This window comes from Rhodococcus sp. KBW08 (genome assembly GCF_003852455.1).
Taxonomy (GTDB): Bacteria; Actinomycetota; Actinomycetes; order Mycobacteriales; family Mycobacteriaceae; genus Rhodococcus_F; species Rhodococcus_F baikonurensis.
Genome location: NZ_QAJJ01000002.1, coordinates 499,287 through 556,957, shown reverse-complemented (window position 1 = coordinate 556,957; position 57,671 = coordinate 499,287). Strand labels below are relative to the sequence as shown.

The following is a 57,671-nucleotide window of genomic DNA, read 5'->3' as shown; positions in this document are numbered from 1 at the left end:
GGGATGGTCGAACAGGCGAGTGCGCTGATTCCGTCGGCCGGCGTCGGCTTCGTCGGAATGGCACGAGACGAAGAGACGCATCAGCCGGTTCCGTACCTCGAATCCTTGCCGGCGGATCTGTCCGGTATCCCCGTGTTCGTGCTCGATCCGATGCTCGCCACCGGAGGTTCGATGGTGCACACCATCGACTTGCTGGTTGCGCGTGGCGCGACCGATGTCACGGCAGTGTGCGTTGTGGCCGCTCCGGCCGGCGTCGACGCGTTGGCAGCGTCCGGCCACCCGGTCCGTCTGGTCATCGCGAGCATCGACGACGGACTCGACGAGAACGCTTTCATCGTCCCCGGTCTCGGTGACGCCGGCGATCGGCAGTTCGGACCCCGCTAGAGCGAAAGGGCGAAGGTTCGGAGTTCGGCCAGCCGGGCCTTCGCCGCCTCGTGGGCGGTCGCGAGGTCGCCGCGGTTCGCGACCGGGACGACAACTTCGAGATAACACTTGAGCTTGGGCTCGGTTCCGGACGGTCGAACGACCACGCGGATCGACGGTCCGTCGAACATCACTGCGTCGGTGCGCATACCGCCGCGAACTTCGGCCAAGTCCTCGATCGTGACCGGCTCGCCCGCGAGTCGGCCAGGCGGATCGGCGCGCAGTCGTTTCATCATGTCCGCGATGTCGCTCGAATCCTCGACGCGGCGGGACACTTGGTCCCCGCGATGCAGTCCGAATTCGACGGCATAGTCGTCCAGCACGTCCAACAGGGTTCGGTTGCTGTCCGTGAGGGTGGCAGCCAAGTCGGCCACCAGTACGGCAGCCGAGATTCCGTCCTTGTCTCGCACCACATCCGGATCGACGCAGTGCCCGATCGCTTCCTCGTAGGCGTAAACCAGTCCGTCGCCGGCGCGCGTGAGCCACTTGAACCCGGTGAGTGTCTGCGCAAACCTCGCTCCGCGAGCTTTCGCCAACTTCGAGAGCAGAGTCGAGGAGACGATCGTCGTCGCCACCAACGAATCTTCGGGCGCCGTGCTGAGCACGTGGTCGGCCAGGAGCACCCCGGTCTCGTCGCCGCGCAACATGCGCCACTGATCACCGTCGCGAACTCCGACGGCGCAGCGGTCGGCATCCGGGTCGAGTGCGATCGCCAGATCAGCGTCGACTCTTCGGGCCAGTGCGAGCAGGCGGTCGGCCGCGCCGGGCTCTTCGGGGTTGGGGAAGTCGACGGTCGGGAACGTGGGGTCGGGATCGAACTGCTCCGCCACGACGTGCAGGTCCTCGAATCCTGCTGCTCGCAGAGCTGATATCGCGGTTTCGCCGCCGACGCCGTGCATCGCCGTGAGCGCAATTCGGGCCGAGCGGGAGCTACCGTGGGGAAGGGTCGCGACGCGGGCGATGTATGCCTCGACCAGCGATTCGTCAGCTGGAATCACCGAGACTCGAGGGACGTAGGCAGCACCACCGACGCGGGCGATCTCGCTCTCGATTTCACGATCGGCGGGGGAGACGAGTTGCGCCCCACCCGACAGGTACACCTTGTAGCCGTTGTCGGCGGCAGGATTGTGGGAGGCGGTGATCTGGATACCTGCCGCTGCCCCGAGCCTGCGCACCGCGAACGCCACAAGGGGCGTCGGCAGTGGGCGGGGGAGCAGGGTCACCTCGAACCCGGCCGCCGCCATGACCTCGGCGGCAGCGAGAGCGAATTCCTCGGAACCGCGCCGGGCGTCGCGGCCGACGACGATGCGGGACCCACCCTGGCAGCGAGCTGTCAGCCAGGCCGCCAGACCGGCCGTGGTCCGGATGACGACCGCAAGGTTCATGCCGTTGGGGCCGCCGCGCACTGGCCCGCGGAGCCCAGCAGTCCCGAACGCCAGTGGTGCGGAAAATCGTTCGGCCAGTTCATGTTCCGAGAGTGCTGTTAGTTCTGCGCGAGTGGAGGGGTCCGGATCGGCGTCGATCCACTCGGTGACGTTCTGTGGTGTCACAGCTGGTCGACCAGTTGGCGCAGCAGCACTCCCATCCGGGCCGCCGATGCTTTGCCTGCCGCCAGCACTTCCTGGTGATCGAGCGGGGCGCCCGTGATTCCGGCGGCCAGATTGGTGACCATCGAGATGCCGAGCACCCGGGCGCCGAGCGCGCGGGCCGCGATGGTCTCGTGAACCGTCGACATGCCGACCAGATCGGCGCCGAGCGTACGAAGCATTCGAATCTCGGCCGGAGTCTCGTAGTGCGGTCCGGGAAGCCCGGCGTAAACGCCCTCGGTAAGGCCCGGGTCGATCGAGCGAGCCAGCGCGCGCAGCTCCGGCGAGTAGGCGTCGACCAGGTCGACGAACTCCGCGCCGACGAGGGGGGAGCGGGCCGTCAGATTCAGGTGGTCACTGATCAGCACCGGTTGCCCCACTGCGTAGTCCTCGCGGATACCGCCGGCCGCATTGGTGAGGATGACCGTGTCGGCGCCGGCAGCAATGGCTGTCCGGACCGGGTGGACAACAGTGCCGAGATCGTGGCCCTCGTACGCATGCGCGCGCCCGAGCAGCAGCAGGACTTCTGTGTTTGCGACGCGCACCGAACGAATGGTGCCCGCATGGCCGAGGGCGGACGGTGGGGCGAAGCCAGGCAGATCCGCCATCGAGACTTCAGCTGTCACGTCCGCACCGGCGTCACCGAAGACGTCTGCGGCATCGGTCCACCCCGACCCGAGCACGATGGCGACTGACGGTGAGGAAGAGCCAGTCATGGCGGACAGAGCGGCGGCGGCGGCCTCGGCGATCGTTCCCATGTGAGCAACCCTACTGAGGAGTCGGGTCGGTTCGCCGGGTGAGTTGGCGGGCGTTACTCTCCCATCCATGCCTTATCTCGAACGCGACGGCGACGTATTCATCCTGTACCTCGGCAACGAGGGCGAAACGGACAACGAGAACCGCTTCGGTCCCGAGTGGATCGACGCTGTTCACAGCAAGTTGGACGAGGTCGAAGCGCACGAGGGGCCGGCGGCCCTGGTAACGACGGCGACGGGCAAGTTCTACACGAACGGCCTGGACACGACGTGGATCTTCGGCAATCTCGACGGCCTGCCCGGTTACCTCGACAAAGTCCACACCATCTACAGCCGTTTGCTGACCTTCCCGATGGCCACGGTCGCGGCCGTGCAGGGGCACGCATTCGGCGCCGGTGCGATGCTCGCGTCCTCGCACGACTTCCAGATCATGCGCGCGGACCGCGGCTTCTACTGCCTCCCCGAGGTCGGACTGAACATGCCGTTCACAGTCGGGATGTCCGCGCTGTTGAACAGTCGTCTGCCCAAGCAGACGGCAGTCGACGCCATGACGACAGGGCGTCGCTTCGGCGGTGCCGACGCGCTTGCTGCCGGCATCGTGCAGGAAACGGTCGACGGCGAGGGAGTACTCGCCGCAGCAGTGGCCAAGGCGTCCGCACTGACGTCGACTCACGGCAAGAACTTGGCGGGAATCAAGGCAGGCATCCACCGCGATGCTCTTGCGGACCTCGCTCAGGTGACTGACAAGAGCAACTTCTCCTTCGGGTGAGACAATGATCGCGTGAACCAGAATGTCGACAGCGCAGTCAGGTCCGTAGAGGCCGATCTGATTGCGCTGTCGCATTCGATTCACAGCGACCCGGAACTCGCCTTCGAGGAGTTTCGCAGCGCTGCCAAAGTGTCGGACCTGCTGGCGCAGCACGGTTTCGCGGTCACCGACGGGATCGTCGACCTGCCGACGGCCTTCGATGCCACCTACGGCAGCGGAGAACTGGTCATCGCGATCTGCGCCGAGTACGACGCGCTGCCCGAGATCGGTCATGCCTGTGGGCACAACATCATTGCCGCCGCCGCGGTCGGGGCCGGCATCGCGTTGGCTACCGTCGCCGATGAACTGGGGATCACCGTCCGAGTGATCGGTACTCCGGCGGAGGAAACCGGTGGCGGCAAGGTCCTGATGCTCGAGCGTGGTGCATTCGACGGCGTCGGCGCGGCCATGATGGTTCACCCCGGACCGATCGACATCATCGGTGCCACCTCGCTGGCCTTGGCGGACATCGCCGTGAGCTATCACGGTCGCGAGGCGCACGCGTCTGCTGCGCCGGAATTCGGTCGCAATGCCGCCGATGCGGCGACGCTCGCGCAGGTGGCGGTCGGTCTGTTGCGTCAGCACCTGCAGCCAGGTCAGCAGATTCACGGAATCGTCAGTGACGGCGGCACGGCTCCCAACATCGTTCCGGCTCGGTCCGAATTGCTCTACTACCTGCGTGCCGAAACGGCCGCGTCGTTGGCCAATCTGTCCGAGCGTGCCGACGCCTGCTTCGCATCTGGAGCGCTCGGCACCGGGTGCACCCACGAAATCCGCACGGTATCGCCTACTTACACCGAGTTGACCCCCGACCCGTGGCTGGCTGCGGCGTACCGTGAACAGATCGTCGATCTCGGACGGGTGCCACTGGCAGCGGAATGGGAGCGCTCCCGTCCACTGGGTAGTACGGATATGGGTAATGTGACCAATGTGATTCCGGGAATTCACCCGGTCATAGGCTTGGATTCATCGGGGGCAGTGACACATCAGCCGGAGTTCGCGGCTGCGTGTATCACCTCCTCCGCAGATCGAGCGGTAGTCGACGGTGCAATTGCGTTGGCCCGCACTGCTGTCCGGGTAGCGTCCGATCCAGAACAACGCGCCCGTCTGTTGGAAGGGGTAGATCGCCGGTGAACGCGGCAATCGATACGTGGATTCACGCGCACACCGACGACCTCGTCGCGTGGCGTCGACACATCCATGCCAACCCGGAGTTGGCTCGCCGCGAGTACGCGACCACCGAATTCGTCGCCACCCGCCTCACTGCCGCTGGGCTGTCACCGAAGATCCTTCCCGGTGGCACCGGTCTCACGTGCGACATCGGACCGGATGGTCCACGAATCGCACTTCGCGCCGACATGGACGCTCTGCCTATGCAGGAGGCGACCGGAGCGACGTACTCGTCCACGGTCCCCGGTGTGTCCCATGCCTGCGGCCACGACGCCCACACCACCATCCTGCTCGGCGCCGGATTGGCTCTGGCCACGTTGCCCGAACTTCCCGTCGGGGTTCGGCTGATCTTTCAGCCCGCCGAGGAAGTCATGCCCGGCGGCGCACTCGACGTCATCGCCGCGGGTGCGCTCGACGGCGTGTCCAGAATCTTTGCTCTGCACTGCGATCCGCGACTGGAGGCAGGCCAGGTAGGCATGCGTCTGGGCGCGATCACCTCGGCTGCCGACACGATCGAGGTCGTCCTCGATTCTCCGGGTGGGCACACGTCGAGGCCGCACCTGACCACGGATCTCATCTACGCACTCGGCACAGTCGTGACCGGGCTGCCGGGAATGCTCAGCCGCCGTATCGATCCGCGCACCGGCACCGTCATGGTGTGGGGCGCGGTCAGTGCAGGTCAGGCACCCAACGCTATTCCGCAGACCGGCATGATGACGGGCACGGTCCGTACGGGCGATCACGACACGTGGGAGTTGCTCGAACCGCTCGTGGAAGAAATCGTCCACGGACTGCTCGCACCCACCGGAGTTCGCTACCAACTCAACTATCGTCGCGGAGTGCCACCGGTCGTCAACGACGAGGTGTCCACTCGGATGTTCGAGGACGCCATCGCGACCGTCGGACAGGATGCTTTGGCCGACACCCCGCAATCCGGTGGTGGCGAAGACTTTTCGTGGTACCTCGAGACTGTGCCGGGTGCCATGGCGCGGCTCGGTGTGTGGTCTGGTGAAGGCGATCAGCTCGACATCCACCAACCCACTTTCGATCTCGACGAGCGTGCACTCGGCGTCGGTGTGAAGGTTCTGACGAGCCTGGTTCTGGGATAGTTCCGGTTCCCGTCGGGGGTACCGTTTTTCGTGTCGTTCGAGTGAAGGTACGGGCATGTCCATAGGTGTGGGAGTGCGAATCGGCACATTGGTGTCGACGGCTGTCGTTGCGTCGAACGATCCGGGTTCGGCTGATCCGGTGGTATTGGTCAGGGACACGATCCTCAATCAACGCAAGGACGGAACGACGGTGCTCGGCGGCACCGAGCAACTGGGCGCCGGCCGTGAGTTCGCCGAGAGCTGGTCAGGCTTTGTCGGCCGCGTCGGGGACCCGAGCGGCGTCGCTGGAACGGCCGATACTCGTTACCGCGCCGAGGATTTGGTGGCGACCTCGATTCGCTGTCTGTTGCAGGAATGCGAACCGCTGCCCGATCGTGGTGGGCGGAGCGGGGGAGCCCCCGACATCGTCGCCACGTACCCGTCGCGCTGGGACTCGTCCACTGCTGCCCTCATGAAGGACTCCCTGGTCTACGCGGGCCTCGAGCGGGTCACACTCGTCTCGGATGCCGAGGCTGTGTCGGCGTGGTTCGAGTCGGAAATCGCAGCGCTCGCCGGCACGCTCATCGGCATTTATCACGTAGACGACACCGGGGCAGCAGTTACGCTGGTGCGTTCTGGTGTCGCGGCCGGCCGCGCGTTCGGCTTTGCGGGCGACGGGAGTTCGCCGAGTTCACGCCTCGCGACGGCACTGGGTGCATTCGGTTGGATGCCGGAGAACCTGGACGCCGTCGTCGTCACCGGTGACGGGGAGCCGGCGACAGACAAAGCAGCCATGATGTCCATAGCTGCCGGTATCGCCGAAAAGCTCGGTGTCCGATGTGAACTCGGTCCAGGACCCGAGCAGTCCGCCGCGCTGGGGGCCGCGATCCTCGCTGCCGGATTCACCTCGACGTCGCACACGATCGTGCCGATCGGATTGCCGCCTTCACACGACGTCACCGAGGTGTTCGACACCCTGGGACGCGAGAAGGTGGCGGCTGAAACCGTAGCCGGGGTGGCAACAGTGGAGCCGGAAACTGCAGTTGTCTCAGGCGAATCGGAGTCGCGCGGTTCGAAGCGTATTCTCGTCGGCCTGACGATTGCGGTCGTACTCGCAGCACTGGCAGTACTCGCGTATTTCCTGCTGCTGTGAGCAGGCGTGCACTCTAGTCGGTCACTCCGTTACCCGGACCGACGTTGCGGCTGTTGCGCGTCCGCAACTCTCGTACATACTCGGCCGGCGCTCCGGCGATTTCGGCGGCGTCGGCCATCACGCCGATGTAGCGGGCCGACGGCAGTCCACCTTCGTACGCGTCCATGACGTAGAGCCACGCAAGTACCGCGTCGCCCGCCGTGTCGACCCGCACTCGGATCTTGCGGTGCAGTCCCAGTTCGGCACCTTCCCAGCGGTCCAGACTCACTTCGTCCTCTTCCGGGACGTCGTAGAGGACCACGAAAACACTGGAGTCGGGGTCTTCGACCACGGTGGCGAGAGCCCCCTCCCAGCCGAGGTCCTCGCCGCTGAAGGTCAGGCGCCAGCCTCGCAGCCACCCTGTCCCGGACATGGGCGAGTGTGGGCAGCGCAACAACATCTGCTCGGGATGCATGTTGGAACCGTAGGCGGCATAAATCGACACGGGCGCAAGCCTAAACCGTGGTCCGAGGGTGTGGCGAAGCGGACCACCGGACGCAAGTAATCTGGTACAAGCACTGCGCGACACGTGGTGCTCGAATAGCGTGACACTGGTCGACGGGAGACCCCTGCCGGCCACGCGAGGACTTGGAGGACACATGACCCGGATCGTGATCATCGGTGGCGGACCCGCCGGCTACGAGGCGGCACTGGTAGCCGCGCAGCACGGGGCCACGGTCACCCTGGTCGATTCGGACGGCGTCGGCGGTGCGTGTGTGCTGTTCGACTGTGTTCCGTCGAAGACATTCATCGCGTCCACCGGAATCCGCACCGACATGCGTCGTGCATCCGACCTCGGCATCACTCTGGACCCGGAGCAGGCTTCGGTGTCACTGCCGAAGATCCACTCCCGTGTCAAGAGTCTCGCGCTGTCCCAGTCCTCGGACATTCGCGCACGGTTGCAGACGGTGGGCGTCGAGGTTCTCTCCGGCACCGCCGAACTGACCGATCCGCTCCTCGGCATGGCAGCACACCAGGTTCGCGCGACACTCGGAAGCGGCGAGCAGAAGACCATCGACGCAGACGTCGTGTTGATCGCCACCGGCGCCAGCCCCCGCATCATCCCGGGAGCCGAGCCCGACGGTGAGCGAATCATGACGTGGCGTCAGCTCTACGACTTGGACGAGCTGCCCGAGCACCTGGTTGTGGTCGGTTCCGGTGTCACCGGTGCCGAGTTCGTCTCCGCGTACACCGAGATGGGCGTCAAGGTCACGCTCGTGTCCAGCCGTGACCGTGTTCTGCCCGGCGAGGATGCCGATGCGGCGCTCGTGCTCGAGGACGCCCTCGCCGAGCGCGGTGTCACTCTCGTCAAGCACGCCCGTGCAGACGCCGTCGAGCGCACCGAGAAGGGCATCGTCGTCAAGCTCTCCGACGGCCGCACGGTCGAAGGAAGCCACGCCTTGATGACCGTCGGTTCCGTCCCCAACACCAACGGTCTCGGCCTGGAGCGGGTCGGCATCGAGTTGGACAAGGGTGGGTACCTGCGTGTCGACAGGGTTTCGCGCACCACGGTTTCCGGTATCTACGCCGCCGGTGACTGCACCGGACTGCTCCCGCTCGCGTCGGTGGCTGCGATGCAGGGACGCATCGCGATGTACCACGCACTCGGTGAAGGCGTCAGCCCGATCAAGTTGAAGACCGTCGCGTCGGCCGTCTTCACGCGCCCGGAAATTGCAACGGTGGGTGTTTCGCAGGCAGCGATCGACAACGGAGAGGTGCCCGCTCGCACCGTCATGTTGCCGCTCAACACCAACCCGCGCGCCAAGATGTCCGGTCTGCGCCGCGGTTTCGTGAAGATCTTCTGCCGCCCAGCTACCGGCGTGGTCATCGGCGGTGTCGTGGTCGCACCCACCGCTTCGGAACTGATCTTGCCGATCGCGATCGCCGTACAGAACAACCTGACGGTCAACGACCTGGCTCAGACGTTCTCGGTGTACCCGTCGCTGACCGGATCGATCACCGAGGCTGCTCGTCAGCTCATGCGGCACGACGACCTGGACTGAGAACAGACCAGAGTCTTCTTACAATGTGAGACCTTCGTTTCACATACTGAAGCATTGGTGAGATAGTCGAGATGCCGACCGAATCAAGGGTCGGTATCTCGGCGCTCTCCCGCCCCGTTGACCCAGGACGGCTCAGGGTGTTTTTCCTCTGACCCATCATTCTGCGTGCCTGGGAGCTTCACATGACACACGCCGCGCTGTCCGCTCGTATGGACGGACTCCGTAGTTCTGCAATTCGCGATCTGCTCACCCTGACTGCCCGGCCCGACGTCATCAGCTTGGCCGGCGGACTGCCCGACGCCGATTTCATTCCGCGGGAACGAATCTCGAAGGCAGCCCACGACGCACTCGGTGACCCGTCGTCCGTTCAATACGGCGAGACGTCCGGCCTGCGGCGCCTCCGTGAGGTGATCGCCGAGCGCGAATCCTCCAAGATCGGGCGGGCACTCGACGTGTCCGAAGTTGTGATCACCCACGGTTCTCAGCAAGGTTTGAGCTTGCTCGCGCAGGTCCTCCTCGACGCCGGTGACGTCGTGGTCGTGGAGGAGCCGGCATATACCGGTGCGCTGCAAGTTTTTCGAACGGCGCAGGCTCGTCTCGTTCCGGTCCAGCTGGACGAGGACGGGATGGACACCGCCGCACTCGAAGCGAAACTCGACGCCGGTCTTCGACCCAAAGTTGTTCACACCGTCAGTAATTTCCACAATCCGCGGGGCGCGGTGCTCTCGGCGCAGCGCCGAACGCACCTGGCTGCCCTGGCCGACCGATATGGATTTTGGGTTCTCGAGGACGACCCGTACGGCGAACTGTACTTCGGCGAGCAACCGCCCGCGCCGCTGGCGGCGCTGTCGGACAGGGTGATTCGGCTGTCCAGTGCCTCCAAGGTGTTGGCGCCGGCGCTGCGAGTCGGCTGGCTGCACGGTGACCGGAAGGTCTGCGAAGCGGTCGAACTGATCAAGCAAGGCGCTGACCTGTGCGGTTCTTCCCTCACTCAGCAGATCACCGCAGATCTCTTCTCGGACCTCGAGTGGTTCGAAACGCACCTCGACATGCTCCGCGAGGGATACGGCGCCAGAGCCAAGGCCTTGGTTGCCGCTGCCGAGGCAGAATTGGGTGGCCTGGCACGCTTTTCCGAGGTCCGCGGCGGCATGTTCTGCTGGATGGATTTCCTCGGCGACGTCGACACCACCGAACTCCTGGGGGTCGCGCTGGAGCACGGCGTGGCATTTGTCCCGGGCACGGCCTTCGCGGTCGAGGCGGACCTCCGTCGAAGCGCTCGATTGTGTTTCGCGACGTATCCCGAGGCCGTGCTGATCGATGCTGTCGGCAGGCTCCGGGACAGTGTCACCTCAGGTACAGCCTGACCTTGTCGATAGTGTTGCGGAGCAGATCGATTTCCGCGCCGGACGGCGGGGTGGTGACAGTGACGTGGTCGGCGACGGCCAGATCCCATCCCGTCGACTCTCGCACCTGATCGACCGAGACGCCTTCGTGGACACTGGTCAGCTCCAACTCGCCGCCGGGGCCCTGGTGTGTCAGGACACCGAGGTTGGTGAACACCTTGGTCACTCCTGCACCTGCCGGCATGATGCCCTTTCCGCTGGCGAAGGCGCGAGCGGGGCTTGGTGAGGTGCAGAAGTCGAGCTCGGCGGGGAAGGAACTGAGGTCGTGGCGGCGCATCACTACGAAGATCTCGGCGGCGTTCGCGATGATCTCGACTGCCCCTCCCGCTCCGGGAAGTCTGACCGTCGGGTTCTTCCAGTCACCGATGAAGCTTGTGTTCAGACTTCCCGTTCGATCGATTTGAGCGGCCCCGAGAAATCCGACGTCGACGTTGCCGCCTTGTAGGACATAACCGAAGAGCGCGGCCATACTGAGCACGGATTCGGCACCGGAGACCACGACGGAGTCGGCGATACCTTCGGCCATGGCCGAAGGATGCGCGCCGCACACTCCGGATTCGTAGATCAGTTCGACGTCCGGATTCGACGTGTGCCGCGCGAGATCGACTGCGAGCGTGGGGAGTCCGACTCCGGCGAAAACCCGGCGCTTACCCGCCAACTCGCGTGCCGCGACGGCGACGATCGTTTCGGTCGAGGTGGTGTTACTGCTGACAATCGTAGTGGTCATAGTCTGCTCCCGTAGTCGACAGGTGTGGAGAGTTTTGATCCGACCTCGAGATCCGACCAGTAGTCTGCTCCGAGCTTGGCGAGATATTCATCGTGATCGCCAAGTGCGTACACCCATTCGTCGAGCCAATTTCTCAGCAGCGAAGGATCTTTGGAAATCTCGGTCCAGCGTCGGTAGAAGCCGCAGTCGCGGTCGTAGTATCCCTGTGCGTACGACGGGTGCGCGCCGCGCGGGCAGACCACAACTGCGTCGACTGCGTGCGAGGGAATCAGAGTTCGGCTCGGGTCTGACCTGATGACCTCGTCGTCGACCAGTTCTTCGACAACGACGATCGCCTTCTTCGCGGCGTACACGGCTTCCTGCTGCACCCCGGCGATGCCCCAGATCTGCGCGTTCCCGGACGAGTCCGCTCGCTGTGCGCCGATGATCGTCACATCCGGATTCAGGGGCGGCACAACGTAGACGCTCCCGCCGCCGTACGGATCCTCGACGAGTCGCAGTTGTGGGTTGAGCGCGGGTAGATCGCTACCGGCGTACGACCGCAGCGGGAAGAAGGGGAGCCTGGCGGCTCCCGCCTGATACCGGCACACCATGCCGTAGTGGCTGTATTCCTCGACTGCGAGGGGGAGCGGGTCCTGGTTCTCGATGCGTCTGCGTAACTCGTACAGGGAACCTGCGGAGCCGCTGGCGAAGAACGAGGCAACCAGCTTTCGGACGCAGCCGGCGGCGACGAGTTGATCGGAAACGATGTCCGGCGTCATCCGGCAGAGCGTGAGGTCCTTCCTGCCTTGCCGGATGATCTCGTGCGCCGCCGCAAAAGGAATGAGATGCGAAAATCCCTCCAGCGCAACGGTCATCCCGTCTTCGACGTATCGGCCGATGGCCTCTGTCATCGAGAGGGTCTTGTCCACGGGTGTACCTCTTCTTGTTCTCTCGCGCACTCGGTCGGTTTCGGAAACTTGACATGTTCGGCCGGTGTGGCGCAACAATGTCGGGTGGAAATTCATCAGATCAACGCATTTCTCGCGGTGGCTGAGGAGCTACATTTCGGCCGTGCGGCACAGCGGCTTCGGATTGCGCAACCGCCGCTGAGTCGAACGATCCGGCAATTCGAGAAACAGCTCGGTTCGCCGTTGTTCGATCGAAGTACTCGAACTGTGCGGCTCACTGCTGCCGGTGAAGCGCTGCTGCTTCCGGCGCGCGAGATTCTGGACGCGTGCCGGATGGCCGAGATCGCGGTGTCGGCGGCAGGCAAGGGAACGACAGGTCGCGTTCGCCTGGGCTTTGCGGGAACCTCTTCGCACCTGCTCGTCGGGCGGTGGGCGAAATTGGTGAGAAAGACCAATCCAGGTATCGAATTCGTGCTCGACAGTTCCGCTTTCGCGAACGAAGCGTTGTTGATGTTGCTCGATCGACGACTCGACATCGGGATGGTCCGGTGGACTGTCCCACCGCTCGGGATCACGTCGAGATTGATCGCCGAGGAGGACTTTCTGGTGGCCATGTCGAAAGACCATCCGTTGGCGTCGAGGGAATCGGTTCGGTTGATCGAATTGGAGTCCGAGAATTGGGTGACGCTGCCGGCGGAACCAGGTTCGATTCTCCGAGAGTCACTGCTCACTGCGTCGAAGAACGCCGGGTTTCTGGCTCGGATCGTCCAGACGGCACCCGATTCGATGTCGTTGATCGCGTTGGTGTCCGCAGAAATCGGATGCTCGTTGACGATTTCCTTGGTGGCCCGGAGCATCGTGAACCCGGATGTGGTCTTTGTTCCCGTCATGGATCCACCTCCTCCTCTTCAACTGCGTATCGCCTGGCGAGAGGGAGACGACAGACCTGCTCTTCTCGAAGTGCTGAAATTGTCCGAGCAGGCGCTGCCGTCCCTGGCCTAGACGGTTGCCCGACCGGTAGCGATTTCACCCGCTTCGGATTGCGGTGAGTTCGACGTAGCGGCACGAGTGTTCTCGAGTTCGAGCTCGTCGTGATCCGCCTGCTCGGCCGTCGACAGTTCGCCCGCGTTGTACCCGGTGCGGCGGAGCAGCAGAAGGGTGCAGATCAGCGAGACAAGGGCGTACAGCCCGGACACGATCGCGACCCCGACGATGTTGCCGGACGTGTTGAGCATCCACTGCGCCAGTACCGGAGTTCCGCCGCCGACGACGAGGGAACACAATTGGTACGCCGTCGACAGTCCGGTGTAACGGATGTTGGCGGGGAAGGCGCGGGCGAGAACGCCGGCGATGGCGCCGTAGAACATCGAATGCGGGATCGTGGCCAGGCACATTGCGACGACCGCGATGGTGAAGTTCCCGGTTCGGATCGCGAAGAACATCGCGGGCATGAGTACGAACTCCGGTATCACCATCAGACACATGGCTTTTCGCATGTCGATCTTGGAGACCAGGACGGCACCGAAAGGTTGGACGATGAACTGCACGACAAGCGCGATCGCAATGGCGGCCAGGAAGGTACCTCGATCGTATCCCAGTTCTTTTGTAGCCCAGGACAATGCGAAGGTGTTCTTGAAGTAGGTGACCTGAGCGAGGGGGAGTGCGCCGGCGCCGAGAAGAACCAGTACCCAATGCTTGCGCAATACTTCGGCGAGTGGAAGCTTGACGACTTTCTTGCGGGCGAGAACGGCCTTCATCTCTTCGGACTCTTCGAGTTTGAGGCGGATGATCATCCCGAGAATGACCAGGACCGCCGAGATGATGAACGGGATGCGCCATCCGTACAGGAGGAACGACGGCGTCGGCATCGCGGACAGAAAGAAGAATGCGATGGTGGCCAACAGATTCCCGGCGGGTGAGCCTTGTTGAGCGAACGCGGAGTAGAGGATGCTCTTCCCCTTGGGCGCGTTCTCGCTGGCGATGAGCACTGCTCCGCCCCACTCGCCGCCGACCGCGACTCCTTGGATGACGCGAAGGGTGACCAGGCCGATCGGCGCCCAGATCCCGACCTGTGTGTAGGTGGGGAGGAGTCCGATGCCGACGGTGGCGACGCCCATCATCATCAAGGTGATGACGAGAGTGTTCTTGCGTCCGATCCGGTCGCCGAGGTGACCGAAGATGATCCCCCCGATGGGCCGGGCGAGGAAGCCTGCCCAGAGGGTGATGAAGGCGAGGAGCGTTCCGACTCCGCTCGGGAGCGTGTCGGAGAAGAAGATGTCGCCGAATACCAGGGCAGCCGCGGTGCCGTAGATGTAGAAGTCGTACCACTCGATAGTGGTTCCGATGAACGAAGCGATACCGGCTCTTCGGGCCTTGGCGTTGATCTCCTCGGAACTGCGAGTGGGTGAACTCATGCGTGGCGACCTTTCTCTGCATCATTCGTGGCGCCGAAACGTGGCGCGCCTGAATGAGATTCGCAGAGTGGTGTAGGTCACGTCCAATACCAAGTTGGTCGCCTATTGATACCTCTGAAGTATCAATAGGCGACCAGGATCAGCTTTTCCGGTATGGAAGACGTCTGAGCTAGCCCGAGTGATCTGGGTGGTTACTCGGACCAGTTGTACGTTCTCTCGACGGCCTTGTTCCACTCCGCGTACAGCCGTGCCCGTTCGGACTCGTCCATCGCCGGTTCCCAGGTCTGGCCGACGGCCCAGTTGTTGCGGATGTCGTCGGTGTCCGCCCAGTAACCGATGGCGAGGCCCGCTGCGTAGGCAGCGCCGAGCGCTGTCGTTTCGTTGACCACAGGACGGATGACGGGAACTCCGAGGATGTCCGACTGGAACTGCATCAGGGTTTCGTTGACCACCATGCCGCCGTCGACCTTCAGTGCGGACAGTTCGACGCCCGAATCCGCTCGCATGGCGTCGATGACCTCACGGGTTTGGTACGCCGTCGCCTCGAGCGCAGCGCGGGCAATGTGGCCCTTGTTGACGAAGCGTGTCAGGCCGACGATGACACCCCGAGCGTCCGGTCGCCACCGAGGTGCGAAAAGTCCGGAGAACGCGGGCACGAAATAGGCGCCGCCGTTGTCGTCCACACTCGCGGCGAGCGGCTCGATGTCCTTGGCGTTCTGAATGATTCCGAGGTTGTCTCGAAGCCATTGGACCAAGGAACCCGTCACCGCGACGGAGCCTTCGAGTGCGTAGACGGCAGGCGCCTCGCCGAGCTTGTAGCAGACGGTGGTCAGCAGTCCGTGTTTGCTGTGCACCGGCTTGGTTCCCGTGTTGAGAAGCATGAAATTGCCGGTGCCGTAGGTGTTCTTGGCTTCACCCTCGGAGAGGCAGGCCTGACCGAAGGTGGCTGCCTGCTGGTCACCGAGAATTCCGGCGACCGGCACACCGGCGAGATTGCCACGTGGGCGCCCGGTGCCGTAGACCTCGGACGAACTACGGATTTCCGGGAGCATCGACATCGGGATTCCGAAGTCCGCGCAGATCGATTCGTCCCACTGGAGGGTCTCGAGATCCATCAGCATCGTGCGTGACGCATTGGTGACATCTGTCACGTGGACGCCGTCGGTCAGGTTCCACACGATCCACGTGTCGACGGTGCCGAAGCACAATTCGCCGGCCTCCGCTTGTGCTCTCGCACCGTCGACGTTGTCGAGAATCCAGCGGATCTTCGGCCCGGCGAAGTAGGTCGAGAGTGGTAGTCCGGTCTTGTCTCGGTACTTGTCCGGACCCTCGTCGCCGCCCAGTTCGACACACAGCTGATCCGTGCGCGTGTCCTGCCACACGATCGCGTTGTAGATCGGCTTGCCCGTCGAACGCTCCCAAACGACGGTCGTCTCACGCTGATTCGTGATTCCGACAGCAGCGATGTCGGCCCGCGTGAGATCGACCTTCGCGAGAGCGCCGGCCACCACCTCCCGGGTGTTGATCCACAGCGCCACCGGATCGTGCTCGACCCAACCGGCGCGCGGGAAAATCTGCTCGTGTTCTTTCTGCGCAACGCTCACCACGGCGCCGTCGTGATCGAAGATCATGCAGCGGCTCGACGTCGTGCCTTGGTCGATGGCGGCGATGTATTGATTCACTGTGCTCCTAGGTTCGGGCGCGTTCGCGGTAATCCGTGCGCTGTCGCAGTATGTGGATCAAGCTACTAGCCTGTAAACGGATTCGTCGTCGACTTACAGGAGACCGGGTTGAGTAAGCAGCAAGGTGCGCAGTTTCTCGGCCCGCAGCAGCGCGAAGCTGCTTGGGAACAACTTCAGACCGAGCAATTCGACGTCGTCGTGGTGGGCGGCGGTGTCGTCGGTGTCGGGGCGGCCCTCGATGCGGCGACCCGCGGACTCAAGGTTGCGTTGGTCGAGGCCCGTGACTACGCATCCGGCACGTCCAGTCGCTCGTCGAAGATGTTCCACGGCGGTCTCCGCTATCTCGAGCAACTCGAATTCGGCCTCGTTCGTGAGGCGTTGCGAGAGCGTGAACTCTCGCTGACCACGCTCGCTCCGCACCTGGTCAAGCCGCTGAAGTTCCTGTTCCCGCTGGCTCACCGAGTGTGGGAACGGCCGTACATGGCCGCGGGTATCTTCCTCTACGACCGGATGGGCGGCGCCAAGTCGGTTCCCTCGCAGAAGCACTTGACGCGCGCGGGCGCACTACGCATGTCGCCGAGCCTCAAGCGCAGTTCGCTGACCGGTGGCATCCAGTACTACGACACCGTCGTCGACGACGCTCGGCACACCATGACCGTCGCACGGACCGCCGCACACTACGGCGCTGTCGTGCGAACGTCGACACAGGTCGTGGGATTTCTGCGTGAAGCGGACCGGGTCTCGGGAGTTCGTGTTCGCGACTGTGAAGACGGACGCACGGCCGAGGTCAAGGGCCACGTCGTCATCAATGCGACCGGTGTCTGGACGGACGAGATCCAGGCGCTCTCGCGTCAGCGCGGACGGTTCCGGGTGCGAGCGTCGAAGGGCGTGCACATCGTCGTCCCGCGCGATCGCATCGTCAGTGAAGCCGCCATCATCCTGCGTACCGAGAAGTCGGTGCTGTTCGTCATTCCGTGGGGCAGTCACTGGATCATCGGCACCACTGATACCGACTGGAACCTGGATCTCGCACATCCGGCGGCAACCAAAGCAGATATCGACTACATCCTCGGCCACGTGAACTCCGTCCTGGTCACGCCGTTGACGCACGCCGACATCGACGGTGTGTACGCCGGCCTGCGTCCGCTGCTTGCCGGTGAAAGCGACGAGACGTCGAAACTCTCGCGCGAGCACGCCGTCGCACGGGTCGCTCCCGGTCTGGTCGCCATCGCCGGCGGAAAGTACACGACGTATCGGGTCATGGCGGAAGACGCCGTCGACGTGGCTGCAGAAGACATTCCCGCGCGCGTGGCGTCGTCGATCACGGAGAAGGTGCCGCTCGTCGGTGCCGACGGCTACTTCGCGTTGATCAACCAGACCGTGCAACTGGGTGAGCAGTACGGCTTGCATCCGTATCGAGTCAAGCACCTGCTCGACCGTTACGGTTCGTTGATCACCGAGGTCCTCGAACTCGGCCGCCAGACGCCGGAGTTGTTGCAGCCCATCACGGATGCGCCCGATTATCTCCAGGTAGAAGCTGTGTACGCGGCTGCGGCCGAGGGCGCCCTGCACCTCGACGACATCCTGGCTCGCCGCATGCGCATCGCGATCGAGTATCCGCATCGTGGGGTCAACTGCGCGCAACAGGTCGCCGGATTGGTCGCACCGATTCTCGGTTGGGATGCCGCCACCGTCGAGCGTGAAGTCGACACCTACCGAGCACGTGTCGAAGCGGAGATCGAGTCACAGACCCAGCCGGACGACGAGTCGGCCGATGCCTTGCGCGCCGCAGCGCCGGAGTCGCGGGCCGAGATCCTCGAGCCCGTCGTCGTGGTGCCGGATCGGGTCTGAGTCGCCCGTCGTTTGCTCTCGCGCTGTCGTGGGTAGGCCGGATGACGAATCACCACCCGTGTCAGCACAGACCGGTCGAGCGTCGCCCAGGAGGATCCCAATGTTCGGTAGTCGGTCGAGGTCTGCTGAGGAACACATAGCCACCGCTTATCTGGTCACTCACCTGTGCGGAGCGATGGTAGGGCTGCAACTTTCGCGGTCACTCTCGGACTCGTACGGTGCCTGGGCTGAAGGCGAGCTGGACTCGTTGCCGCGTGAGCTCGAGTACGAGATCGAACAGCTGCTTCAGCTGATCGAGGACACGCAGGGCATATCGCTGCCGCGGTACTCCAAGATCGATGCGACGGTCAATCGGATCCGACGCCTCGTTCACGTCGACGCCATCTGGCGTAATCGCCTGGTCAAGCTGGCGACTCTCGAGATCATGCGGACCGCGCTGTGCGGCAAGAGCGCGATGTGGGAGGTTCTGAGAGACATCCCGGCCGGGGAGACGGAGGAGCAGTACCGCGAGCTCAACGACCTGGTGTCCAAGCAGATCAGGACCGTGACGGGACTGCATCACCGCGCAGCCACCGAGGCATTTCAGGGGGCAGACGGGCGGCAATCGGCGAGCGGCGGCGACCCCATCCGCTCGAGTAAGTAAGGTTTGTACCGTTCCATGAAGAATTCGATGAACGGTAGACCCCGAGGTGTATGGAGATGGCTGAGCGCGACCAAGCACTGACAGATCCCAAGGCAGTGTTCGCGGCGTTGGCGGAGATTCTCTACTCCGCGGCAGACAGCGCCGAGGTGTACTCCGCGATCTGTTCGGCGGCCGTCGAGTTGATTCCCGGTTGCGACCACGCAAGTCTGATGCTGCGACGGGGAAACACGAACGTCACGGTAGCTGCCAGCGACGAGATTGCCGAGTACGCAGACGATCTCGAGCGGGCCACGGGTGAGGGGCCGTGCATCGACGCTCTCGACACGGAGGCGCCGCAGCTCGAGTCGGACCTTCGGACTCCGAATCAGTGGCCGGAATTCGCCCGGAAGGTAGTGGCGGAGACACCCATTCGCGGCTCGATGGGGTTCCGACTGATGGTCGATCGTCAGAAGTTCGGTGCCCTCAACCTCTTCTCGGATACTCCGGGTGCTTTCACCGAGACCGTTGCCGACCACGCGATCATGTTGGCGTCGTTTGCATCCGTGGCCGTCACCGCGCTGAACCGAGGAGAGGATGCCGACTCGCTGCGGCGCGGCCTGGCGAGCAGTCGCGAAATCGGTCAGGCCGTCGGTCTACTGATGGCATTGCATCGTGTGTCCGACGACGAGGCCTTCGACATTCTCGTGCGAACCTCGCAGAACATGAACGTCAAGATCGCCGAGTTGGCGCGTAAGGTCATCGTCCAACATCGTTCGACTCTGGACTGAGCGCTTCGTTCGTCCCGGGTGAGCCGAGGAGTTGAGATCGCTTGCGATCCACCGTCTCTCGAAGTGCCGTCACCACCGCTGCGACTTCCGGGCGTCGCAAGGATTCCGAACGGGCCACCAGCCAGTACGAAAGTCTGACTTCGATGTGAGCCGGCAGTACGCGAATCAGATCGTCGTGCTGCTCGGCCATGAAACAGGGGAGCAGGCCGATGCCGGCACCCGCGCGCGTTGCCTCGATGTGGACGAACACGTTGGTGGACGTGACGGCCTCGCGCATGGAAACCGTGAGCTTGCGAGCCAGATCGAGTTCGTCGACCTGCAGCATCGAGTCGATGAAATACACGAGCGAGTGTTCGGCCAGATCTTCGGCACTTTCGGGAACGGCGTTCTGACGTAGATATTCGCGGGAGGCGTACAAACCCAGCGCGTAGTCGGCCAGATGAACGGCTTCGGCGCGGTGAACTTGAGGCTTGCCGACAACAACCTCGATGTCGAGCCCCGAGCGTATCTGCGACGCCTTTCTGGTCGCGACAACTATCTCCACGCTCACGCGAGGATGGCGTCTGCGAACTGCCGCGCCGGCAGGGGCCGCGATGTACGCGCTGAATCCGTCGGTTGCCGAGACCCGCACCACGCCGTCGAGTTGCTGCTGACCGGTGGAGTCGAGCGCGAGTTCGTTCACCGCAGCCTCGATGCGCTCGGCCGCGTTGAGTGCTTGTCTGCCCAGGTCGGTCAACTCCCAGCCGCCGGACGAGCGAACCAGGACACGACCGCCGAGACTCTTCTCGAGTGAGGCGATGCGGCGCGAGATGGTGGTGTGATTGAGACCCAGGTCGTCCGCGGCGGTGTTGAAGCGGCCGGTGCGGCCGACTGCGAGAAGGACGAGTAGGTCGTCGGGGCTCAGTCCGAAAGTCATATCTGCATTTTTGCACCTATATGGTGCGAGATTTGCCATTGTCGCGCCGTCAATCTGCACTGATACTCATCGAGTCACAAAAAATGTGCGAGCGGTCACATTCCTGATCGTGAATAGCAGGCGAATCGCGAACTGAAGACGAGGGAGTCCACGATGAGCGTCGACAACATGCCGAAGCCCGAGAGCCAAGCCCCACCATCGGGGCTGAAGAAGGTGGTGGGCGCCTCGATGGCGGGTACCGTCGTCGAGTGGTACGAGTTCTTTCTGTACGGCACGGCGGCCACGCTGGTCTTCAGTAAGGTCTTCTTTCCCGGCGGCGGCAACGAGTTGGATGCGATCATCGCGGCTTTCATCACCTACGCCGTCGGATTCGCCGCACGCCCACTCGGCGGGATCGTCTTCGGATACTTCGGCGACAAATTCGGCCGAAAGCAGTTGCTGCAGTTCAGCTTGCTGCTGGTCGGTGCCGCGACCTTCCTGATGGGCTGCCTACCGACCTACGGTCAGATCGGCTACTGGGCGCCGGCACTGCTGGTCACGCTGCGCTTCATCCAAGGATTTGCCGTCGGCGGCGAATGGGGTGGGGCGGTACTCCTTGTCGCCGAACACAGCCCGAATCGGTCTCGCGGGTTCTGGTCGTCCTGGCCTCAGGCCGGCGTGCCGATGGGCAACCTGGTGGCCACTGTCGTGCTGTTGATCCTGACATCGACGCTCTCGGACGAATCCTTCATGAGTTGGGGCTGGCGCGTTGCCTTCTGGCTCTCCGCAGTCATCGTTCTGGTCGGCTACTACGTTCGGACCAAGGTCACCGACGCTCCCATTTTCATTGCCGCACAGAAGGAAGCGGAACTGGTCAAGGCAACCTCGTACAGCGTTTTCGAGGTAGTCAAGCGTTACCCGCGCGGAGTGTTGACCGCGATGGGCCTGCGTTTCGCCGAAAACGTCATGTATTACCTCGTGGTGACCTTCTCGATCACCTACCTCAAGGTCGTCGTTCATGCGGACACGGCGCACATCCTCTGGTGGATGCTGATGGCACATGCCGTGCACTTCGCAGTGATTCCGTTGGTAGGCAAGCTGTCCGACACGATAGGTCGACGCCCGGTGTACATGATCGGCGCCGTCACCGCCGGAACGTGGGGGTTCTTCGCCTTCCCGATGATGAACAGCGGGCACAATGCAGTCATCTTGTCGGCAATCATCATCGGGCTTGTGTTCCACGCGTTCATGTACGCCGGCCAACCCGCGATCATGGCCGAGATGTTCCCGACTCGGATGCGCTATTCCGGTGTCTCCCTGGGATATCAGGTCACGTCGATCGTGGCGGGGTCACTGGCTCCGATCATCGCGACCGGACTGCTGAGCAAGTTCGATTCTTCGGTCCCCATCGCGATCTATCTCCTGCTGGCATCCCTGGTCACCATCGTCGCAGTCATCTTCGCGCGGGAGACCAAGGGAATATCGCTCGAGTCCGTCGACGCCGCTGACGCGCGAGTGCTCGCCGACGAGCGGGCCGGTGTGTCCGCATGACGCTCTCCGGTAAAACGGCACTGGTCACCGGCGGTGCCGGCGGGATCGGTGAGGCGTGTGCTCGACTCCTTGCCGCCCGCGGCGCGCGTGTGACCGTCGCTGATCTCGACGACGTCGCCGCGAAGTCGCTGGCCGAGGAGATCGACGGCACTGCGTGGGCCGTCGATCTCCTCGACACCGACCAACTCGTGGATCTGGCACTCGAGACGGACATACTCGTCAACAACGCCGGCATTCAACGGGTCAGTCCCATCGAGGATTTCGACGTCGAGGACTTCCGGAAGATTCAGCGCCTCATGGTCGAAGCGCCGTTTCTCCTCACTCGGGCCGCCCTGCCGTACATGTATCGCAACGGTTTCGGCCGCATCGTGAACATTTCCTCGGTCCACGGGCTCCGCGCTTCGGCGTTCAAGAGTGCGTACGTCACGGCCAAGCACGGTCTCGAAGGACTGTCGAAGGTTGTGGCACTCGAGGGCGCCCCACACGGCGTCACCAGCAACTGCGTCAATCCGGGCTACGTCTTGACGCCCCTCGTGCAGTCCCAGATTTCCGACCAGGCAAAGGTTCACGGCATCAGCGAATCCGAAGTGGTCGAAAAGGTGATGCTCACCGAGAGTGCGATCAAACGGATGGTCGAGCCTGCAGAAGTGGCATCGCTGGTGGGCTGGTTGGCATCGACCGAGGCGTCGATGGTGACGGGGGCGTCGTACACCATCGACGGTGGGTGGAGCGCCAGCTAGACCACTCGTTCGGTCGGGTTGCTGGTCGGTCGAACTGCTGGGCTCAGGCCTCGGGAATCTCGATTCCGAACTTCTCGCGGGTGATGACTTCGGGTTCGGGGCCGCCGCGAACTCCGGTGTCGAGTGCGTCGATTGCAGAGAGTTCTTCGGCGGTGAGTTCGAAGTCGAACACGTCGAAGTTCTCCGCGATCCGCGAGGGAGTCACCGACTTGGGGATCACCTGGCGGCCCTGCTGGAGGTGCCAGCGCAGCATCACCTGTGCAGGCGACTTGCCGTGAGCGGACGCGATGGCGCCGATGGTGGCGTCCTCGAGGGTCGAGCCGTGGGAGCCGTCGCGGTAGAACGTGATTCCGCCGATCGGCGACCATGCCTGAGACAGAATGCCGTGATCGGCGTCGGCCTCGAGCAAGGTCGACTGCCGGAAGTACGGATGGACCTCGATCTGGTTGACCGCCGGCACCACGGACGTTGCGTCCAGGAGTCGGGTGAGGTGATCCGGCATGAAGTTACTGACTCCGATGGCGCGGACCTTTCCGTCGGCCAGAAGCCTTTCCAGCGCCTTGTACGCGTCGATGGTGCGCTCGAACTCGCTCGGCAACGCCTGGTGGAGGATGAGGAGGTCGAGTTGTTCGACACCGAGTTTGCCGGCGCTCTTGTCGAAGGCATGCAGAGTCTCGTCGTACCCGTAGTCGGTGATCCAGACTTTCGTTTCGACGAAGATCTCGCCGCGATCGAGGCCGTATCGCCGGATCGCCTCACCGACGCCCTTCTCGTTGCCGTAGGCCGCCGCAGTATCGATATGGCGATACCCCGTCGACAGCGCGGACTCGACGGCGGCGACTGTTTCGTCCGGCGGCGTCTGGTAGACGCCGAAGCCCAGCGCGGGGATGTCGACGCCATTGTTCAGTTTCAGGGTCGGGATGCTCATGTCGTCCACGGTAGTGGCGGCGCTGGTCGGGCGGGAGTGATTGTTCAGCCGGGTAACGGCAGTACCCCTTCAGGCCTGGGAATTCGCGATCGGGAGACTGGTCAATGAGTGAGCACTATCTTCAAGCCGACTATGAGGGTGGCGACGGCGGCGAGTCCGAACGCTGCCAGATGGGTGTTCGTACTGACCTTCTCGCCGTGAAGTCGGCTGATCACGTAACTGGTGGAACCGATCCGCAGGATCAAGACGATTTCCGCGATCAACTGCGCCGTCCGCGGTTCCAGGAAGTTGAACCACGCTGTCGCGAGAATGACGACAGGAACAACCGCAGAGGTGAGGATCGGGACGGAATCGCGAAGCGAGTCGATTCTCTCCGCGGTCGTCAGTCGACGATCGTTGCGAATGCTCTCGCCGACACCTTCGGCGAAGGTGTGGGCGATGTATGTCGACAATGCCGTGCCGACCACAATCGCGGCGCCAAGCGATTCCTGAGATTTCGTCACCGGTATGAGTGCGGCGAGGACAAGAATGTTGCCGTAGATGTACGCGGTGGTCCTCGCCGCGACACGTTCTTGTCCCAGCGGCGCACCGTGAGAAGTGATCGGCCGGTTCAGCAGGGTTCGCAGGTCCCACTCCATGTTCAGAGCATGGCAGATCAGACCCTGGGGCTGTAGTGCATCGGGTTATCTCGCTGCTCGAGCGGGGGCAGGTTGCGCGCCGGTGTGTGGACCAGTGGTGCGTCGGCGGGGATTCGGCCGTTCGCTCGGTCCCATCCCGCGCGAGCACGTGGCTGATACCGGTATCGCCACGGCACCAGACGGAAGACGGCGTTGACGCTCCGGCCGACGGCGGTGTGGATTCTCTGGTCTCGGCCACTCCACGAGTAACCGAGAAGGTCGCGAACGGGTTGGTCGTACATTCCGACCGTCAGCCAGACGAATCCGCGGGCGAGGGGGATTCGGGCGAGCCGCCACAACGGATCGGGAAGCCACGTCATGTACGGGGGCTTGCCGAGTCCCGACAGGTCGAGGACGTCGCGGGTCGCCTTGTTGTCTTCGAGTACGTTGCGGCACATGTGGTCCCAGTACTCCTGAAATGCTTCCCAGGTCTCGGGAACAGGGCGCATGCTCATCCCGTACAGGCGATACCACTGAATGTGTTCGGTGAAGAGCTGACGTTTCTGGGCCTCGGTCAAGCCACCCGAGAAGTTCTCGGCCGTGACGATGGTGCCCATGAAGAACGTTGCGTGCGCCCAGTAGAAAGTGTCGGGATCGAGTGCGTGATATCGACGACCCAACTTGTCGACGCCCTTGATTCGTGTGTGATAGCCGCGGACTTCTTCGGCTGTCTGCTGCGCGCGATCGCCGTCGAACACCACGCCTGCAATGGGGTACAGCGAGCGGTACAGCCGTTCCCACCGCTCGTCGAAGAACTGTGAATGCTCCTCGACTCCGGCGCCGAGCCCGGGGTGCATGTTCTGCATCGAACCGGCCCAGACGCCTTGCAGCATCCCGCGCCAGTCGCCGAAATACTTCCAGGTCAGGGAATCCGGACCGAGGGAAACCGGGGTGCTGCTGTCGTCAAGTTGACTACGCATGTTGTCAGATTAGGATCGACAACAGCGGTAGTCAAGATTGAAAGCCAGTTGAATCGATCAGGTGTCGGCGAAGTGGGGAAGTTGTGAGCATCGAAGAACGCAGGGCCACTCGAAAGGTGACGTTGTTCGACGTCGGAGTGACACTGCTCGGTGCGGTCGACGGTCCGGCCGTCAACGTGCGTGCGGTCTGCAAGGCCGCCGGTTTGACCGAGCGGTACTTCTACGAGAGCTTCACCGATCGTGATCAGTACGTTGTCGCGGTCCACACGTTTGTCGCCGAGCGGGCGCAGTCGGCGCTTGCGTCGGCAGTGGAGTCGGAGACTACATCCGAGGCCGTCGCCACCGCTGCGGTCGACGCTTTCGTCAAGCTCATGGTCGACGATCCGGCGATGGGGAGAGTGCTCCTGATTGCTCCGCTCTCGGAACCCGTCCTGAGCGGTCGCGGTATCGAATCGATGCCGGCGTTCGTGGACCTCGTGTACGACCAGTTGTCCGAGATCGCTGACCCCGTGGACAAGCAACTGGTGGCCGTCGGACTGGTCGGGGCGTTGTTCACGCTGTTCATCGGTTATCTGGACGGCACGATCGTCGTGGACCGCGAACGATTTGTTCGCCACTGCGTCTGGCTGCTGATCAACGCTAACCAGGCGTGAAGGGCTGGCAGGCCGGGCAGAAGAAGATATTTCGCTCGGTGAGCTGATCCGGTCCGAGGGTGTCTTCGGTGATGCGAGTTCCGCAACGGCGGCAGGGTTTTCCGCGTCTGCCGTACACCCAGGTCTGCCTACCTGGACGGGTGTCGCCGGTCGTGACCCGGATGCGACGTGACTTGTTGACGTTGATGGTGCGGAACGACAGGTCGACTATCGCGTCGAGATTTCCGGCGAGACGTGTCGGCGTTCTCGGGTGAATGCCTCGTAGGAAGCAGATCTCGTTTCGGTACACGTTGCCCAGTCCGGCCATCACCCGCTGATCCAGGAGCGCGATTCCGATCGGTTCGGAGTCTGCAGCGCGCAGATTCTCGACGGCCACGGAACTGTCCCAGTCCGTTCCGAGGAGGTCCGGTCCGAGGTGTCCGACGGCCTCCTGTTCCTGCCCGAGTTCGAGGATCTCGGTGATTCCCAGTGAAAAGCCCACTGCTACAGAGTCTTCGGTGGCCAAGATGATGCGCGCTTGATGGGCGGGTCTGCGCCAGCGCTCGCCGGGGCGATAAATCTGCCACTGACCTTCCATCTTCAGATGCGTGTGAATGGACGCTTCGCCCACGCGGATCAGCAGATGCTTTCCGCGACTGGCGACGGAATCCACACGATGACCTGACAGATCAACGGTGGCGTAGCGAGGAACGCGGACATCGCAGGTAGTGAGTACCTTCCCCGCCAGGGCAGCGCGCAGATCGTTGGCGGCCCGCCACACGGTATCGCCCTCAGGCATGGTCGCGGCCCCCACTCTTCACGATCGCAACACTCAGGTTCTCAACCATCATGATCTCAAGCGGAATCCGCGAGGGGTGGCCGCGAAGCCGGCTTCGACCAGGACGGGAGCAAAATCGTTGCCGTGGATGGTCTCTCCGTCGACCTTCTCCACCACCAACTTGTCGATGGCGCGAGAGGTCACCTTGTGTGCAAGTGACAGTGCTGCCATCCGCAAGGTGCCCCCGTCGTCGGTGAAGGTCAGGATCGTGCGGCCGCCGCGTTCGACGAACAGAACCAACTCACCCTCCACCAGAACTACCAGTGCGCCGGCTTTTCGTCCGGGTCGGTGTCCTGGTGATTCCTCGCCCCCCGACGCCGGCCACGGCAGCGCCGCGCCGTACGGGTTTGCCGGATCGCACGCCGCGAGAGTGACTGCAGCCGAAGAAGTATGGCGTCCCTCGATGGAATCACCGAACGTGCGCAAGCGGTCCACCACGGGAGGAGTCGAGAATTGAGCGCCGCCCAGGGTATCGACGAAGTATCCGCGTCGAGCGCGCCCGTTGTCCTCGAACGTGCTCAGAACCTTGTAGATCAACGCGAAACCGCCCGGCACGTTCTCGCTCATCACCGATCCGCGGGTGACGACGCCGTATCGTTCGAGCAACAGATCGGCCGTGGCGTGCGCCCGGATGGTCGGGTCCGGTTCGATCGCCGGCAGTTGGAACCACCGACCGGAAGCGGTCGCCGGTCCCGTGCGGGCCGGGGTGGAAGCGCGCGCCATTGCGCGGTACGGACGTGCCCGCGGAACACGTCGAGGGGATCGGTGACTTGTTGTTGTCCGGGTGGTGTCGGAGAGAAGTGCGCGCAGCGGTGCAACGGTGTCGTTTCCGATGTGTCCGAGCCACACCAACTCCCACAGTGCCGTCGTCACCGCACTGTCGACCGTGTCCGCAGCCGACTCCGTGGTTCGCAACGCGTCGACCAACTGGCGGAAGAAGTAGGCACCGCCGCCGGACAGCAGGTCGAGGATGCGCTTCTGCAACTCCGAGACGTCGGTGTCGGCGGGCGAATTGAGCGTGATCGGTGCCAGGTCGGCGGGGTGCAGCACCACCCACCCGTCTTTGCCCGAGATAGCTCCCGATCCGGACCACAGGACTTCACCCGTCGACGTGAGTTCGTCCAACATCGCGGGGGAGTAGTCGGCAACTCGGCTCGGCAGGATCAACGATTCGAGGGCGGACGCCGGAATCGGAACGCCGGCAAGTTGATCGACCACCGTTGCAACACCGTCGATTCCGCGCAGCGTGCCGCCTACATGCTGCCAACTGGGAAAAAATCGTCCGAGTGTTGCGGTGCTGACCGGCTCGACCTCCTGCCGGGCCGCGGCGAGCGAGCGACGCCGCAAGCGACGTAGGACTTCGGCGTCGCACCATTCGCTCCCGGTTGCAGACGGACGGAATTCTCCTTCGAGAACACGCTTTTCGAGCGCGAGCCGACCGAGAACGTCACGCGCGACGGATACTCCGAGACCGAAGCGTGCAGCCGCGTCGGCGAGAGTGAAGGGTCCGTGGGTACGTGCGTATCGGCTCAGGAGATCGTCGAGTGGCTGATCGACCGGCTCGATGAACGCCGCCGGAACGCCGATCGGCAGTGGAACGCCGAGTCCATCGCGAAGCCGCGCTGCATCTTCGACGACCGTCCACCAGCTCTCGCCTGCATAGGAGACGTGGAGGGCGCGTTTGTCCGCAACCAACTTGTCGAGCCAGGAGACCGGATCCTCGAGACAGCGTTCGGTGACTTCTTCGGTGGTCAGCGGGCCGAGCATGCGCAGGAGGTCGGCAACACCCTCGAGGTCCTTGGCCTTTCGCTCAGGGACGAGCCGTTGCAGCTCACGTTCGGCCTGCTCGATCACTCCGGCGTCGAGTAGCTCGCGGAGTTCGACGCGGCCGAGGAGTTCGGCCAACAGCGTGGAGTCCAAGGACAAAGCGGCGGCGCGTCGCTCGGCCAGGGGGCTGTCGCCCTCGTACATGAACGCGCCCACGTAGTTGAACAGGAGAGCACTCGCGAACGGTGAAGGTGAGGGCGTCTCCACCTCGACTATTCGGATCTGGCGCCGTTCGATCTTGCCGAACAATTCCTTCAGTGCAGGCAGGTCGTAGACGTCCTGCAAGCACTCGCGCACGGTCTCGAGCAGGATCGGGAATGTCGGGAATTTGCGGGCGACGTCCAGCAGTTGCGCGGACCGCTGACGCTGCTGCCACAGCGGTGCACGCTTTCCGGGATTGCGGCGGGGGAGAAGCAGTGCGCGGGCGGCACATTCGCGGAATCGGGAGGCGAACAACGCAGAGCCGCCCACCTCCTGGGTGACCAGATCTTCGATGTCCTCGACGTCGAAGGTGAACAGTTCGGCGCCGGGAGGCTCGTTCTCGGTGTCGGGGAGCCGGATGATGATGCCGTCGTCGGAGGCCGTCGGACTGGAATCGACGCCGTATCTCTCCTGCAAGCGCGCCCCGATGGCGAGGGCCCACGGCGTGTGAACACGTTGGCCGTACGGGGAATGCAGCACCAGACGCCAGTCGCCGAGTTCGTCGCGGAAGCGTTCCACCACCAGCGTGCGATCCGACGGTACTTGTCCGGTGGCAGTCTTCTGCTCACCGACGAGTTGGATCAGATTGGTTGTGGCGTTGTGATCGAGTCCGCCCACGCGGCAACGCTCGACGACGTCGGCTTCGTTACCCAGCGCGGTCTCTCGAACGAATTGGCCCAACGCCTGTCCGAGTTCGGCAGGGCGACCGAGCCCGTCGCCGTGCCAGAAGGGCAGACGACCGGGCATGCCGTAGGCGGGGCTGACCAAGACCCGATCGAAGGTGATTTCCTCGATCCGCCAACTGGTGGCGCCGAGCGCAAAGACGTCGCCGACCCGGGATTCGTAGACCATTTCTTCGTCGAGTTCGCCGACGCGTGATGCTTTCTCTCCAACCATGTAGACCGTGAAGAGCCCGCGGTCGGGGATGGCACCGCCGGAAGTGACTGCCAAACGCTGCGAACCCGGCCGGCCCGTCAGCGTGTTGGACTCGCGATCCCAGACCAGACGCGGACGTAATTCGGCGAACTCGTCCGAGGGGTACCGCCCGGCGAGCAGATCCAGAGTCGACTCGTAGGCCGAACGGGGAAGCGTTGCAAAGGAACCGCTTCGGCGCACGGTCTCGAACCAGTCGTCCACGTCGATCGGCTCGAGTGCAGTGGCCGCAACAGTTTGCTGGGCAAGGATGTCGAGGGGGTTGGCGGGAACGGCCATCGCCTCGATCTTGCCTTCGACCATGCGCTCGACGGTCACCGCGCAGTGAATCAGGTCGGTGCGGTGTTTCGGGAAGACCACCCCTCGCGAGATTTCGCCGACCTGGTGGCCGGCGCGGCCGACACGTTGCAGTCCGCTGGCAACCGAAGGCGGTGCCTCCACCTGGATGACCAGGTCGACGGCGCCCATGTCGATTCCGAGTTCGAGACTGCTGGTGGCGACGACGCATCGCAATCGACCCGATTTGAGGTCGTCTTCGATGAGGGCGCGCTGGTCTTTGCTGACCGATCCGTGGTGGGCGCGCGCAAGGAGAGGTTCTGCACCGTAGTTGACCTCGGTGGGAGCTCCGATCTGCGCGGGCGGGCGAGGTGTCTTCTCGACGGCCAGACCGATGCGTTCTGCATGAATCTCGTTGAGCCTGGCTGTCAAACGTTCGGCGAGGCGTCGAGAGTTGGCGAACACGATCGACGATCGGTGGTCGAGAACGAGATCGACGATCTGTTCTTCGACGTGGGGCCAGATCGAACCGGCTTGCGGGGTGGGGGATTCGGAACCGTCGGCCGGCGTCGCGATCCCCAGTTCGGTCATGTCCTCGACGGGAACACGGACGGTGAGGTCGAAGGTCTTGGCGGCAGGCGGTGCCACGATCCGGATGGGTGCCGAACCGGCCAGGAACCGCCCGATCTCCTCGTGCGGACGGACAGTGGCCGACAATCCGATGCGTTGCGCCGGACGCTCGAGCAAGCCGTCCAGGCGTTCCAGCGAGAGCGCAAGGTGTGAGCCGCGCTTGGTGCCCGCCACCGCGTGAACCTCGTCGACGATCACGGTATCGACGCCGACGAGTGTTTCCCGGGCGGCGGAGGTGAGCATCAGGAACAACGACTCCGGCGTCGTGATCAGGATGTCCGGCGGCCGCTTGATCAACGAGCGCCGATCGGCCTGGGACGTGTCGCCGGAACGGACACCGACGGTGATCTCGGGCGGAGTGAGGCCCAGACGTTTCGCCGTCTGGGTGATACCGACCAGCGGAGCGCGAAGGTTCCGTTCGACGTCCACCCCGAGCGCCTTGAGTGGCGAGATGTAGAGGACTTTGGTGGTGCGTTCGCCTTCGTCCTTGGCTGCGAGCTGATCGAGAGCCCAGAGGAACGCCGACAATGTCTTGCCGGAGCCGGTGGGTGCGACGACAAGTGTGTGAGAGCCACTCGCGATGGATTCCCAGGCGCCGAGCTGCGCAGCAGTCGGAGCGCTGAAAGCGCCGCCGAACCACTCGCGTGTGGCGGGCGAGAACCTACCGAGGACGTTGGTCACGACCACCATATTGCCCCTTCCCACCGACAGCGTGTTCATGCCCGCAGCCGAAGTGCAGAGCATACTATTTGCCCTGTTATAGCTATTCTCTTGTTATCGAGAAGGCGAGTGCCTGGTGGAAGCAGTCAAGATTGTCCTCGAGCTGGCGGTAGTGCTCGGGGCGATTGTCATGGGTACCAGATCGAGCGGTGTCGCGCTCGGTCTGTGGGGCGGCGCAGGTGTTGCCGTCCTCGTGTTCGTCTTCGGAGAGGACGTCGGCAGTCCGCCTGTCGACGCTCTCCTCATCGTCCTGTCCGTCGTCCTTGCGTCGTCGATGATGCAGGCGGCCGGTGGTATCGACTGGATGGTCACCATCGCAGCGAAGTTGATCGAATCCCGCCCGAAACAGATCACGCTGATCGCGCCGTTGGTGTCATTCCTGTTCTCGGTCGGTGCCGGTACATCCAACATCCTCTACCCGCTGCTTCCCGTCATCTACGACGTCTCGTACAAGAACGGTGTGCGGCCGTCACGGCCGCTGTCGCTGTCAGTTGTCTCGACCGGCGTGGCGCTGGCGTGTAGCCCGGTGTCCGCGGCGATGGCCGCAATGGTCACGCTGACCGACGTGCCGCCTTACGATTTCGAACTCATCGACATCATCAAGATCACCTTCCCCGCTGCCGTTGTCGGCATCGTCCTTTCCTCCATCGCGGTCAACCGCCTCGGCAAGGATCTCGACGACGACCCGGAGATACAGGCGAAGTTGAAGTCGGGCGAATTGGCCGGACCGGGTGCAGCGTCCAAGACCGAACTCGTCTCGACGAAGACCGGACGAAACGCGGCACTGATCTTCCTGGCCGGCGTCCTGGCTATCGTGATATTCGGCCTGTTCAAGGGAATTCGCCCCGAAGCCGCCGACGGTACCCCGATGGGGATGACACCGATCATCGAAATGCTGATGTTCGTCGTGGGCACGTTGATCCTGCTGGTGTGCCGCCCGAATGTCGCCGACGTGCCGTCCTCGACCGTGTTCCGCGCCGGTATGGTCTCGGCCATCGCGCTGTTCGGTCTGGCATGGCTGACGGACACATTCATCAGCGCCCATTCCGAGCTGATCACGAGCACCGTCGGCGACTGGGTCAACGCCGCGCCGTGGATCTTCGCGCTCGGTGTCTTCCTGGTCTGTGTACTGACGACCAGTCAGTCGACCGCGACGCGGACCATTGTGCCGATCGGTCTCGCAGCCGGGATTGCACCCGGCCTGGTGAGCGGAATGTGGGCCGGAGCGTTTGCCGGTGTCTATCTGTTGCCGACGAACGGTTCGCAGATCGCGGCTGCGAACTTCGACCTCTCGGGCAGCACGAAGCTGGGATCCAAGCTCGTCGACCACTCGTTCTTCCTGCCGACCATCATTTTGGCCGTGACGACGATTGCGGCCGGTGCTCTGTTCGGAGTGGTGCTCGGCTGAGAGTTGAGGCTGAGTCTTACGTCAGCTGTTGCGGTAGTGGTCCCAGCTCGCCTTGCACGCGTGGGCGAGCTGGTCCACCCGTTCGGCGTCGGGTGTAGGCCAGTCGACGCCGGGTTCCATGATGTATGCGGCCAGTTCGTCTCCCAGTAGGAATTCTCGTTTGAATTCGGCCTGAACCGCGCTCAACGTGATCCCTGCCTCGTCAGCGCGGGCGCGCGAGTCGGCGAATCTGGCTCCGGCCGCGATGATTTCGAAACTGCCGAGGTACGGCTGATTGAGAGCGACCGCATCGGGATCGTCGACCTGAAATCCCTTGCGATGTGCGACCGCAAGTGTGCGTATGAGCTCCGGATCCATAGTCACGGGATTGTCGCCGCGTCGATTGCCGTCGTGATCGCCACGATTGGAGAGCGCAACGACGTCGGGGAGCCGATCTGCTTCCGGCCGTTCGACATTGACGGCGCCGTCCCGCCGGGTGGTGTGGTTCATCGTGTCGTGGAACGACAACGTCGTGAACGATCGGCCGAGTTCGAAGCTCTTCTCCACCATGGCTTCGATCAGTGCGTCGCGAGTTCTTTCGTAGACGCCCAAACCGTGTTCAGCTGTCTCGGTGAAGGTCTCGGCGAGGTCCTTCCAGCCCGCGTCGTCGCTCGGCTCGAGCAACAGGGGGTAGAACGAGAAGGTGACAGGGCGAACTGCGTCGACGCCGGTGAGGTCCGCTCTGTTGCCGGCACCGGCCTTGTGGACGCGGGCGAAGGCTTCGCGCAGTGACGCTTCCAGGTTTTCGGGCTTCGCGCGGTTGGGATCGCGAATCATGCGAGGGTGCGGATTCTCCACGTACACGATGCGCGAATCGATTTCGGCCCAACGGCGCACGATGGAACTGGTGGACATGTCGGTGAAGTCGAATTGCAGTCGCTGTGTGAATTCAGGTGCGAGAAAGCGTGAGAGTTCTGCTGGAATCGCGGAACCCGAGTGTGGGCAACTGACGAGAAGGTCGGCTTCGGCGATGGCGTCGTCGAGACTGCGGGAGTCGCGATCGGCATAGAACGTCAGGTCCTCCGGCGTGAACACGGTTCCGGCCGGGATGAGTACTGGTTCTCCACTGGTCATGAGCCCCAGCGTAATCGAGTGCAACCGTGCAATCGAGTACAACCGTGCAGACTCAGTATCCGCTGAGTCGTTCCACGAGAGCTGTTTTGATCTCCGGCCGACCAGCCGCGACCAGAGTGAAGGTGGCTTCACGCATGAGCCGCTCGGCGGTGTTGCTGCCGACCAGGGCGCGGCTTCCGGTCGCAGTGACGAGCGCGGCCGACGCACGCACAGCAAGTTCCGATGCGCGGGCGCGTGCAGCCGACATGTCGCCTCCGTTGCGCAGTGCTGCATCGAGATCGGCGCGCGCCCGGGCGGCTTGTTCCTCGAACGCGTCGGCGTCGACTCCCAGATCCGCGAGTTCGGTCACTGCGCGGCGGGTGATGCCCATGGCCATCGCGCCGTTGAGCCACAATCCGGGGAGTTGGGTGCTCTGGAACTGTTCGTCGCTGACGACGGCACAGACATCGGTGTCGGGAATGTCGAAAGCGTCGAACACGATTCGGACGGTGTTGCTTCCGCGTGCCGCGATCAGTGGAAGTTCCTCGATCCTCAGCCCCGGGGCCTCTCCCACTGGTACGACGGAGTGAACGATGGAATTGTCGAACTCGTCTCGCGCCGAGACCAGAAGTACGTCGACGATTCCCCAGCCGGTGACGAAGGGTGCGATGCCGTCGAGGACGTAGCCGTCGTTCACCCGCTTCGCCCACAGGAGCGGCGGCCGGGGGATGGCGCCGGCATATGCAACGCCACCGCGAATCGTGCCGGAAACGAGCCCGTCCCAGTATTGTTCGCGCAGAGACATATTGGAACTCGAAGCCAAGGCTCCGACGACGCCGTGATGCTGCATCCAGGTGAAGGTCGTTGCCAGGCAACCGCCGCACAAGGTTTCGAGGACGTCGACCAGTTCTTCGCTGCTGGGTCCGCCCTCACCGAGGGCGGCGATGCCGTAGAAGCCGTCGGCGGCGAGCGCGTCGAAATGGCTGCTGGGGATTTCTCCGTCGGCGTCGACGCTGTCGGCGACGGGAAACAGAACGGTATCGGCGATCTCACGCGCAAGCTCCGGCCACTTGGTCACGCTGTCAGGGTAAGCCGTGAGCGGGGGCTGTGGTGTGGAACCGGAACCGCGCATCTAGAACGAGGGCGGCGAACTCACGATGAGGAATCTCGCCACCGCATCGGTGCGATTGAACCACCGATGCGGGATGGTCGAGGTGTAGAGGAGGGTGTCACCGACGTGAAGGATGTGATGCTCGTCCAGTCCCACCTCGACTTCGACAGATCCTTCGAGTACGTGAATGAACTCTTCGCCGGCATGCTCGGTGTGTTCGCCTGCCTCGGAGTGAGGGGCTGCCGTGATCTCGTTGGGTTCCATGGTGCGTGAACCGGTGGAGCAGAAGCGGATCACCGAATCGTGTGCCAGTTCGAACGTTCGCCCTTCCCCGGCGCGGACGAGGCTGGACGGAGTTCGTTCACCTTGTGCCAACAGCGCATGAGCGGTGGTGCCGATCGATTGCGCGAGGCGATGAAGGTTCATGACACTGGGTACTGCGTGGCCGTTCTCGGTCTGGCTCAGGAAGGGCTGCGACAGTCCCGACTTCACGGCGACCTCACGCAACGTCAGTCCGGCTTCTTTGCGCGCCGTCCGCACGGCAGCCCCGATTGCGGTCGCTATCGCCTTCTGGTCGTCGTCCATGTGCCGAAGATAGCAGTGCTCTGGTGAAAGTTTTGATTACACAGACGAAACAAATTCGACCACGGTAAGAAATTATCGACGTGCTGAATAGTCCCGTACACGAAACACTTCCAGCTTCGGACGGAGATCGGCGCATGGCCATCCATCCAGTCGACCAGCGGCTCCCCATTGCCCGCCAGTCTGCTTTTGCTCTTCAGCACGTCCTCATCATGTACACCGGCTGCATCACGGTTCCGCTGGTTTTCGGTGCCGCCGTAGGGCTGGATCGCAGCACAGTCGCGATGCTGATCAGCGCGGACTTGCTCGTTGCAGGCATCATCACGATCATTCAGAGCTTGGGCGTGGGGAAGGTCGCCGGTGTTCGGCTGCCGATCGTGTGCGGGGCGACCTTCGCCGGACTGACGCCGATGATTCTGATCGCCAAGGAGTACGGCCTGCAGGCGGTATACGGGTCCATGCTGGTCGGTGGTGTAGTCGGCATAGCTTTGGCCGTACCGTTCGCCAAGATCGTCCGATACTTCCCGCCCCTGGTCACCGGCGTCGTCCTCACGGTCATCGGCATCTCGTTGATCGGGGTCGCAGGAGGCTTGATCGTCGGAAACGACCCCACCTCCCCGTCGTTCGCCGACCCGAAGAACCTGGCGCTGGCTGCGGCTGTGGTCGTAGTCGCGGTGGCGTTCATCTGCCTCGGCCGCGGGATGTGGACACAACTCGGAGTGCTGATGGCATTGGTGATCGGTACCGTGATCGCCATACCGATGGGCCTGATCGATCTGAGTGGCGTCAGTGGTTCGGCCTGGGTGGGTTTCCCGATGCCGTTCCATTTCGGAGCTCCGGAGTTTCCCGTCACCGCGGTGGTGGCGATGAGTATCGTCATGGCAGTGGTTTTCGCCGAATCGACGGCGAGCATGCTGGCCGTCAGCGAGATCACCGGAAAGCCTTTGAAGAAAGCAGATCTGGCACGAGGCCTGGTGGCCGACGGTATGTCGGGAGTTCTGGGCGGAATCTTCAATGCCTTTGTCGACACTGTTTTCTCCCAGAATGTCGGCGCTGTGGCCACTACCCGGGTGTACAGCCGGTACGTGACCGCTACCAGCGGTGCCATACTGATCGTCCTCGGCCTCATCCCGCGAATGGGTGAAGTGGTTGCCGCCCTACCTGATCCGGTGGTCGGCGGTGTTGGCATCATTTTGTTCTCGACTGTCGCCGTGGTCGGAATCAACACGCTGCGCAAGGTCGATCTCAGTGACCCGATCAACACGACGATTGCTGCTGTATCCGTGGGGATCGGTATCTTGCCGGAATTTGCGGAGGGGATGTTCGAGCGGTTCCCCTCCTCGGCGCAGATCCTCCTCGGTAGTGGCATCACTTTGGCTGCGGCCTCGGCCTTTTCGCTCAACCTGCTGTTCAATCACAGCCGACTCGGTGAACTCGCGAGACGATCGCGCGAGAGCCTTCACCCCACTACAAAAACTGAACCCGCTACCAGCTCTGCAGGAGACGCCAGTGCCATCGTCACAGTCTGATTCTCTGTCAGGATCCGATCTCTTCGAAGTGCCCGTCATCGACATCTCGCCTTACGTACTCGGTGGTGCCGACCAGGACAAGGCGCGAGTGGCTGCCGACGTCGACCATGCTTGTCGGACTGTCGGTTTCATGCAGATTCGGGGTCACGGCGTTCCAGTCGACATTTCTTCCGGCCTCGCCGACGCCATGGACGACTTCTTCGGACTGCCGCTGGAGACCAAATCGGGCTACCGAATCGCGGGCGCGAATCGTGGGTACAGTCCGCCCAAGAGTGAGTCGCTGAGCTTGAGTCTCGGCGTCGAATCCGCGACCAGGATGAACGACTTTTTCGAGGCGTTCAACATAGGAACCGAAGCCCGATCATTCACCGAACTCGAACTGTCGGAGGAGGATTACGGAATCAACCTGTGGCCGGCAGTGCGTGGATTCGCGGAGCGAGTGGAGAACTACTACGCCCATGGCGAGCGGGTGGCGCGGACACTCACCACCATTTTCGACGACGCACTGGGCCTGACCCCGGGATTCTTCGAGTCGATCACCGACCATTCCATCGACGTATTGCGGATGAACAATTACGCACTGCCCGAAGGGGCGGTGACGTTGGACGGCGAGTTGAAGGGGATGGGGGAACATACCGATTTCGGGCTGGTCACCGTGTTGTGGGCGGATCAGGTCGAAGGTTTGCAAGTGCTCGGGAGCGACCGACGCTGGCACGACGTCTGGCCGGAAGACGATGCGCTGTTGGTCAATCTTGGGGATCTCACCGCGCGCCTGACCAACGACAAGTGGATGTCCACGTTGCACCGAGTAGCGCCTCCGGTGGTGAACGGCACCGTCAAACGTCGACGATCGGCCGCCTTCTTTCACGACGGAAACGTCGATGCGGTGATCGCGACACTACCGAGCTTTCGCGACGACTCCGGCCTGGAATACGAACCCATCACTGTTCGCGATCACATCAAAGCCAAGCTGGCCGGGTCGAGGCAGGGGAAGTCCAATACCGCCGCAGTTCGTGAGGCGGCACGGGTGCTCTCGGCGGCCGAGTTCGAGGTGAAGCAGTGAGCCCACGGAACATCGTCCTGATTCACGGCGCCTGGGCAGGTGGTTGGGTCTGGGATCGGGTGTTTGGCCCTCTGAAGGCGGCAGGCTTCGATCCCGTCGTAGTGGAGCTTCCCGGCTCCGGGAGTTGGAACCCCGACGACGTGATCGATCTGGCCGATGTCGCCGAACATGTTGTGTCAGTGATGGAGTCATTGGACGGGCCGGCCATCCTGGTCGGGCACTCAGGCGGCGGGATCGTGGCCTCGCAGGTGGCCGAGTGGATACCTTCGCAGGTAACGGGTCTTGTATATGTCGCGGGAATGATGCTGCCGTCACAGATGGATTTCGGGATGCTGTGTGCTGAAGCCGGTTTGGAAAGTCCGGTCGGGATCTCGCGTTGGTTGGTCCCTGTCGGCGAAGGCGAAGCAACGGCAGTTCCGCCGGAGGCCGCTGCCGCCGTGTTCTTCCACGAAGCGCCGGTCGCCGATGCGATAGGCGCAGCGCGCATGCTTGTCCCACAATTGGAGTCCGCCCGTTTGATGGCAGCGGACTGGACCGAAGAGCGATTCGGAACCGTGCCGAGGCTCTATGTCGAATGCACCCTGGATCGAACTGTGCCGATCGAGGCTCAACGTGCCATGCAGAGACTTGTCCCCGGTGCCCAGATGGTCAGCCTGGGCACCGATCATGCACCTCAGTTGTCGGCGCTTCCGGAGCTGATCGACGCGATCACCGAATTCGCCCAGCAGGTGTTCAGCCGAACTCGACCCCTTGAGCCAGCGGAAGCTGGTCCGAGTAGTTGACGGTATTGGTGGCTCGGCGCATGTATGCCTTCCACGAATCCGAACCCGATTCGCGTCCGCCGCCCGTCTCCTTCTCCCCGCCGAATGCGCCGCCGATCTCCGCACCGGACGTTCCGATGTTCACGTTCGCGATGCCGCAATCGGAACCGTCGGCGGCGAGAAAACGCTCGGCTTCACGCTGATCGAGCGTGAAGATCGAGGACGAAAGTCCTTGAGGCACATCGTTGTGCAGCGCAATGGCGTCGTCGAAATTGGTGTAGGTCAAGACGTAGAGGATGGGTGCAAAAGTCTCGGCCCGTACCACCTCGGTCTGTGCGGGCATACGAACGAGTGCAGGTGTCACGTAGAACCCGGATTCGCCGACGCGGTCGCCGCCGCACACTACGGTTCCGCCGTCCGCGCGCGCGGCCGAGAGCGATTTCTGCATCGCCTCGAACGCGGCTTCGTTGATCAGCGGCCCGACCAGAACACCGGCGTCGAAGGGACTGCCGACCTGGAGCTGCGCGTATGCGGACGCAACGCGGTCGACGACGTTGTCGGCGATCGACTCGTGAACGATGAGCCGGCGCAGTGAGGTGCAGCGCTGCCCGGCAGTTCCGGCGGCGGAGAAGACAATTCCGCGCACGGCAAGCTCGGGATCTGCCGACGGCGTGACGACGGCGGCGTTGTTTCCACCCAACTCCAGGAGACTTCGTCCGAAGCGCTCGGCAACTCGTGGAGCCACGGCGCGGCCCATTCTCACGGAACCGGTAGCGCTGACCAAGGCCACAAGTGGGTTGTCCACCAAGGCCTCACCGACGTCGCGTCCGCCGATGATCAACTGGTGGACGTCTATCGGCGCATCACAGTCGGCGAGTGCGCGTCGGAGGAGGGCGTCACATGCCAGTGCAGTCAGTGGCGTGGTTTCCGAAGGCTTCCACACGACGGCGTCACCGCACACGAGAGCGATGGCGGTATTCCACGACCACACCGCGACGGGAAAGTTGAAAGCGGAGATGACCCCGACGACGCCGAGCGGGTGCCACGTTTCCGTCAACCGGTGGCCAGGACGCTCGGACGGCATGGTGCGTCCGTAGAGCTGCCGGGAGAGACCGACCGCGAACTCGCAGATGTCGATCATCTCCTGTACCTCGCCGAGAGCTTCCGAGGTGACCTTGCCTGCCTCCAGCGTCACGATCTCCGCGAGATCCTCCTTGTGCTCGGCCAGTAGGCTTCCCAGCCGCCGCACGACCGCCCCGCGCGCCGGAGCGGGGACGGTGCGCCAGGTGAGGAACGCTCGATGAGCCGCTTCGACGGCGTCGTCGACTTCTCGGCCGGAGTGTTGCCGGACCGTACGCAGTTGTGTACCGGTGATCGGACTATGTGCGCTCAGATCGCCGGCGGGCCACTCGACACCGCAGGCAGCGAGGGCGTTCTCGGCGCGGTCGGCGAGGCTCGAAGAATCAGGCAGGTTCACTGGGAGTCCTCTGTGGTTGTAGGCGGGGGTGGTTGTAGTCGGGGGTGGTTGTGGGCGGGAGAAAGCACGGCACGTGATGCCTCTTGTTGTGCGCGGTACAGCTCGAACGGATCTTCGATGGTGCGGTCGATGGCGCCCTCCAATCGATCCTGCCCGTATTCGGCGCCGGGCGCATCGGAAACGAATCCGGTCACGGAATCGAGATTGGACGCGAAGATCCCGGCCGCGGATGCCGGTAGAAAGTCCTCGTAGACGATCGGGTCGCGGACGACGACAGTTCCTTCGCTTCGGTACGTGAAGTATGCCAACCCCGCGTCGTCGAGTCCGTCCTCGGTGTGCGGAAACTCGCTGCCCCAGTCGGCGTCCTCGGGCCTGGCGATCAGTCGGTCGTAGATCGCCCTCCCGCTGCGGGTCAACGCGATTCCGCGTGCCTCGACCTCGCCGAATCTGACGCGGACAGGTTCTGTGGTGACCGATCCGTCCGGCCGGCGAAAACGTCTGTCTTCGGCCAGTGCGCGAAACGACGTCTGCCGCAGAAGCAGTGGCGGCCCATTCCATCTCGGCGGGCCTTGGATGCGGTCGATCATGGCGATGCCGCGCTCGGTCATTCGACGGTACAACTCGTCGATGTCGAGTACCCGTGGGGTGAGGTGGTTGACATGTGTCGAGCCCTGGCCGGCGATGTCTGCGGCGACAGGTGAGATCGCGGCAAGTTCGCGATACCAACCGGCGTCGATGGGTTCGGTGCCGAGCCGAAACGCCGAGGTTGCCGCTTCGACGAATTGTGTCGCCTCGGGCTCCGGGAGGCCGCACTCGCGGTTTGCTTTCCCGGCCCACTGCAGAAGTGCGGGAGAGAACAGGGTTCGGCGACGCAGGAACCCGGTGATCCGACGCTCGAGGTCGGTGTCGAAAAACCTGGAATCGGAGCCGGTCAGTACCGAGGTGAAAACACGGAACGGGTTCCGGGCGAGTTCGGCAGGCTCGGTGGGGCGAAAAGCCGTCGAGACAACGGGAATGGGGGAGTCGGTGAGCCGGAGGTCGTAGTAGCCGACCGGAAACATACCGAATCCGCCGAAGACGGTGGTCACGTCACGTAGTTCGTCGAGAGTCCCCAGTCGGATGGCGCCGTGACGCTCGGCGCTGACTCTCGCCAGGCTGCCCAGGCGCTCCGCAGAATCCGGATGTTCGGCAGCAAAATCACGGTTCACCTGCAGCGTTACATCTACCAAGGTGTTGTAAGCGGGGACCTCGTCGCCGTACATCTTGGCGAGGGCCGCAGCGAACCGTGCACGTAGCTCCCAGGTTTCAACCATACGAATGTCCGATTGCGTTAGCCTGCGCAGGTGCGAGAAACAGAAACCAGTGACGTTGCCGGTGTTCCGGTCGACGAAACCGATCGACTTTTGATGCGTGAATTGGTCTTGGACGGCCGTGCCACTCTCGCGAGTCTTGCTGAGAAGGCTGGACTCTCGATCTCCGCAGTCCAGTCGAGAGTGCGTCGATTGGAGTCTCGCAAGGTGATCCGTGGCTACTCGGCGAAGATCGATCCTGAGGCACTCGGTCACAATCTGTCCGCATTTGTCGCCATCACTCCTCTCGATCCTTCGCAGCCCGACGATGCTCCTGCTCGTTTGCGTCACCTGCCGGCGGTCGTTTCGTGCCACTCGGTGGCCGGGAGTGAAAGTTACGTCCTCCTGGTCCGGGTGGCGTCACCTCGGGCGTTGGAGCGATTGCTGCAGGAGATCCGTACGGCAGCCAACGTCAACACACGAAGCACCATCATCCTACAAACTTTTTACGACGAATGACGCTTGTTCAATAACTTTTACGGTGTTCTATCGACACTCTCGTAAAATTGACATAACCTTCGCGTATGAGTACTGCGATGCGAGACTTCGGTGACAGTGCGCTCTTTCCGGTCTACGAGGTGTTGAAAGCCAGCATGCTCGTCGACGGATTCGATCTGATTCTCGACGTCGAAAGGTCACGAGGTTCCTATCTTCGCGACCTGCGAGACGGAACCGAGTATCTGGACATGTTCGGCTTCTTCGGTTCCTCTGCCCTCGGGATGAATCACCCGGCGATCACCGGCGACGAGAAATTTCAGCAGGAGTTGGCTGTTGTCGCCTCCAACAAGCCGAGTAACTCCGACATTTACACCGAACCCATGGCGCGGTTCGTTGCGGCTTTCGCTCGTGTCCTGGGGGATTCGGCGCTTCCACACTTGTTCTTCGTGGACGGCGGGGCACTTGCGGTGGAAAATGCGCTCAAGGTTGCTTTCGACTGGAAGAGTCGGTTGAACGAAAGCCGTGGATTGTCACGCGATCTGGGGACGAAGGTCCTGCATTTGACCGAGGCCTTCCACGGTCGTAGCGGATACACGATGTCGCTCACCAACACCGAACCGGGCAAGGTCGCGAGATTCCCCAAGTTCGACTGGCCCCGCATCGACTCGCCGTACCTGGCAGACGGCCGCGACGTCGAAGCAGCGGAGAGGCGAACTCTCGATCAAGCGCGCCGAGCGTTTGCCGACAACCCCGACGATATAGCCTGTTTCATCGCCGAACCGATCCAAGGCGAAGGCGGTGACCATCACCTCAGGCCGGAATTCCTGCAGGCGATGCAAGAGCTGTGTCGTGAGAATGACGCCCTCTTCATTCTCGACGAGGTGCAAACGGGATGCGGGATCACCGGAACCGCTTGGGCCTACCAGCAATTGGGATTGCACCCGGATGTGGTGGCCTTCGGCAAGAAAACGCAGGTGTGCGGCATCATGGCCGGTGGCCGCGTGGATGAAGTGCACGACAATGTGTTTCACGTCAGTTCCCGGATCAATTCGACGTGGGGCGGCAACCTCACCGACATGGTGCGCGCCCGGCGGATACTCGAAGTCGTCGAACAGGACCGACTGATCGACCGCGCGCGATTCACGGGCGCGCATCTCCTTACCCGGTTGACCGAAGTGTGCGGGCGTTACGCGACGGCGACCGAGCCTCGGGGTCGTGGCTTGATGTGCGCGATCACGTTGGCGGACAGTGACCTTCGTGATCGCGTCGTCCAGCGACTGCGGGAAGACGAGCATGTGATGATTCTGCCGACGGGTAAGCAAGGAATTCGGTTCCGGCCCGCACTGACGGTGACGACCAGTGAACTGGACGACGCGGTCGACGCCGTCGAGCGCGTACTCGAACGCGAAGCCTAGGTCCCCGCCTGGAGTTCGCCCCACACCCGGTCCGGTGTCATCGGCGTGGAGTACATCCGAACTCCACAAGCATTCGCGATTGCGTTTGCCAACGCCGGTGCCACCGGATTGAAGGGCGCCTCGCTCATCGATTTCGCGCCGAAAGGGCCGAGCTTGTCGTACGTGTCGGCAAACAATACCTCGGTGATCGGCAGATCCCCGATCTGGGGAACGTGGTAATTGCGCAGCTGCGGATTGACCACCCTACCTTCCTCGATGACTATCTCCTCCGACAGCGCAGCACCGAGCGCTTGTCCCACACCGCCTTCCACCTGCCCGCGGAGTTGTGCCGGGTTCATGACGGTGCCGGCATCGGCGGCCTGAACCGACTGCAGGATCTTCACCCGGCCGGTATCCGTGTCGACGGCAACGCGAAAACCGTGAACGTTGAACGAGACCGAGCGCGGTGTTCCGTCGTGGCGACCGTCAGCGGCGAGCGGGCCACCTTCGAGTAGCGTCGCGAAATCGAGGCAACCGTGGGACGTTTCGACCCCGTCCGGCGAAAGATCGTCGATCTGCGCGGCGCGGCCACTCAATCGCGCCGCACGGGTCAGTATCCGCTCGCGAAGGCGCTCGCAGGCGATCAGGAGCGCCTTTCCGGCGACCACCGTTCCTGTCGACCCGAATGCTCCGGTGTCGTATCCGCCGGCATCGGTGTCGGATTGAACAATAGAGATGCGATCGACTGTCGTCCGCAATTCGGTGGCCGCGATCTGTTGGTGAATCGTGGTGGTTCCGTTTCCGAATTCCGCAGTACCGATAGTCACGACGTACCGACCGTCGGCCTCGAGTGCGACGGTGGTGTCGGAGAAGTGACCACGCGGCGGGATCGTCGCGATCATGGCAATTGCCATGCCTCGACCGATCTGCCAACGCGACCCTGCTGGTGCAGCCTCGCCGCGTCCGCTCGACAGTGCACTGTCGACGAGGTCGATGCACTGGTCCAGTCCGTAGCTGCCGAATTCGAGATCACCGTCCTCGACGTGCCAGTCGACAAAATCGTCTCCGGGTACGACGACGTTGCGGCGCCGAAACTCGAAGGGGTCCATGCCGAGACGATCCGCGAGCTGATCCATGGCCGACTCGACCGCGAAGATGATCTGACCGAGACCGTAGCCACGGAAGGCGCCGGACGGAACGTTGTTCGTGTAGACAGCCTCGGCGTCGACGCGTTTGGTCGCAGCGCGATAGACCGCCATGGATTCGGCGCAACCGTGGAACATGACTCCGATCGAATGGTTCCCGTACGCCCCCGCGTCGGAAAGGACGTCGATGGCCAGCGCAGTGAGAGTGCCGTCGGCATCGGCGCCGGCACGGACCGATACCCGCATCGGGTGCCGCGACGGTGCGATGGTGAACTGATCGCTTCGGCTGAACTCGTAAGCAACGGGCCTACCGGTTCGCAGGACGGCCAGTGCGACCAGATCTTCGGTGAGTAGTTCCTGCTTTCCGCCGAAGCCTCCACCTACCCGCTTGGCGAACACCCTGATTCGGCTGCGATCGAGATCGAAGATGTGCGCCAATTCGTCCCGAACCAGAAACGGCACCTGTGTGCTGCTCCTGATGACGAGGCGGTCGTCCTCGTCGAGCCACCCCACAGCGCCGTGAGTTTCCAAGGCTACGTGCTGGACTCGCGCAGTTTTCCACGTACCTTCGACGACTGCAGTCGCATCCGCGAGCGCACGGTCCAGGTCGCCGACGCCGTCGTGAAGCGCGGCAACCACGTTTCGGGGTGCCTCGGCGATCCGTGAGCTCTCGTCTTTGTCGCCGTGCAGGAGCGGAGCGCCGGGGGAACGTGCCAGATCTGGTTCGAACACCGCGTCGAGTACCTCGTAGTCGACTTCGATCAGTGAGAGTGCACGTTCTGCCTGCGTCGGAGTTTCGGCGACGACCGCGGCGACCCGCTGGCCGTGGAAACGGAGGGTGCTGTCGAACACCCGCGTGTCGTCCGGGTCGTCGTTGCGGTCCTCGTGTCGGGCAGTCGAGAACAGCACGTCCGGACTGTCCTGAAAGGTGAGAACCGCGGCGACGCCCGGCGCCGCTTCGGCTGCTGCCGTGTCTATCCGGGTTATGTGTGCGTGTGCGTGCGGACTGCCGAGTACTGCGACGTGAAGCAGGTCGATCGGCTTCTCACCCGGGGAGAAGTCCATGGTGTACTGCTCGGTCCCCGTGACGATGCGTGCGGACGCCGGGGCTGCGATCGAACGCCCTTGGGCCCCGCCTATTTTGGCAGTCTCGGTATTGGATGTACCCGCGAGGGCGTCACGAATGGACCGATAGCCGGTGCAACGGCACAGGTTACCTTTCATCGAGCACGCGAGATCGGATTTTTGTTCTACCGACAGCGCTGATGTGGTGACCACCATTCCTGCGGTGCAGAAACCACACTGGAATCCACCCGCGTCCACGAATGCCTGTTGAACGGGGTGAAGTTTCTCCGGCGTACCGAGGCCGGCGGCGGTGACGACGTCGTGGCCGCCGATGCGATGGGCGGGAAAGATGCACGAATGGGTGGGGTGACCGTCGACCAGCACCGAGCAGGCGCCGCAGTCTCCGGCATCGCACCCCTTCTTGACGGAGTTCGTTCCGTGCTCGCGGAGGAAGGTTCGCAGGCACTGTCCCGGGCGGGGTCGGTCGTCGCGGGGAACTCCGTCCACCGAGTACTTCATTCCAGTTCACCTCGGATTTCTTCGGCGAGAAGCTCGGTCATCGCCTTCCGCCATGGCGCAGTTCCATGGACATCGGTGAAGTAGGCGTCTTCCGGAATCCTGCTGCGCAATGCATCCGCAAGTGCAGCGGTGTCGGGGAGTTCGTCGAATTTCAGTGCGTACGGACGGCGGGTCGCAGCGGTGACCGCCAGGGTGAAACCGTCGGCGCCGCAGCGTCCGGCCACGGCCACGGCAGATCGCCCGAGTGACGTCTGTGCCAGCTTGCGCATCGCGGTACGCGCAGTGAGTGCATGCACGGGAATTCGGACGCAGCGGATGATCTCGCCGGGGCCGAGCACGTTGCGAGAATCGTCGATGACGAAATCGACTACGGGGACCGAGTATTCAGTACCGTCCGGTCGCCAGATCGTCAATTCGGCATCGAGTGCGGTGCACAGAGTCGTCATTGCTCCGGCCGGGAAGGAGAGCGCGATGTTGCCGCCGACAGTCGCGTATCGCAACACCTTCCACGATGCGAGCAGTGCGTCAGCGCAGTGTTGGAACAGCGCTGCGGCGGACCAAGATGTGGGAAGCTCGGCGCGGCACAGTTCCTCGATGGTGCAGGTGGCCGCGATTTCGATCCCGTGATCACTGACCTCGACTGCCCTCCAGTCGAGGCCGGACAAGTCGACGAGCGTGGTCAGGTGCGGCTGCGGTTCCGAATACAGCCAGGTGCCGCCGCCGATGAACCCGATGCCGGGTGACGCACAGGGTAGTTCGGCCCGGGTCCGCGGCACCAGAACTTCGTCGACGCTGTGCAGGTCCATCGCGGCCTCAAGCCTTTCCGAGTAGGTCGCGGTGTGCGCGTGCGACATCCGAGGCTACGACGTCCTCGTCGACGGTGGTGACTCGTCCGTCGGCAACTACGGTTCGCCCGTTGACAAGCAGTAACTTCAGCGGGGGAGTCGAGCCGAGTACGAGCGCTGCCACCGGATCGGCGATGCCGGCATGCGCGAGGGTGTCGAGTTTCCACACCGCCAGGTCGGCGAGTTTTCCGACCTCGATCGATCCGATCTCGCTGTCACGGCCCAGAACTCGTGCGCCGCCGATCGTTCCCAATTCCAAGGCTTTTCGCACCGTCATCGTCTGCGGTCCGCCCTTGGCCCGAGCAAACAGAAGCGCATGACGAGACTCCTCGATCAGACTGCATGCTTCGTTGCTCGCGGCGCCGTCCACGCCGAGCCCCACGGTGACCCCGCCGTTCACCAGATCGGCGGCACGGGCGATACCGGCTCCCAGGCGGGCATTGGAGGTCGGGCAGTGCGCCGCCGCAGTTCCGGTTCGCGCCATCGTCTCGATACCGGCGTCGTCGAGATGGACTGCGTGGGCGTACCAGACGTCCGGGCCCACCCAGCCGACGCGTTCCATGTATTCGACCGGCGTGCAACCGAAAAGCTTTCGGCAGAAGCGCTCCTCGTCCAGGGTCTCGGCCAGATGCGTGTGCATACGCACGCCGTTTTCACGGGCCAGAGTCGCGGACTCTCGGAGCAATGACTCCGTCACGGAGAAGGGTGAGCAGGGAGCTACCGCGATCTGCAACATCGACCCGGTATTCGGGTCGTGCCAGCGGTCGATCACCGACTGTGTGCCGGTCAGGATGTCGTGGAGTTTTTCCACTACGTGATCCGGCGGCAGGCCGCCGGAACTCTGACCGAGGTCCATCGACCCACGACACGGGTGGAATCTAAGGCCGACCTGCGCAGCCGCGGTGATCTCGGCCTCGAAAACATCACCGGCGTCGCGGGGGACGACGTAGTGGTGGTCGGTGGTGGTCGTACATCCGGTTTTTGCCAACCAGGTGAGGCCGCCGGTGGCCGCCACGTGGACGGCGTCGGCGTCGATACCCGCCCAGACGGGATACAGCGTGGTCAGCCACTCGAAGAGCGTCGAGTCTGCTGCCAGGCCACGGGTGATCCATTGGTAGAGATGATGATGTGTGTTCACAAGACCGGGAGTGATCAGGCAACCGCTGCCGTCGATCACATGCGCATTCGGGTACGCGGGGGCCTTTCCGCTCCCCACGTCGACAATCTTGTTGCCAGAAATCACGACGTAGCCGTCGGAGTACTCGGAGCGGTCGCCGTCCATCGTGACCACATGGGCATTGGCGATGACGAGTGTTGTCCCGAGCGCTGATTCGGTCACGACAACCAGCCGGCATAGGTGGTCCACGATGGTCCCGCGTCAGGCGCGTCGGATCGGCTGACCGCAGCTTGGATAAGGCCGTACGGACGATCGGCGGCGTGGAACACCTCGTTGTCGTTCTCGACTCCGAAGCGGCCGAGTGCATATTCGAAATGATGTTTGTTGGGTGCGGACAGTCGAACCTCGGCAATGATCGGAAACTCTTCGAGAATTGCCTTGCCGATGTGGAAGAGCGTCTGCTGCAGGGCAAGTGAATGTACCTGCGCGAATTGTTTGACGATTTGTGCCTTGATGCCCACGTAGACCGATTCCCAGTCGACGTCGGTGGTGACGAATCGCCACTGGGCGACCAACGTCGTCGCCATGACGCGGTCGTCGGTCGGCTCGAGGATCGTGTACGGATCTTCGAGGAAACCCGAGAACTCACTACCAGTTGATTTGAGGATCACCAGGTCCTTCAAGCCGCCGATCACCCACGTCCCGGCATCGGCCGTCCCGGCGTCGGAGATGGTGATCGACGCCGTCCGAACTTCTTGACCCTTCCGAATCCAGGTGTAGTCGTGCTCGCTGCCGTCGACAATCGCACGCTCCCAGGCGTATTCCTCGATCTCGATCCGCGCGCCACTGACCGGTTCGATGTCATCGACGAAATGACGGGCGAGTTCGAGTCCATACGTCTCGATCGAGATCAGGCCTTTTTCCTTGGCGTAGGAGTAGGCCGTTTGTTTCTGCGTGTCGGTCGGCAGAACCTTCGACTGATCACCGGTGAGGTACGCATCGGCGAAATCTCCACGCAGGCAAGTGGAGACGTTGATGTCGTGAATCTCGTGACGGGGGGTGTCTCGGTAGATTCGGACTACTCGATTTTCCGCTTTGCCGTACTGGTGACCCGAGAGTTCGATCGATCCGCTCAACCGTTCGGCGCTTGTATTGCCGGTCGTGATGTTGCCGGTTGTGATGTTTTCGGTAGTCACGTGTTCAGCTCCCGCGATAGGTGGAATAAGCAAAGGGCGACAGCAACAGTGGGACGTGATAGCCCCGTGCCGTGTCGTCCACCCGGAAGGTCACTGTCACTTCCGGGTAGAAGTTCTCTTGTCCGGTGGTCTCGAAATACGTTCCGGTGTCGAAAGTCAGGGTGTAGTGGCCGGCGGTCAGACCGCCGGGAGCAAGTTCGGGGATACGGCCGTCGGCGTCGGTCTCCGCAGTGGTGAGGGTGGCGCCGTCTCGATCACGAAGTTCGACGCGAATCCCCGCCGCGGGGTTGCCCGCCGTAGCGTCGAGAACATGCGTGCTGAGGGTCTTGCTCATGCTGCGCCTCCGGCGAGTGAATCGATCAGACGGGCGAGTCTGATCCGATTGATGGCGGCCAGTTCGGTTCGAAGCACGGAACGCTCGGTCGCCGGGTCGTTTCGGAGACGGCCTCGAAGGATGTCGAGGAGCTCCGTCCCAGATTTCCCCGACGCGCAGACCAGGTAAACATGGCCGAATGTGTCCTCGTACTCGGCGTTCTTCTGTCGAAGTTCCGCGAGTACGTCTTCTGTCGCGGACGAGACTCCCGACTGTTCCCTGGCCGAGGCCGCGCTCTCTGTTCGCTCTCCGATTCGCGGGTGGCCGGACAGTGCGTCGTCGATCTCGGACTCGGGAAGCTCGGCCAGCACCGCATCTGCTTTGTCGAGCAGTGCCTCCAGATCGGCGAACGGTCGAGACGAGGCGATTTCCTGTGCCCACACGGCGGAATGGCAACACTCGAGCAGCGCCGCGACTGCCTGGTGGTCTCCGAGCGCATCGAAGGCTCTGAGACCACTGGAATTCGTTGTAGGCATGTCCACAGGATTACTTGAGCATGTTACGGATCTGTAGCGCAGCAATTACGGGAGATGATGCGTCGCAAACTTTCTTTCGCCGGCCCTGTCCGGCTTTGGTCCGGCTCTTGTCCGGCACGGTCGAACGCCCGATACATTCTAGGTATGACCGATACTCCGAAGTTGTCTTCCGTCGTACCGTCGCTGGCGAACCTCCGAGACATCGGTGGCCCCGAATCGAGCTTCGGAGGCACCGTCCGCACCGGGAGCGTGTTTCGTTCCACTGATCTGGCATCGCTCAGCGCGGACGGCGCACAGACCCTCGCCGATCTGGGCATCGTCACGATCTACGATCTGCGCACCGAATCCGAACGGGAAACGGCACCGGACCTGACGCCGGACGGTATCCGTGAACTCGGCCTGGATGTCCTGGCGGACAAGCAGTATCGCGCCATTCCGGCTCAGATGCAGCAGATGATCGCCGACCCTGCGTTTGCTGCCGAAGCGTTGGGCAGCGGCCAGGCGCTCGAGTACTTTCAGGGAAGTTACCGCGATTTCGTGACCTTGCCGAGTGCGGTCGCGTCTTACCGGCAACTGTTCGTCGACTTGGCGCAGCCGGCCAGCTCGCCGGCACTCGTTCACTGCACCACGGGCAAGGACCGCACGGGCTGGGCCGCAGCCGCGCTGCTGCTGTTCCTGGGGGCTTCCGAGGACGCGGTCTTCGCGGACTACCTCGAAACCAACAAGGTTCTGTTGCCGATGTTCGCGCCGCTCCTCGAGCGTTTCGAGGCCAAGGGTATCGACCCGACCTTGCTCGAAGGTGTCCTCGGTGTCAGGCGCGAGTACCTGGAGGCGTCGATGGCAGAGCTCGCGCAGGTTCACGGATCCATCGAGGCCTACTTCACCGACGGCTTGAAGATCGACGCGTCGACTCAGGAACAATTGCGGAGCAACCTGCTCAGCTGATCAGAACCTGCTCGGCTGGTCGTTGCGGGCGTTTCGACGCCGCGTCACGAGGCTGACGATACCGATCCCGATGGCAATGCCGAGCAGATCGGCGCTGCCGTCCCAGATCGAACCCGAACGCGAAATGGGCAGCGCTGCTTGAAGAACCTCGGATGTCGCGGCAAAGATCACCAACCACACCGCCGTGAGCCACACCGGGATCCGGGCGCGCAACGAGGTGATCGCCAATACCGCGAACATCAACGTGTGGGTGATCTTGTCGGTGTTCTCCGGGCTGGACGGCACGGTGGAGCCAGGAGAGAAGAGCATGATCAGAGCGACGACCACGGCTGTCGCCAGCGGCCAGTACCGGTTGTTCTTCAATTCGTCTGCCCCTCGACCACTACGAGCCCGAGTGCACCTTCGGCGAACCTCGTCACGGCGTCGGCAGCTGTCGTGAGTGCCTCGGTGTGCCCGTCGCGGGCCCAGCCGGTGAGAAGGGCGGTGGAGTCGAGAGGCGTCAGAACGACCTCGGCGAGAAGCTCACCGGTGTTGGGTTGGCACACTGCCCAGGAGTAGACGCTGTTCTCGTGCCACTGAGCGCTCCGCTGACTCACGTAATCGGGGTCGGTGATACCGCCGTCGGCAAGAGCGGGGCGGTCGTCCACCCGCTCGTCTGCGCGCAGTGCCCGCAGATACCAGCCGCCTGCGTTGATCTCGATCGGCTCCATCAGTCGGAGTCCCGTTCGCGGCGGCGCTTGGCCTTGCGTTCCCGGTCGGTGCCGAACAGCAGCGCACCGGCCAGGGGAATCGCGAGGAACCACAACCACGTACCGGTGACGAAGAACAGGATCACCGCGAGAATCGGGACGACAGCCATGACACGACCGGACCAGTCGGGGTTGAAGCCTCGCTCCGCCGGTGCGTCGGGAGGCGTCACCATCGACAGGGGAGCGGTGCCGGGGGCTTGATAGTTGCCCGGCAGATCGGCGAACACCGGAACGAGTTCACTGCGAGTTGTTGCGGCACTGACGATTCCGCTTCTCTCGTCGAACTCCGTGACGGTGAGGCGGCCTGCGGCGAAATGCTCGCTCAGAAGATCGAGTGCCTGCTCGCGTTCTGCAGTGCCGATGCGAATGTCGGGGACGTCAGCCATCGTTACAGCCTACTCAAACGACTGTGCGCCTTTCCGGTAGTGGGGACTACCGGAAAGGCGCACGGGGCCGGAGGCCCTACTTGAGTTCTGCGAGAACCGTTCCCTGCGTGATTGCTGCACCCGGCTCGACGGACAGTCCGGTGACGACACCGGCCTTGTGCGCGTTGACGGGGTTTTCCATCTTCATGGCTTCGAGAACGGCGATCAGATCGCCCTCCGCGACTTCCTGGCCTTCGGTCACTGCGACCTTGACGACGGTGCCTTGCATCGGAGCGGTGACAGCGTCACCCGATGCTGCTCCGCCGCCGGCGCCGCCGCGCTTGCGGGCCTTCGGCTTCTTGCGGATCGCACCGGAGGCAGCGCCGCCGCCGTTGCCGAGCGAGAACTGGCCCGGGAGGGAAACCTCGACGCGACGTCCACCGACCTCGACGACGACGTTCTGACGCGGCAGAGCCTCGTCCTCGTCGTCTACGGGAGCACCGGCGCCCGCGTACGGCTCGATGGGGTTGACCCAGTCGGTTTCGATCCACTTGGTGTAGATGTCGAACTTCTCGCCGTCACCGACGAATGCCGGGTTCTCGACGATGTGGCGGTGGAACGGGAGGACGGTCGCGAGGCCGTCGATCTCGAACTCGGCGAGGGCGCGCGATGCCCGCTGGAGGGCTTCTTCGCGGGTGGCACCGGTGACGATGAGCTTGGCGAGCATGGAGTCGAACTGTCCGCCGATGACGTCGCCGGCGACGACACCGGAATCGACGCGAACGCCGGGGCCCGTGGGCTCACGGTAGACGGAGACCGGGCCGGGGGCAGGCATGAAGCCGCGGCCGGCGTCTTCACCGTTGATGCGGAACTCGAAGGAGTGTCCACGCGGGGTGGGATCTTCCTTGATGGAGAGTTCTTCGCCGTTGGCGATGAGGAACTGCTGACGCACGAGGTCGATTCCCGCGGTCTCTTCCGTGACGGGGTGCTCGACCTGCAGGCGCGTGTTGACCTCGAGGAAGGAGATGGTGTCGCCCTGAACCAGGTACTCGACCGTTCCGGCGCCGTAGTAGCCGGCTTCCTTGCAGATGGCCTTCGCGGACGCGTGGATGCGTGCGCGCTGGTCGTCGGTCAGGAAGGGCGCGGGAGCCTCTTCGACGAGCTTCTGGAAGCGACGCTGCAGTGAGCAGTCGCGGGTACCGGCGACGACGACATTGCCGTGCTGGTCGGCGATGACCTGAGCCTCGACGTGGCGGGCCTTGTCCAGGTACTGCTCGACGAAGCATTCGCCGCGACCGAAGGCTGCGATGGCCTCACGGGTGGCCGACTCGAACAGTTCGGGGATTTCCTCGATGGTCTGGGCGACCTTCATGCCGCGACCACCGCCACCGAAGGCAGCCTTGATCGCGACCGGTACGCCGTATTCCTTGGCGAATGCGACGACCTCGTCGGCGCCCTTGACGGGGTCCTTGGTGCCGGCCGCCATCGGTGCCTTCGCGCGCTCCGCGATGTGGCGTGCGGTGACCTTGTCTCCGAGGTCGCGGATGGACTGCGGTGACGGACCGATCCAGATCAGCCCGGCGTCGATGACGGCCTGGGCGAAGTCGGCGTTCTCGGAGAGAAAGCCGTAGCCGGGGTGGATGGCGTCGGCGCCGGACTTCTTGGCTGCGTCGAGGATCTTGTCGAACACGAGGTAGGACTCGGCGGACGTCTGTCCACCGAGGGCAAATGCCTCGTCTGCGAGCTTCACGAACTGCGCTTCTGCATCGGGCTCGGCGTAAACGGCAACGCTGCCGTAGCCGGCATCCTTGGCCGCCCGGATGACCCGTACCGCGATTTCACCGCGGTTCGCGACAAGCACCTTCGTAATGTGCGCGCTGGCATGACTGGGCACTGAGCCTCCTGTGGTTCGCATAGTCTGTCTCCGCGGTGTATTCCTCTGGGATTTCACCATCGGGGGATTGGCATCACTTCGGAGTGTATGCATCGCTTCGACGCTGGTTGTAACCGGATCGCTAAAGCTCACTCCGGCTTAGGAAACGGTTTCGAAAACTACCGATGAGTAGCTGTCGGAGGTGTGCTTGTCCGGTTCGGTGACGATGTCGTCGATGGTCCGGCGCAGTGCGGCCACGTAGGCGTGGACCGCGGCGTTCGCCGTTTCGTTGCCTGGATACCTGACTGCGAGATTGAGGCCGTGGGGTGTGCGGTTGATCCAGATGTAGACGTCGTGCGTGTACGCCTTGCTTCGGAGTGCTCGCGCGTTCCACTCAGGCCACTGAGCGGCCTCGGGTACAAAGCGAACGTCCATGTAGGACACCACGAATCGCGGTCGGATCGGAGTTCCGAGGTGCTCGCCGATCCGGTCGAACGGAACCGCGGCGGCAGGCTTGACCGCAGCGATCGACTCGGCGGCGCGGGACGCGAGGTCGCCGAACGAACAGTCCGATCCCACCGCGAACTCGACCGGGCACAGGCCGACGAACCAACCGAGCGCCCCCGCCCACTCCTGAGCGCTGCGGGTGTGGACCGGCGTCACGACCTCGAATCGATCGGCCGCCGCGACCTCGCGACCCACAGCCGCAAGACCACCGAGAAGTCCGGCGAAATACCCGACACCGGCGGCTGCGCACGTCGAACTGAAGGCCTTTGACTGGTCGGCGTCGAGCAGCCAGGTCGACAGGCCGTTCTGAGAATCGGTTCCGCGTTCACCGATCGGTAGCGGGAACTGGGGTAACCCGTCCGTACCGAGAGCCTTACGCCAGATCTCGACCGCGGCCTTCTCGGCTTCCATGTCGGCCATCTGCTCGCGTTCGACGGCACCGAAATCGACGTAGCTGCCCACCGGAAACAGATTTGCAGCACTACCGGTCGAAGCCTCGCGGTACAGCGCACCGATCTCGTGGGCGACCAGGACGATCGAGAAACCGTCGATGATCGAGTGGTCCGCCGCGAAGAACACGGTGAACGGACCGTCGCCACCGCGTGGCGTCAACGTCGCGAAGACGTACGACGGCCAACTGTGCGGGGAGGCGTAGTCGTCGAACAAGCGGTGAAGGTGGTCGAAGTTGTCCTGGCTGGACGCGTCGTAGCCGTGGCTGACGACGCCGATGTCGATCCCGCCGATCGGGACGGTATGCCGGGTGATCTCGCCGCTCGACGGCTCGAGGACGGTATGCGAGCGCAGAACTTCGTGGCGATCGATCCACCGGCCGAGAGCGACCCGGAACGCATCGACGTCGAGTGGGCCGGAAATCTCGAAAGCTGTTCCCAGCCAAGACTTGTCGCCTGCGCCTGCAGCGGAACGGCTGAGATGTGCCTCGTGAATGTAGGAGACGGGCCGCGGATCCGGAACCCAGGGCCCGGTTGCGCACGGCAACCATTCGACGAGTGCGCCGGCCGGAATCGCATAGTCGGCCAGTTCGGTGAACTCCATGTTTTTCAGCCCCGCAAGTGCCGCTTGATGCGCGCGAGCATGGCCGACATTCCCCGCAGACGGAGCGGGCTCACAGCTTCTGCGAGACCGAGCGCCGAATAGAAGTCGTCGGGTACACCGAGGATCTCGTCGGCGCTGTGACCGTCGAGCCCCTGCGCGAGGATCGATGCGAAGCCGCGCGTGGTGGGAGCCTCGGGGGGAGCGCTGAAGTACAGGCGGACGTTGTCGCGGTCCGAATCGTCGACCGAGAGGAACAGTGGCGACTGACATTCCGGGACCGGCTCCATCGCGCTCTGCTCGAGCTCCGCCGGCAACGGCGGTAGTTCTCGGCTGAACTCGAGAAGAAGGGTGAGCTTGTCCGAGGCGCCCACGGCTGCGAAGTCGTCGACGATCTCGGCCAGAGCCGAAGGAAGAGCGTTCATGACGCCGATACGGAGGAAGGAACTGCGCCGGGCTCTTCGCCCTGGACGATCGGGACGCGCACTGCATTGCCCCACTCGGTCCAGGAACCGTCGTAGTTACGAACGTTCGGGTAGCCGAGAAGATGGGTCAACACGAACCAGGTGTGGCTGGAACGCTCGCCGATGCGGCAGTACGCGACGATGTTGTCCTCGGCCGACAGATCGCCGTAGATCTCGCCGAGTTCGGTGCGGGTGCGGAAGCGGCTGTCCGGTGCCGCTGCCTTCGCCCACGGGATGCTGAGAGCGCTGGGAATGTGTCCACCGCGCAACGCGCCCTCTTCGGGGTAGTCGGGCATGTGGGTTCGCTCGCCGGTGTACTCCTGCGGAGATCGAACGTCGATGAGCGGTCCGTCGCCCAAGTGCGCGAGAACGTCGTCCTTGAATGCGCGGATGGGAGCGTCGTTGCGCTCGACGACCGGGTAATCGGTTGACGTGATGTCGGGAACGTCGAAAGCGGTGTCGCGGTTCTCGGCGATCCATGCGTCGCGGCCACCGTCGAGAAGACGGACGTCCTCGTGGCCGAACAGTGTGAAGACCCACAGTGCGTAGGCGGCCCACCAGTTGCTCTTGTCGCCGTAGATGACCACGGTGTCGTCGCGGCTGATGCCCTTGCGGTTCATCAACTCTGCGAACTTCGCGCCGTCGATGTAGTCGCGGGTGACCGGATCGTTGAGGTCGAGATGCCAGTCGATCTTCACTGCTCCGGGAATGTGGCCGACGTCGTACAACAACACGTCTTCATCGGATTCGACGACCTTGAGGCCCGGCGTACCGAGATTCGCCGAGAGCCATTCCGTCGAGACCAACCGGTCGGGATGCGCGAACTCGGCAAACGCGGTTGAGGGATCGGGGGCAACGGGCACGGGCGTACTCCTGAAGGCGAATCGTTCGGTTCGAACACGGACTTGATCGATTCTATGCGCTGTGCGCAAGGTGAGACGCCCGGAAGCAGGTTCTGCCTGCTCGTACCCGTTGCCGATACTAAATTCTCGGTGTTCCTGCTCCGACGCTCGAATCTCTCAATTGTTCGGTGACACTTCCGATCGGGGTTACACCCCGGGCGCAGACCTCTCTCAGAATCCGGTCGAGTTCGGTGAGGAAATTCACCATGGTTTCGTTCGCCGTCTCGGTGTCCGGGAAGCGCGACCGCAGCGAGAGACCACGGTTCGTTCGCGAAATCCAGAACTGGGCATCGTCGGCGACCGTCACGTTGCTGATGTGATGAGCGTTGAGGAGATCGTGATCGTCGGTGCCGGGCAGTTTGCGGTAATCGATGTACGACACCATGAAGACGTCGGTGCGCGTGCGTCGAATCTTGTCGCCCAAAGCATCTCGAACCTGAGCCATGGTGACGCCCTCGAGCGTCAACGCAACTCGGAACGACGCGTGCGTATGTGCAAGGGATGCACCGAAATCCGCGTCGGGAGTGATCCGGACCGTGATCGGCGCGCTGGTGGTGAGCCAGCCGATCGCGTCGGCCCAACGGGGATCTTTGCGGATGTGCAGCGGGAATTGCAGGGGAAGCGTCGCCTGTCCGGTGTACGAGTGGACGGAAAGACCCATCGCAGTGAGGATTCCGGTGAACACGCTACCGCCGGCGGACAGGCA

53 protein-coding genes (2 of these 53 cut by a window edge) are annotated in these 57,671 nt (G+C 63.3%); 21 read left to right on the top strand and 32 right to left on the bottom strand.

The features are described from left to right. Positions 1–384: the 3' portion of a uracil phosphoribosyltransferase gene (gene upp, locus DBV08_RS02955; RefSeq protein WP_007727319.1), read on the top strand. It extends 240 nt beyond the left edge of the window; 384 of the gene's 624 nt are visible here — the last part of the coding sequence; its start codon lies beyond the left edge, outside the window; the stop codon is at positions 382–384. Here the strand turns inward: upp and DBV08_RS02950 are convergent. Continuing rightward, a complete protein-coding gene (locus DBV08_RS02950) occupies positions 381–1,973 on the bottom strand; it encodes a phospho-sugar mutase (protein WP_124566459.1) in 1,593 nt (530 codons plus the stop codon). The two genes, upp and DBV08_RS02950, sit on opposite strands and share 4 nt — an antisense overlap. Further along, entirely contained in the window at positions 1,970–2,767 is a 798-nt protein-coding gene (locus tag DBV08_RS02945) for a purine-nucleoside phosphorylase (RefSeq protein ID WP_124566458.1), read from the bottom strand. Before DBV08_RS02945 ends, DBV08_RS02950 begins: the two co-directional genes overlap by 4 nt. Positions 2,768–2,834: 67 nt before the next feature. On the opposite strand from DBV08_RS02945, the gene DBV08_RS02940 reads away from it, so the two are divergent. From DBV08_RS02940 to DBV08_RS02925, 4 genes are read left to right on the top strand one after another with little or no spacing between them, the layout of a single operon-like run. After that, positions 2,835–3,533: an enoyl-CoA hydratase-related protein gene (locus DBV08_RS02940; protein ID WP_095969025.1), complete on the top strand. Its 699-nt coding sequence runs from the start codon at positions 2,835–2,837 to the stop codon at positions 3,531–3,533. 12 nt (positions 3,534–3,545) lie between these two features. Then, positions 3,546–4,706, top strand: a complete 1,161-nt coding sequence (locus DBV08_RS02935) for a M20 family metallopeptidase (protein WP_124566457.1) — start codon at positions 3,546–3,548, stop codon at positions 4,704–4,706. Further along, positions 4,703–5,851 carry a M20 family metallopeptidase gene (locus tag DBV08_RS02930; protein WP_124566456.1) on the top strand — a complete coding sequence of 383 codons (1,149 nt, stop codon included), beginning with the start codon at positions 4,703–4,705 and terminating at the stop codon, positions 5,849–5,851. Before DBV08_RS02935 ends, DBV08_RS02930 begins: the two co-directional genes overlap by 4 nt. Before the next feature lie 55 nt (positions 5,852–5,906). Continuing rightward, positions 5,907–6,983 (top strand): hypothetical protein, encoded by a 1,077-nt coding sequence (locus DBV08_RS02925; protein WP_185564405.1) that lies wholly within the window; start codon positions 5,907–5,909, stop codon positions 6,981–6,983. 13 nt (positions 6,984–6,996) lie between these two features. Here the strand turns inward: DBV08_RS02925 and DBV08_RS02920 are convergent, their stop codons facing one another. Then, positions 6,997–7,467, bottom strand: coding sequence for a gamma-glutamylcyclotransferase (locus DBV08_RS02920; protein ID WP_003940753.1), 471 nt, complete (start codon positions 7,465–7,467; stop codon positions 6,997–6,999). A 154-nt stretch (positions 7,468–7,621) separates the two neighbouring features. Here DBV08_RS02920 and DBV08_RS02915 point away from each other — a divergent pair, with 154 nt between their 5' ends. Together DBV08_RS02915 and DBV08_RS02910 are read left to right on the top strand one after the other, a co-directional pair. Continuing rightward, a complete protein-coding gene (locus DBV08_RS02915; protein WP_003940987.1) occupies positions 7,622–9,025 on the top strand; it encodes an NAD(P)H-quinone dehydrogenase in 1,404 nt (467 codons plus the stop codon). Between the two features lie 182 nt (positions 9,026–9,207). Next, a complete protein-coding gene (locus tag DBV08_RS02910) occupies positions 9,208–10,389 on the top strand; it encodes a PLP-dependent aminotransferase family protein (protein WP_124566455.1) in 1,182 nt (393 codons plus the stop codon). Here the strand turns inward: DBV08_RS02910 and DBV08_RS02905 are convergent. Further along, positions 10,370–11,155, bottom strand: a complete 786-nt coding sequence (locus tag DBV08_RS02905; RefSeq protein ID WP_124566454.1) for a CoA-transferase subunit beta — start codon at positions 11,153–11,155, stop codon at positions 10,370–10,372. The two genes, DBV08_RS02910 and DBV08_RS02905, sit on opposite strands and share 20 nt — an antisense overlap. Further along, positions 11,152–12,066 (bottom strand): CoA transferase subunit A, encoded by a 915-nt coding sequence (locus DBV08_RS02900; RefSeq protein WP_124566453.1) that lies wholly within the window; start codon positions 12,064–12,066, stop codon positions 11,152–11,154. Before DBV08_RS02900 ends, DBV08_RS02905 begins: the two co-directional genes overlap by 4 nt. 84 nt (positions 12,067–12,150) lie before the next feature. Here DBV08_RS02900 and DBV08_RS02895 point away from each other — a divergent pair, with 84 nt between their 5' ends. Further along, positions 12,151–13,047: a LysR substrate-binding domain-containing protein gene (locus DBV08_RS02895; protein ID WP_124566452.1), complete on the top strand. Its 897-nt coding sequence runs from the start codon at positions 12,151–12,153 to the stop codon at positions 13,045–13,047. Here the strand turns inward: DBV08_RS02895 and DBV08_RS02890 are convergent. Then, positions 13,044–14,459, bottom strand: coding sequence for an MFS transporter (locus DBV08_RS02890; RefSeq protein ID WP_124566451.1), 1,416 nt, complete (start codon positions 14,457–14,459; stop codon positions 13,044–13,046). The genes DBV08_RS02895 and DBV08_RS02890 overlap by 4 nt on opposite strands. A gap of 191 nt (positions 14,460–14,650) precedes the next feature. After that, complete coding sequence (glpK, locus tag DBV08_RS02885) at positions 14,651–16,141, bottom strand: glycerol kinase GlpK (RefSeq protein WP_124566450.1); 1,491 nt, start codon at positions 16,139–16,141, stop codon at positions 14,651–14,653. A 108-nt stretch (positions 16,142–16,249) separates the two neighbouring features. On the opposite strand from glpK, the gene DBV08_RS02880 reads away from it, so the two are divergent. The 3 genes from DBV08_RS02880 to DBV08_RS02870 all read left to right on the top strand — a co-directional run bounded on the left by DBV08_RS02880 (position 16,250) and on the right by DBV08_RS02870 (position 19,402). Beyond that, positions 16,250–17,992 (top strand): glycerol-3-phosphate dehydrogenase/oxidase, encoded by a 1,743-nt coding sequence (locus DBV08_RS02880; protein ID WP_003940825.1) that lies wholly within the window; start codon positions 16,250–16,252, stop codon positions 17,990–17,992. Between the two features lie 175 nt (positions 17,993–18,167). Continuing rightward, positions 18,168–18,635 (top strand): hypothetical protein, encoded by a 468-nt coding sequence (locus DBV08_RS02875; protein ID WP_260395261.1) that lies wholly within the window; start codon positions 18,168–18,170, stop codon positions 18,633–18,635. 50 nt (positions 18,636–18,685) lie between these two features. After that, a complete protein-coding gene (locus DBV08_RS02870) occupies positions 18,686–19,402 on the top strand; it encodes a GAF and ANTAR domain-containing protein (protein WP_095969034.1) in 717 nt (238 codons plus the stop codon). On the opposite strand, the gene DBV08_RS02865 is transcribed toward DBV08_RS02870, so the two are convergent. Further along, the gene (locus tag DBV08_RS02865) at positions 19,371–20,318 is read right to left on the bottom strand and encodes a LysR family transcriptional regulator (protein WP_095969035.1); all 948 of its coding nucleotides are present in this window, start codon (positions 20,316–20,318) and stop codon (positions 19,371–19,373) included. The two genes, DBV08_RS02870 and DBV08_RS02865, sit on opposite strands and share 32 nt — an antisense overlap. Before the next feature lie 153 nt (positions 20,319–20,471). On the opposite strand from DBV08_RS02865, the gene DBV08_RS02860 reads away from it, so the two are divergent. Then, the gene (locus DBV08_RS02860; protein WP_095969036.1) at positions 20,472–21,848 is read left to right on the top strand and encodes an MFS transporter; all 1,377 of its coding nucleotides are present in this window, start codon (positions 20,472–20,474) and stop codon (positions 21,846–21,848) included. Beyond that, complete coding sequence (locus DBV08_RS02855) at positions 21,845–22,588, top strand: 3-hydroxybutyrate dehydrogenase (RefSeq protein WP_124566448.1); 744 nt, start codon at positions 21,845–21,847, stop codon at positions 22,586–22,588. Before DBV08_RS02860 ends, DBV08_RS02855 begins: the two co-directional genes overlap by 4 nt. A 43-nt stretch (positions 22,589–22,631) precedes the next feature. Here the strand turns inward: DBV08_RS02855 and DBV08_RS02850 are convergent, their stop codons facing one another. The 3 genes from DBV08_RS02850 to DBV08_RS02840 all read right to left on the bottom strand — a co-directional run bounded on the left by DBV08_RS02850 (position 22,632) and on the right by DBV08_RS02840 (position 25,113). Continuing rightward, complete coding sequence (locus DBV08_RS02850) at positions 22,632–23,516, bottom strand: aldo/keto reductase (protein WP_124566447.1); 885 nt, start codon at positions 23,514–23,516, stop codon at positions 22,632–22,634. A gap of 101 nt (positions 23,517–23,617) precedes the next feature. After that, positions 23,618–24,154 (bottom strand): hypothetical protein, encoded by a 537-nt coding sequence (locus DBV08_RS02845; RefSeq protein ID WP_003940745.1) that lies wholly within the window; start codon positions 24,152–24,154, stop codon positions 23,618–23,620. Positions 24,155–24,171: 17 nt separating this feature from the next. Next, positions 24,172–25,113, bottom strand: a complete 942-nt coding sequence (locus tag DBV08_RS02840; protein ID WP_124566446.1) for an oxygenase MpaB family protein — start codon at positions 25,111–25,113, stop codon at positions 24,172–24,174. Between the two features lie 83 nt (positions 25,114–25,196). On the opposite strand from DBV08_RS02840, the gene DBV08_RS02835 reads away from it, so the two are divergent. Beyond that, positions 25,197–25,766 carry a TetR/AcrR family transcriptional regulator gene (locus DBV08_RS02835; RefSeq protein WP_124566445.1) on the top strand — a complete coding sequence of 190 codons (570 nt, stop codon included), beginning with the start codon at positions 25,197–25,199 and terminating at the stop codon, positions 25,764–25,766. Here the strand turns inward: DBV08_RS02835 and DBV08_RS02830 are convergent. Together DBV08_RS02830 and DBV08_RS02825 are read right to left on the bottom strand one after the other, a co-directional pair. Further along, positions 25,753–26,544 (bottom strand): DNA-formamidopyrimidine glycosylase family protein, encoded by a 792-nt coding sequence (locus DBV08_RS02830; RefSeq protein WP_124566444.1) that lies wholly within the window; start codon positions 26,542–26,544, stop codon positions 25,753–25,755. The two genes, DBV08_RS02835 and DBV08_RS02830, sit on opposite strands and share 14 nt — an antisense overlap. A gap of 48 nt (positions 26,545–26,592) precedes the next feature. Further along, positions 26,593–31,140 carry an ATP-dependent helicase gene (locus DBV08_RS02825; protein WP_124566582.1) on the bottom strand — a complete coding sequence of 1,516 codons (4,548 nt, stop codon included), beginning with the start codon at positions 31,138–31,140 and terminating at the stop codon, positions 26,593–26,595. A 106-nt stretch (positions 31,141–31,246) separates the two neighbouring features. Here DBV08_RS02825 and DBV08_RS02820 point away from each other — a divergent pair, with 106 nt between their 5' ends. After that, positions 31,247–32,578, top strand: coding sequence for an anaerobic C4-dicarboxylate transporter family protein (locus DBV08_RS02820; RefSeq protein ID WP_095969040.1), 1,332 nt, complete (start codon positions 31,247–31,249; stop codon positions 32,576–32,578). A 21-nt stretch (positions 32,579–32,599) separates the two neighbouring features. Here the strand turns inward: DBV08_RS02820 and DBV08_RS02815 are convergent, their stop codons facing one another. Genes DBV08_RS02815 through DBV08_RS02805 form a run of 3 tightly spaced genes read right to left on the bottom strand, consistent with a single transcriptional unit; the run spans position 32,600 to position 35,366 of the window. Further along, positions 32,600–33,691: an N-formylglutamate amidohydrolase gene (locus DBV08_RS02815; RefSeq protein WP_124566443.1), complete on the bottom strand. Its 1,092-nt coding sequence runs from the start codon at positions 33,689–33,691 to the stop codon at positions 32,600–32,602. 52 nt (positions 33,692–33,743) lie between these two features. Beyond that, positions 33,744–34,748 (bottom strand): acyl-CoA dehydrogenase family protein, encoded by a 1,005-nt coding sequence (locus DBV08_RS02810; protein ID WP_124566442.1) that lies wholly within the window; start codon positions 34,746–34,748, stop codon positions 33,744–33,746. A 54-nt stretch (positions 34,749–34,802) separates the two neighbouring features. Continuing rightward, complete coding sequence (locus DBV08_RS02805; RefSeq protein ID WP_124566441.1) at positions 34,803–35,366, bottom strand: helix-turn-helix domain-containing protein; 564 nt, start codon at positions 35,364–35,366, stop codon at positions 34,803–34,805. Positions 35,367–35,500: 134 nt separating this feature from the next. Between DBV08_RS02805 and DBV08_RS02800 the strand changes: the two genes are divergently transcribed. Genes DBV08_RS02800 through DBV08_RS02790 form a run of 3 tightly spaced genes read left to right on the top strand, consistent with a single transcriptional unit; the run spans position 35,501 to position 38,737 of the window. After that, positions 35,501–36,892 carry a uracil-xanthine permease family protein gene (locus DBV08_RS02800; protein ID WP_124566440.1) on the top strand — a complete coding sequence of 464 codons (1,392 nt, stop codon included), beginning with the start codon at positions 35,501–35,503 and terminating at the stop codon, positions 36,890–36,892. Continuing rightward, positions 36,873–37,955 carry an isopenicillin N synthase family oxygenase gene (locus tag DBV08_RS02795; RefSeq protein ID WP_095969044.1) on the top strand — a complete coding sequence of 361 codons (1,083 nt, stop codon included), beginning with the start codon at positions 36,873–36,875 and terminating at the stop codon, positions 37,953–37,955. The genes DBV08_RS02800 and DBV08_RS02795 overlap by 20 nt, the downstream gene beginning before the upstream one ends. Then, entirely contained in the window at positions 37,952–38,737 is a 786-nt protein-coding gene (locus DBV08_RS02790; RefSeq protein ID WP_124566439.1) for an alpha/beta fold hydrolase, read from the top strand. Before DBV08_RS02795 ends, DBV08_RS02790 begins: the two co-directional genes overlap by 4 nt. Here DBV08_RS02790 and DBV08_RS02785 read toward each other — a convergent pair. Beyond that, positions 38,688–40,193, bottom strand: a complete 1,506-nt coding sequence (locus DBV08_RS02785) for an aldehyde dehydrogenase family protein (RefSeq protein WP_124566438.1) — start codon at positions 40,191–40,193, stop codon at positions 38,688–38,690. The genes DBV08_RS02790 and DBV08_RS02785 overlap by 50 nt on opposite strands. Beyond that, positions 40,190–41,506: a VOC family protein gene (locus tag DBV08_RS02780; protein ID WP_124566437.1), complete on the bottom strand. Its 1,317-nt coding sequence runs from the start codon at positions 41,504–41,506 to the stop codon at positions 40,190–40,192. The genes DBV08_RS02785 and DBV08_RS02780 overlap by 4 nt, the downstream gene beginning before the upstream one ends. Before the next feature lie 30 nt (positions 41,507–41,536). On the opposite strand from DBV08_RS02780, the gene DBV08_RS02775 reads away from it, so the two are divergent. Further along, positions 41,537–42,001, top strand: a complete 465-nt coding sequence (locus DBV08_RS02775; protein WP_003940830.1) for an Lrp/AsnC family transcriptional regulator — start codon at positions 41,537–41,539, stop codon at positions 41,999–42,001. Between the two features lie 65 nt (positions 42,002–42,066). Next, positions 42,067–43,395 carry an L-lysine 6-transaminase gene (gene lat, locus DBV08_RS02770; protein ID WP_124566436.1) on the top strand — a complete coding sequence of 443 codons (1,329 nt, stop codon included), beginning with the start codon at positions 42,067–42,069 and terminating at the stop codon, positions 43,393–43,395. Here lat and DBV08_RS02765 read toward each other — a convergent pair. From DBV08_RS02765 to uraD, 6 genes are all read right to left on the bottom strand, one after another. Further along, a complete protein-coding gene (locus tag DBV08_RS02765) occupies positions 43,392–46,103 on the bottom strand; it encodes a molybdopterin cofactor-binding domain-containing protein (protein ID WP_124566435.1) in 2,712 nt (903 codons plus the stop codon). The two genes, lat and DBV08_RS02765, sit on opposite strands and share 4 nt — an antisense overlap. Next, positions 46,100–46,909, bottom strand: coding sequence for a xanthine dehydrogenase family protein subunit M (locus DBV08_RS02760; RefSeq protein ID WP_124566434.1), 810 nt, complete (start codon positions 46,907–46,909; stop codon positions 46,100–46,102). Before DBV08_RS02760 ends, DBV08_RS02765 begins: the two co-directional genes overlap by 4 nt. A 7-nt stretch (positions 46,910–46,916) precedes the next feature. Then, positions 46,917–48,230, bottom strand: coding sequence for an 8-oxoguanine deaminase (locus DBV08_RS02755; protein WP_260395282.1), 1,314 nt, complete (start codon positions 48,228–48,230; stop codon positions 46,917–46,919). Positions 48,231–48,283: 53 nt separating this feature from the next. Continuing rightward, complete coding sequence (gene pucL, locus DBV08_RS02750) at positions 48,284–49,201, bottom strand: factor-independent urate hydroxylase (protein ID WP_172436498.1); 918 nt, start codon at positions 49,199–49,201, stop codon at positions 48,284–48,286. 64 nt (positions 49,202–49,265) lie between these two features. Continuing rightward, positions 49,266–49,595 carry a hydroxyisourate hydrolase gene (gene uraH, locus DBV08_RS02745; protein WP_124566432.1) on the bottom strand — a complete coding sequence of 110 codons (330 nt, stop codon included), beginning with the start codon at positions 49,593–49,595 and terminating at the stop codon, positions 49,266–49,268. Then, positions 49,592–50,110, bottom strand: coding sequence for a 2-oxo-4-hydroxy-4-carboxy-5-ureidoimidazoline decarboxylase (gene uraD / locus DBV08_RS02740; protein WP_124566431.1), 519 nt, complete (start codon positions 50,108–50,110; stop codon positions 49,592–49,594). Before uraD ends, uraH begins: the two co-directional genes overlap by 4 nt. A gap of 144 nt (positions 50,111–50,254) precedes the next feature. On the opposite strand from uraD, the gene DBV08_RS02735 reads away from it, so the two are divergent. Then, positions 50,255–51,055: a tyrosine-protein phosphatase gene (locus DBV08_RS02735; RefSeq protein ID WP_095969054.1), complete on the top strand. Its 801-nt coding sequence runs from the start codon at positions 50,255–50,257 to the stop codon at positions 51,053–51,055. Here DBV08_RS02735 and DBV08_RS02730 read toward each other — a convergent pair whose 3' ends face one another. From DBV08_RS02730 to DBV08_RS02695, 8 genes are all read right to left on the bottom strand, one after another. Continuing rightward, positions 51,056–51,418 (bottom strand): VanZ family protein, encoded by a 363-nt coding sequence (locus DBV08_RS02730; protein WP_124566430.1) that lies wholly within the window; start codon positions 51,416–51,418, stop codon positions 51,056–51,058. Then, the gene (locus DBV08_RS02725) at positions 51,415–51,765 is read right to left on the bottom strand and encodes a hypothetical protein (protein ID WP_003940792.1); all 351 of its coding nucleotides are present in this window, start codon (positions 51,763–51,765) and stop codon (positions 51,415–51,417) included. The genes DBV08_RS02730 and DBV08_RS02725 overlap by 4 nt, the downstream gene beginning before the upstream one ends. Then, complete coding sequence (locus tag DBV08_RS02720; RefSeq protein WP_003940708.1) at positions 51,765–52,190, bottom strand: DUF1707 domain-containing protein; 426 nt, start codon at positions 52,188–52,190, stop codon at positions 51,765–51,767. Before DBV08_RS02720 ends, DBV08_RS02725 begins: the two co-directional genes overlap by 1 nt. A 76-nt stretch (positions 52,191–52,266) precedes the next feature. After that, the gene (locus DBV08_RS02715) at positions 52,267–54,063 is read right to left on the bottom strand and encodes an acetyl/propionyl/methylcrotonyl-CoA carboxylase subunit alpha (RefSeq protein ID WP_095969056.1); all 1,797 of its coding nucleotides are present in this window, start codon (positions 54,061–54,063) and stop codon (positions 52,267–52,269) included. A gap of 138 nt (positions 54,064–54,201) precedes the next feature. Continuing rightward, positions 54,202–55,602 carry a condensation domain-containing protein gene (locus DBV08_RS02710; RefSeq protein ID WP_124566429.1) on the bottom strand — a complete coding sequence of 467 codons (1,401 nt, stop codon included), beginning with the start codon at positions 55,600–55,602 and terminating at the stop codon, positions 54,202–54,204. Positions 55,603–55,607: 5 nt separating this feature from the next. Beyond that, entirely contained in the window at positions 55,608–56,024 is a 417-nt protein-coding gene (locus DBV08_RS02705; RefSeq protein WP_095969058.1) for a SufE family protein, read from the bottom strand. Beyond that, positions 56,021–56,926, bottom strand: a complete 906-nt coding sequence (locus DBV08_RS02700; protein ID WP_124566428.1) for a sulfurtransferase — start codon at positions 56,924–56,926, stop codon at positions 56,021–56,023. Before DBV08_RS02700 ends, DBV08_RS02705 begins: the two co-directional genes overlap by 4 nt. Before the next feature lie 118 nt (positions 56,927–57,044). Beyond that, positions 57,045–57,671 carry the 3' portion of a condensation domain-containing protein gene (locus DBV08_RS02695; protein WP_124566427.1) on the bottom strand. It continues 837 nt past the right edge of the window, so the window shows 627 of its 1,464 coding nt (coding positions 838–1,464); the start codon falls outside the window, past its right edge — the gene reads right to left on this strand; the stop codon is at positions 57,045–57,047.

Excerpts from the sequence above, each read along its gene's own strand:
- DBV08_RS02945 (WP_124566458.1), bottom strand. The coding sequence starts at position 2,767 with ATGGGAACGATCGCCGAGGCCGCCGCCGCCGCTCTGTCCGCCATGACT.
- DBV08_RS02940 (WP_095969025.1), top strand. The coding sequence starts at position 2,835 with ATGCCTTATCTCGAACGCGACGGCGACGTATTCATCCTGTACCTCGGC.
- DBV08_RS02925 (WP_185564405.1), top strand. The coding sequence starts at position 5,907 with ATGTCCATAGGTGTGGGAGTGCGAATCGGCACATTGGTGTCGACGGCT.
- DBV08_RS02915 (WP_003940987.1), top strand. The coding sequence starts at position 7,622 with ATGACCCGGATCGTGATCATCGGTGGCGGACCCGCCGGCTACGAGGCG.
- DBV08_RS02910 (WP_124566455.1), top strand. The coding sequence starts at position 9,208 with ATGACACACGCCGCGCTGTCCGCTCGTATGGACGGACTCCGTAGTTCT.
- DBV08_RS02905 (WP_124566454.1), bottom strand. The coding sequence starts at position 11,155 with ATGACCACTACGATTGTCAGCAGTAACACCACCTCGACCGAAACGATC.
- DBV08_RS02890 (WP_124566451.1), bottom strand. The coding sequence starts at position 14,459 with ATGAGTTCACCCACTCGCAGTTCCGAGGAGATCAACGCCAAGGCCCGA.
- DBV08_RS02875 (WP_260395261.1), top strand. The coding sequence starts at position 18,168 with ATGGTAGGGCTGCAACTTTCGCGGTCACTCTCGGACTCGTACGGTGCC.
- DBV08_RS02870 (WP_095969034.1), top strand. The coding sequence starts at position 18,686 with ATGGAGATGGCTGAGCGCGACCAAGCACTGACAGATCCCAAGGCAGTG.
- DBV08_RS02865 (WP_095969035.1), bottom strand. The coding sequence starts at position 20,318 with ATGACTTTCGGACTGAGCCCCGACGACCTACTCGTCCTTCTCGCAGTC.
- DBV08_RS02860 (WP_095969036.1), top strand. The coding sequence starts at position 20,472 with ATGAGCGTCGACAACATGCCGAAGCCCGAGAGCCAAGCCCCACCATCG.
- DBV08_RS02855 (WP_124566448.1), top strand. The coding sequence starts at position 21,845 with ATGACGCTCTCCGGTAAAACGGCACTGGTCACCGGCGGTGCCGGCGGG.
- DBV08_RS02850 (WP_124566447.1), bottom strand. The coding sequence starts at position 23,516 with ATGAGCATCCCGACCCTGAAACTGAACAATGGCGTCGACATCCCCGCG.
- DBV08_RS02845 (WP_003940745.1), bottom strand. The coding sequence starts at position 24,154 with ATGGAGTGGGACCTGCGAACCCTGCTGAACCGGCCGATCACTTCTCAC.
- DBV08_RS02840 (WP_124566446.1), bottom strand. The coding sequence starts at position 25,113 with ATGCGTAGTCAACTTGACGACAGCAGCACCCCGGTTTCCCTCGGTCCG.
- DBV08_RS02830 (WP_124566444.1), bottom strand. The coding sequence starts at position 26,544 with ATGCCTGAGGGCGATACCGTGTGGCGGGCCGCCAACGATCTGCGCGCT.
- DBV08_RS02825 (WP_124566582.1), bottom strand. The coding sequence starts at position 31,140 with ATGGTGGTCGTGACCAACGTCCTCGGTAGGTTCTCGCCCGCCACACGC.
- DBV08_RS02815 (WP_124566443.1), bottom strand. The coding sequence starts at position 33,691 with ATGACCAGTGGAGAACCAGTACTCATCCCGGCCGGAACCGTGTTCACG.
- DBV08_RS02805 (WP_124566441.1), bottom strand. The coding sequence starts at position 35,366 with ATGGACGACGACCAGAAGGCGATAGCGACCGCAATCGGGGCTGCCGTG.
- DBV08_RS02800 (WP_124566440.1), top strand. The coding sequence starts at position 35,501 with ATGGCCATCCATCCAGTCGACCAGCGGCTCCCCATTGCCCGCCAGTCT.
- DBV08_RS02780 (WP_124566437.1), bottom strand. The coding sequence starts at position 41,506 with ATGGTTGAAACCTGGGAGCTACGTGCACGGTTCGCTGCGGCCCTCGCC.
- lat (WP_124566436.1), top strand. The coding sequence starts at position 42,067 with ATGAGTACTGCGATGCGAGACTTCGGTGACAGTGCGCTCTTTCCGGTC.
- DBV08_RS02765 (WP_124566435.1), bottom strand. The coding sequence starts at position 46,103 with ATGAAGTACTCGGTGGACGGAGTTCCCCGCGACGACCGACCCCGCCCG.
- DBV08_RS02760 (WP_124566434.1), bottom strand. The coding sequence starts at position 46,909 with ATGGACCTGCACAGCGTCGACGAAGTTCTGGTGCCGCGGACCCGGGCC.
- DBV08_RS02755 (WP_260395282.1), bottom strand. The coding sequence starts at position 48,230 with ATGGACGGCGACCGCTCCGAGTACTCCGACGGCTACGTCGTGATTTCT.
- uraH (WP_124566432.1), bottom strand. The coding sequence starts at position 49,595 with ATGAGCAAGACCCTCAGCACGCATGTTCTCGACGCTACGGCGGGCAAC.
- uraD (WP_124566431.1), bottom strand. The coding sequence starts at position 50,110 with ATGCCTACAACGAATTCCAGTGGTCTCAGAGCCTTCGATGCGCTCGGA.
- DBV08_RS02735 (WP_095969054.1), top strand. The coding sequence starts at position 50,255 with ATGACCGATACTCCGAAGTTGTCTTCCGTCGTACCGTCGCTGGCGAAC.
- DBV08_RS02725 (WP_003940792.1), bottom strand. The coding sequence starts at position 51,765 with ATGGAGCCGATCGAGATCAACGCAGGCGGCTGGTATCTGCGGGCACTG.
- DBV08_RS02720 (WP_003940708.1), bottom strand. The coding sequence starts at position 52,190 with ATGGCTGACGTCCCCGACATTCGCATCGGCACTGCAGAACGCGAGCAG.
- DBV08_RS02710 (WP_124566429.1), bottom strand. The coding sequence starts at position 55,602 with ATGGAGTTCACCGAACTGGCCGACTATGCGATTCCGGCCGGCGCACTC.
- DBV08_RS02705 (WP_095969058.1), bottom strand. The coding sequence starts at position 56,024 with ATGAACGCTCTTCCTTCGGCTCTGGCCGAGATCGTCGACGACTTCGCA.